53 protein-coding genes (2 of these 53 cut by a window edge) are annotated in these 57,671 nt (G+C 62.9%); 26 read left to right on the top strand and 27 right to left on the bottom strand.

Annotation, left to right across the window (positions count from 1 at the left end; genetic code table 11):
* Both ACQ6S1_RS12805 and ACQ6S1_RS12800 read right to left on the bottom strand, forming a co-directional pair.
* Positions 1-1,267, bottom strand: the 5' portion of a protein-coding gene (locus ACQ6S1_RS12805; RefSeq protein ID WP_445041599.1) for a hydantoinase B/oxoprolinase family protein. It extends 296 nt beyond the left edge of the window; only the first 1,267 of its 1,563 coding nucleotides appear in the window; it begins with the start codon at positions 1,265-1,267; its stop codon lies off the left edge, out of view.
* Entirely contained in the window at positions 1,264-3,363 is a 2,100-nt protein-coding gene (locus ACQ6S1_RS12800) for a hydantoinase/oxoprolinase family protein (protein WP_445041598.1), read from the bottom strand. Before ACQ6S1_RS12800 ends, ACQ6S1_RS12805 begins: the two co-directional genes overlap by 4 nt.
* 334 nt (positions 3,364-3,697) lie before the next feature.
* Between ACQ6S1_RS12800 and ACQ6S1_RS12795 the strand changes: the two genes are divergently transcribed.
* The 3 genes from ACQ6S1_RS12795 (at position 3,698) to ACQ6S1_RS12785 (ending at position 6,455) form a co-directional block, all read left to right on the top strand.
* Positions 3,698-4,702, top strand: coding sequence for an aminopeptidase (locus tag ACQ6S1_RS12795; protein ID WP_445041597.1), 1,005 nt, complete (start codon positions 3,698-3,700; stop codon positions 4,700-4,702).
* Between the two features lie 99 nt (positions 4,703-4,801).
* Entirely contained in the window at positions 4,802-6,019 is a 1,218-nt protein-coding gene (locus ACQ6S1_RS12790) for a pyridoxal phosphate-dependent aminotransferase (protein ID WP_445041596.1), read from the top strand.
* Entirely contained in the window at positions 6,009-6,455 is a 447-nt protein-coding gene (locus tag ACQ6S1_RS12785; protein ID WP_445041595.1) for a RidA family protein, read from the top strand. Before ACQ6S1_RS12790 ends, ACQ6S1_RS12785 begins: the two co-directional genes overlap by 11 nt.
* A 612-nt stretch (positions 6,456-7,067) precedes the next feature.
* Here ACQ6S1_RS12785 and ACQ6S1_RS12780 read toward each other — a convergent pair.
* Entirely contained in the window at positions 7,068-8,000 is a 933-nt protein-coding gene (locus ACQ6S1_RS12780) for a LysR family transcriptional regulator (protein ID WP_445041594.1), read from the bottom strand.
* Positions 8,001-8,175: 175 nt separating this feature from the next.
* Between ACQ6S1_RS12780 and ACQ6S1_RS12775 the strand changes: the two genes are divergently transcribed.
* The 7 genes from ACQ6S1_RS12775 to ACQ6S1_RS12745 all read left to right on the top strand — a co-directional run bounded on the left by ACQ6S1_RS12775 (position 8,176) and on the right by ACQ6S1_RS12745 (position 16,915).
* Complete coding sequence (locus ACQ6S1_RS12775) at positions 8,176-9,018, top strand: amidohydrolase family protein (RefSeq protein WP_445041593.1); 843 nt, start codon at positions 8,176-8,178, stop codon at positions 9,016-9,018.
* A gap of 32 nt (positions 9,019-9,050) precedes the next feature.
* Positions 9,051-10,031, top strand: a complete 981-nt coding sequence (locus tag ACQ6S1_RS12770) for a Bug family tripartite tricarboxylate transporter substrate binding protein (protein ID WP_445041592.1) — start codon at positions 9,051-9,053, stop codon at positions 10,029-10,031.
* Positions 10,032-10,066: 35 nt separating this feature from the next.
* Entirely contained in the window at positions 10,067-10,486 is a 420-nt protein-coding gene (locus tag ACQ6S1_RS12765; RefSeq protein ID WP_445041591.1) for a tripartite tricarboxylate transporter TctB family protein, read from the top strand.
* Between the two features lies 1 nt (position 10,487).
* A complete protein-coding gene (locus ACQ6S1_RS12760; RefSeq protein WP_445041590.1) occupies positions 10,488-12,005 on the top strand; it encodes a tripartite tricarboxylate transporter permease in 1,518 nt (505 codons plus the stop codon).
* A gap of 88 nt (positions 12,006-12,093) precedes the next feature.
* Positions 12,094-12,999: a methylisocitrate lyase gene (gene prpB, locus ACQ6S1_RS12755; protein ID WP_445041589.1), complete on the top strand. Its 906-nt coding sequence runs from the start codon at positions 12,094-12,096 to the stop codon at positions 12,997-12,999.
* Positions 13,000-13,608: 609 nt separating this feature from the next.
* Positions 13,609-15,057 carry an NAD-dependent succinate-semialdehyde dehydrogenase gene (locus ACQ6S1_RS12750; protein WP_445041588.1) on the top strand — a complete coding sequence of 483 codons (1,449 nt, stop codon included), beginning with the start codon at positions 13,609-13,611 and terminating at the stop codon, positions 15,055-15,057.
* A 19-nt stretch (positions 15,058-15,076) separates the two neighbouring features.
* Positions 15,077-16,915: a nitrilase-related carbon-nitrogen hydrolase gene (locus ACQ6S1_RS12745; protein ID WP_445041587.1), complete on the top strand. Its 1,839-nt coding sequence runs from the start codon at positions 15,077-15,079 to the stop codon at positions 16,913-16,915.
* On the opposite strand, the gene ACQ6S1_RS12740 is transcribed toward ACQ6S1_RS12745, so the two are convergent.
* Genes ACQ6S1_RS12740 through ACQ6S1_RS12730 form a run of 3 tightly spaced genes read right to left on the bottom strand, consistent with a single transcriptional unit; the run spans position 16,825 to position 19,652 of the window.
* A complete protein-coding gene (locus ACQ6S1_RS12740; protein WP_445041586.1) occupies positions 16,825-17,490 on the bottom strand; it encodes a CpaD family pilus assembly lipoprotein in 666 nt (221 codons plus the stop codon). The genes ACQ6S1_RS12745 and ACQ6S1_RS12740 overlap by 91 nt on opposite strands.
* Positions 17,491-17,504: 14 nt before the next feature.
* Positions 17,505-18,926 (bottom strand): type II and III secretion system protein family protein, encoded by a 1,422-nt coding sequence (locus ACQ6S1_RS12735; protein WP_445041585.1) that lies wholly within the window; start codon positions 18,924-18,926, stop codon positions 17,505-17,507.
* 6 nt (positions 18,927-18,932) lie between these two features.
* Complete coding sequence (locus ACQ6S1_RS12730) at positions 18,933-19,652, bottom strand: response regulator (protein WP_445041584.1); 720 nt, start codon at positions 19,650-19,652, stop codon at positions 18,933-18,935.
* Positions 19,653-19,942: 290 nt separating this feature from the next.
* Here ACQ6S1_RS12730 and ACQ6S1_RS12725 point away from each other — a divergent pair, with 290 nt between their 5' ends.
* The 3 genes from ACQ6S1_RS12725 (at position 19,943) to ACQ6S1_RS12715 (ending at position 24,739) form a co-directional block, all read left to right on the top strand.
* Positions 19,943-21,013, top strand: a complete 1,071-nt coding sequence (locus ACQ6S1_RS12725) for a DUF1521 domain-containing protein (protein WP_445041583.1) — start codon at positions 19,943-19,945, stop codon at positions 21,011-21,013.
* 198 nt (positions 21,014-21,211) lie between these two features.
* Positions 21,212-24,289 (top strand): LysM peptidoglycan-binding domain-containing protein, encoded by a 3,078-nt coding sequence (locus tag ACQ6S1_RS12720; protein ID WP_445041582.1) that lies wholly within the window; start codon positions 21,212-21,214, stop codon positions 24,287-24,289.
* A 90-nt stretch (positions 24,290-24,379) separates the two neighbouring features.
* Positions 24,380-24,739 (top strand): hypothetical protein, encoded by a 360-nt coding sequence (locus ACQ6S1_RS12715; RefSeq protein WP_445041581.1) that lies wholly within the window; start codon positions 24,380-24,382, stop codon positions 24,737-24,739.
* 9 nt (positions 24,740-24,748) lie between these two features.
* On the opposite strand, the gene ACQ6S1_RS12710 is transcribed toward ACQ6S1_RS12715, so the two are convergent.
* Genes ACQ6S1_RS12710 through ACQ6S1_RS12660 form a run of 11 tightly spaced genes read right to left on the bottom strand, consistent with a single transcriptional unit; the run spans position 24,749 to position 33,169 of the window.
* Positions 24,749-25,789: an EscU/YscU/HrcU family type III secretion system export apparatus switch protein gene (locus ACQ6S1_RS12710; RefSeq protein ID WP_445041580.1), complete on the bottom strand. Its 1,041-nt coding sequence runs from the start codon at positions 25,787-25,789 to the stop codon at positions 24,749-24,751.
* Complete coding sequence (gene sctT / locus ACQ6S1_RS12705) at positions 25,786-26,607, bottom strand: type III secretion system export apparatus subunit SctT (RefSeq protein WP_445041579.1); 822 nt, start codon at positions 26,605-26,607, stop codon at positions 25,786-25,788. Before sctT ends, ACQ6S1_RS12710 begins: the two co-directional genes overlap by 4 nt.
* A gap of 9 nt (positions 26,608-26,616) precedes the next feature.
* Entirely contained in the window at positions 26,617-26,892 is a 276-nt protein-coding gene (locus ACQ6S1_RS12700) for an EscS/YscS/HrcS family type III secretion system export apparatus protein (RefSeq protein WP_445041578.1), read from the bottom strand.
* Between the two features lie 11 nt (positions 26,893-26,903).
* Positions 26,904-27,566 (bottom strand): type III secretion system export apparatus subunit SctR, encoded by a 663-nt coding sequence (gene sctR, locus ACQ6S1_RS12695; RefSeq protein WP_445041577.1) that lies wholly within the window; start codon positions 27,564-27,566, stop codon positions 26,904-26,906.
* Positions 27,559-28,656, bottom strand: coding sequence for a type III secretion system cytoplasmic ring protein SctQ (gene sctQ, locus ACQ6S1_RS12690; protein WP_445041576.1), 1,098 nt, complete (start codon positions 28,654-28,656; stop codon positions 27,559-27,561). Before sctQ ends, sctR begins: the two co-directional genes overlap by 8 nt.
* Positions 28,657-28,663: 7 nt before the next feature.
* Positions 28,664-29,200, bottom strand: coding sequence for a hypothetical protein (locus tag ACQ6S1_RS12685; protein WP_445041575.1), 537 nt, complete (start codon positions 29,198-29,200; stop codon positions 28,664-28,666).
* Positions 29,176-30,501, bottom strand: coding sequence for a type III secretion system ATPase SctN (gene sctN, locus ACQ6S1_RS12680; RefSeq protein WP_445042021.1), 1,326 nt, complete (start codon positions 30,499-30,501; stop codon positions 29,176-29,178). The genes ACQ6S1_RS12685 and sctN overlap by 25 nt, the downstream gene beginning before the upstream one ends.
* 29 nt (positions 30,502-30,530) lie before the next feature.
* Positions 30,531-31,163, bottom strand: a complete 633-nt coding sequence (gene sctL, locus ACQ6S1_RS12675; protein WP_445041574.1) for a type III secretion system stator protein SctL — start codon at positions 31,161-31,163, stop codon at positions 30,531-30,533.
* The gene (locus ACQ6S1_RS12670) at positions 31,160-31,771 is read right to left on the bottom strand and encodes a nodulation protein NolU (RefSeq protein WP_445041573.1); all 612 of its coding nucleotides are present in this window, start codon (positions 31,769-31,771) and stop codon (positions 31,160-31,162) included. The genes sctL and ACQ6S1_RS12670 overlap by 4 nt, the downstream gene beginning before the upstream one ends.
* Before the next feature lie 23 nt (positions 31,772-31,794).
* Positions 31,795-32,649, bottom strand: a complete 855-nt coding sequence (sctJ, locus tag ACQ6S1_RS12665; protein WP_445041572.1) for a type III secretion system inner membrane ring lipoprotein SctJ — start codon at positions 32,647-32,649, stop codon at positions 31,795-31,797.
* 10 nt (positions 32,650-32,659) lie between these two features.
* Complete coding sequence (locus ACQ6S1_RS12660) at positions 32,660-33,169, bottom strand: nodulation protein NolB (protein WP_445041571.1); 510 nt, start codon at positions 33,167-33,169, stop codon at positions 32,660-32,662.
* 267 nt (positions 33,170-33,436) lie between these two features.
* Between ACQ6S1_RS12660 and ACQ6S1_RS12655 the strand changes: the two genes are divergently transcribed.
* The 10 genes from ACQ6S1_RS12655 (at position 33,437) to ACQ6S1_RS12610 (ending at position 43,336) form a co-directional block, all read left to right on the top strand.
* The gene (locus ACQ6S1_RS12655) at positions 33,437-34,060 is read left to right on the top strand and encodes a secretin N-terminal domain-containing protein (RefSeq protein WP_445041570.1); all 624 of its coding nucleotides are present in this window, start codon (positions 33,437-33,439) and stop codon (positions 34,058-34,060) included.
* A gap of 108 nt (positions 34,061-34,168) precedes the next feature.
* On the top strand, positions 34,169-34,384 hold the full coding sequence (locus ACQ6S1_RS12650) for a hypothetical protein (RefSeq protein ID WP_445041569.1): 216 nt from the start codon (positions 34,169-34,171) through the stop codon (positions 34,382-34,384).
* Between the two features lie 78 nt (positions 34,385-34,462).
* Positions 34,463-34,705: a hypothetical protein gene (locus tag ACQ6S1_RS12645; protein ID WP_445041568.1), complete on the top strand. Its 243-nt coding sequence runs from the start codon at positions 34,463-34,465 to the stop codon at positions 34,703-34,705.
* 141 nt (positions 34,706-34,846) lie between these two features.
* Positions 34,847-35,758 (top strand): SctD/MshK family protein, encoded by a 912-nt coding sequence (locus ACQ6S1_RS12640; protein ID WP_445041567.1) that lies wholly within the window; start codon positions 34,847-34,849, stop codon positions 35,756-35,758.
* A gap of 27 nt (positions 35,759-35,785) precedes the next feature.
* Entirely contained in the window at positions 35,786-36,325 is a 540-nt protein-coding gene (sctX, locus tag ACQ6S1_RS12635) for a type III secretion apparatus assembly protein SctX (protein ID WP_445041566.1), read from the top strand.
* A 2-nt stretch (positions 36,326-36,327) separates the two neighbouring features.
* A complete protein-coding gene (gene sctY / locus ACQ6S1_RS12630; protein ID WP_445041565.1) occupies positions 36,328-36,756 on the top strand; it encodes a type III secretion apparatus assembly chaperone SctY in 429 nt (142 codons plus the stop codon).
* The gene (gene sctV, locus ACQ6S1_RS12625) at positions 36,753-38,864 is read left to right on the top strand and encodes a type III secretion system export apparatus subunit SctV (RefSeq protein WP_445041564.1); all 2,112 of its coding nucleotides are present in this window, start codon (positions 36,753-36,755) and stop codon (positions 38,862-38,864) included. Before sctY ends, sctV begins: the two co-directional genes overlap by 4 nt.
* Positions 38,865-38,880: 16 nt before the next feature.
* Positions 38,881-39,576, top strand: a complete 696-nt coding sequence (locus ACQ6S1_RS12620; RefSeq protein ID WP_445041563.1) for a tetratricopeptide repeat protein — start codon at positions 38,881-38,883, stop codon at positions 39,574-39,576.
* A gap of 83 nt (positions 39,577-39,659) precedes the next feature.
* Positions 39,660-42,935 carry a DUF4781 domain-containing protein gene (locus ACQ6S1_RS12615; RefSeq protein ID WP_445041562.1) on the top strand — a complete coding sequence of 1,092 codons (3,276 nt, stop codon included), beginning with the start codon at positions 39,660-39,662 and terminating at the stop codon, positions 42,933-42,935.
* Positions 42,932-43,336, top strand: coding sequence for a hypothetical protein (locus tag ACQ6S1_RS12610; RefSeq protein WP_445041561.1), 405 nt, complete (start codon positions 42,932-42,934; stop codon positions 43,334-43,336). The genes ACQ6S1_RS12615 and ACQ6S1_RS12610 overlap by 4 nt, the downstream gene beginning before the upstream one ends.
* 12 nt (positions 43,337-43,348) lie before the next feature.
* Here ACQ6S1_RS12610 and ACQ6S1_RS12605 read toward each other — a convergent pair whose 3' ends face one another.
* Positions 43,349-44,164: a SapC family protein gene (locus ACQ6S1_RS12605; RefSeq protein WP_445041560.1), complete on the bottom strand. Its 816-nt coding sequence runs from the start codon at positions 44,162-44,164 to the stop codon at positions 43,349-43,351.
* A gap of 43 nt (positions 44,165-44,207) precedes the next feature.
* The gene (locus ACQ6S1_RS12600; protein ID WP_445041559.1) at positions 44,208-44,963 is read right to left on the bottom strand and encodes a SapC family protein; all 756 of its coding nucleotides are present in this window, start codon (positions 44,961-44,963) and stop codon (positions 44,208-44,210) included.
* Between the two features lie 136 nt (positions 44,964-45,099).
* Between ACQ6S1_RS12600 and ACQ6S1_RS12595 the strand changes: the two genes are divergently transcribed.
* Positions 45,100-45,774, top strand: a complete 675-nt coding sequence (locus ACQ6S1_RS12595; RefSeq protein WP_445041558.1) for a nucleotide-binding protein — start codon at positions 45,100-45,102, stop codon at positions 45,772-45,774.
* Between the two features lie 15 nt (positions 45,775-45,789).
* Here the strand turns inward: ACQ6S1_RS12595 and ACQ6S1_RS12590 are convergent, their stop codons facing one another.
* From ACQ6S1_RS12590 to ACQ6S1_RS12570, 5 genes are read right to left on the bottom strand one after another with little or no spacing between them, the layout of a single operon-like run.
* Complete coding sequence (locus ACQ6S1_RS12590) at positions 45,790-46,992, bottom strand: glycosyltransferase family 4 protein (RefSeq protein WP_445041557.1); 1,203 nt, start codon at positions 46,990-46,992, stop codon at positions 45,790-45,792.
* Complete coding sequence (locus ACQ6S1_RS12585; protein ID WP_445041556.1) at positions 46,989-48,245, bottom strand: WcaI family glycosyltransferase; 1,257 nt, start codon at positions 48,243-48,245, stop codon at positions 46,989-46,991. Before ACQ6S1_RS12585 ends, ACQ6S1_RS12590 begins: the two co-directional genes overlap by 4 nt.
* Positions 48,242-49,201, bottom strand: coding sequence for a GDP-L-fucose synthase (gene fcl, locus ACQ6S1_RS12580; protein ID WP_445041555.1), 960 nt, complete (start codon positions 49,199-49,201; stop codon positions 48,242-48,244). The genes ACQ6S1_RS12585 and fcl overlap by 4 nt, the downstream gene beginning before the upstream one ends.
* The gene (gene gmd, locus ACQ6S1_RS12575) at positions 49,202-50,296 is read right to left on the bottom strand and encodes a GDP-mannose 4,6-dehydratase (RefSeq protein ID WP_445042020.1); all 1,095 of its coding nucleotides are present in this window, start codon (positions 50,294-50,296) and stop codon (positions 49,202-49,204) included.
* Complete coding sequence (locus tag ACQ6S1_RS12570; protein ID WP_445041554.1) at positions 50,293-51,492, bottom strand: glycosyltransferase; 1,200 nt, start codon at positions 51,490-51,492, stop codon at positions 50,293-50,295. Before ACQ6S1_RS12570 ends, gmd begins: the two co-directional genes overlap by 4 nt.
* A gap of 229 nt (positions 51,493-51,721) precedes the next feature.
* Here ACQ6S1_RS12570 and ACQ6S1_RS12565 point away from each other — a divergent pair, with 229 nt between their 5' ends.
* On the top strand, positions 51,722-53,092 hold the full coding sequence (locus ACQ6S1_RS12565) for a lipopolysaccharide biosynthesis protein (protein WP_445041553.1): 1,371 nt from the start codon (positions 51,722-51,724) through the stop codon (positions 53,090-53,092).
* 29 nt (positions 53,093-53,121) lie between these two features.
* Positions 53,122-54,195, top strand: a complete 1,074-nt coding sequence (locus ACQ6S1_RS12560; protein ID WP_445041552.1) for a glycosyltransferase family 4 protein — start codon at positions 53,122-53,124, stop codon at positions 54,193-54,195.
* Between the two features lies 1 nt (position 54,196).
* Here ACQ6S1_RS12560 and ACQ6S1_RS12555 read toward each other — a convergent pair whose 3' ends face one another.
* The 3 genes from ACQ6S1_RS12555 to ACQ6S1_RS12545 form a co-directional block, all read right to left on the bottom strand.
* On the bottom strand, positions 54,197-54,748 hold the full coding sequence (locus ACQ6S1_RS12555) for a hypothetical protein (protein ID WP_445041551.1): 552 nt from the start codon (positions 54,746-54,748) through the stop codon (positions 54,197-54,199).
* 93 nt (positions 54,749-54,841) lie between these two features.
* Positions 54,842-57,064, bottom strand: coding sequence for a GumC family protein (locus tag ACQ6S1_RS12550; protein ID WP_445041550.1), 2,223 nt, complete (start codon positions 57,062-57,064; stop codon positions 54,842-54,844).
* Positions 57,065-57,067: 3 nt separating this feature from the next.
* Positions 57,068-57,671, bottom strand: partial view of an O-antigen ligase family protein gene (locus ACQ6S1_RS12545; protein WP_445041549.1) — the 3' end only. 917 nt of this gene lie beyond the right edge of the window; only the last 604 of its 1,521 coding nucleotides appear in the window; its start codon lies off the right edge, out of view — the gene reads right to left on this strand; its stop codon occupies positions 57,068-57,070.

Here is a 57,671-nt window from a genome sequence, read left to right as displayed (position 1 = left end):
GCTGAAGAACCCGCACCGGTGCCTGCGTTTCGATAACCTCGATCGGTGTGTTCGAAAGATTGCTGGGGAAGCTGAGCGTCGGAAGCCCGTCGCTCTGCGCCGTCGCCCCCTGCCCGCCATTCAGGAAGAACGTGGAGGCGAAGCGCTTGCCGTTGTCCGCCCCCGCCAGATGGACGCACCAAAGCGGCGAACCGGGCGCTGCGCTGACCTTGTCCGGAATGGCCTGCGCCAAAGCGCCCATGATGGCGGACGGGATCAGGTGTCCCGTCATCGCGCGGGCGCTTACCGCCGCGGGAAAGCGCGGGTTGAGGATCGATCCCAAGGGCGCAGACACCTGGATGGGCCGAAATGAGCCGTCATTGTTCGGCACGTTTGGGGCAAGCACACATTTCAGCGTGTAGGCCGAATAGGCGAAAGTGTAGATCGGCACGACATTGATCGCGCGAGGAACCTGGGGCGAGGAGCCGGCAAAGTCGACGGCGATGCAGTCACCCTGCACGTCGATGCGACATCGGATCGTGACGGGCTCCAGGAAGCCGTCAACACTGATCTCGTGCTCATAGCTGCCGTCGGGCAAGGTTTGGAGAGCACTCCGCATCGCCCGTTCGGAGCGGGCCTGCATCTCGGAGCCAACCGCCTGCAAGTCGCACTTGGTTTCGGCGAGCGTATCGAGCAGCCGCTGTCCCAGCATCCGGTTTGCGGCGACCTGGGCCCAGATGTCGCCCATGACCTGATCGGGCACGCGAACATTGTCCCGGATGATATGCACCAGGGTTTGGTTGATCTCACCGTTCGAGATGAGCTTGGAGCGCGGGATCCGCAGGCCTTCCTCGAACAGCTCCGCGGTGCTCGGCGACCTTAACCTTCCGCCAATGTCCGGAGCGTGGGCCACGGTGCCGGCGAAACCAACTAGAACTTCGCCCTGGAAGATTGGCATCGCCACGTTGATGTCCGGCAGATGACCGGTGCCGAGCCACGGATCATTGGTGATCATGATGTCACCGTGCCGCAATTCCTCGCGCGGAAAGACATCGAGGAAGTGTCGCACCGTCTGCGGCAGCGTGCAGATGAAGGATGGAATGCTCTGGCTTGACTGGGCCAGAAGCTGACAATTCCGATCGAGCAGAACAACGGCGTAGTCGTTGGATTCCCGCACGATGCTCGAGAACGATGTCCTTACCAGTGTCGCGGCGGATTCATCGACTAGGCTGACGAGACGCGTCCAGAGGATTTCGAGAGAAACGGGATCGAGCGCTTTCATGGTCATGCCTCCAGCGTCACGAGAATGCTGAGGTTCTCGAGGACCTCGATCCGTGCGGTCATGGGAACGACAATTGTGGATTCGTCCTCTTCGAGGATCAGTGGCCCGGACAGCGCCGTTCCCGGCGGCAGACCGTAGCGGTGGTACACCGGGATCTCGCGCATCGCGTCTTCGACGGGACAGAACGCGGCACGGCGGGCGGCGGGCTCAATCGGCGCTCCTCGATCGCTTACAGTCGGCCAGACGAATTCACGGATGTCCTGGCGGGTTGAGCCGATGACACGCCATGTCACGACCTCCGGCTGGCCTGCCGGCAATGTTCCGCCATAGGTCTCGCGGTATTTCTCCTGGAAGGCGTCGATCAACGACGGCACGAAATCGGCACCCGGCTCCTCATACGGAAAGCGGACAACGACGTTGGCGCCTTGGCCCAAATAGCGCATCTCGACAAGCAGATACCAATCCACGATTGTTGAGGTCGGCAACCCGCCGGCGATTTCCTCGCCTGCGGCCTGGCGCATGGCGGTCATGGCAGTCCGGGCCTCTTCCCAGTTGAAGGACGCATCTAGGCGTGAGGGACGCGACCAGGAACGCTCAACACGGACGGGCGCTGCGAGGAAGCCGAGACATGATCCCGTGCCCGCCCCGATCGGGAAAAGGACACGTGGCACCCGCAGCTTTCGAGCGATCTCGACGGCATGAACAGGCCCGGCACCGCCGGTGGCGATCAAGGTAAACTGGCGCGGGTCTTGCGCTTTCTCCGCGATATGGACGCGTGCCGCTCCGGCCATTGCCTCGTTCACGACATTAAAGATGCCTTTCGCCGTGTCTTCCGCCGAGAGATTCAGCCGGCCTCCAACAGCGTCCAGCGCTTGAACCGCGGCCTCGGGGTGGAGCTCCATCTTGCCGCCGAGGAAGAATTTCGGGTTGAGATAACCCAGTGTGAGATCCGCATCTGTGACGGTCGGCTCCTTGCCGCCGAGACCGTAGCAAGCCGGTCCGGGATGCGAACTGGCACTTTCAGGCCCGACCGTCAGCAGGCCCAAATCCGATACGCGGGCAATGCTTCCGCCGCCGGAGCCGATCTCGATCAGATCGATGCTCGCCACGAGAAGCGGGAGGCCGCTTCCCTTCTTGAAGCGCCGTACGCGTGCCGTTTCAAAGAGATGGACGACGGAAGGCTCGCCACCCGTCACGGTGCAGACCTTGGCCGTCGTGCCCCCCATATCGAAGGCCAACACGTCATTGAAGCCCGAAGCTCGGCCGGCATTCACGGCGCTGAGAACGCCGCCGGCCGGCCCGGATTCCACGGCCGCGATCGGAACATCCGCCGCGACAGCTGCGGTCGTCGTTCCACCACTCGACAGCATGATGCGGAGCGCCGCGCTAATGCCGGCTTGCTTCAGACGGCTCTCCAGCTCGTTGAGGTAGGCTTTGACGAGCGGCTGGACGTAGGCGTTCGCCGTTGCAGTGGTCGTCCGCTCAAACTCCCGGATTTCGGATGCGACACGCGACGACAGGCTGATGGAGACGTCCGGTAGCTCTTCGCGAATCGCACGTCCGACTTCGATCTCGTTTTCTGCATTGATGCAGGAGTGAAGGAACGACACCGCCACCGAGGACACTCCGGCGGCGCGGATGCGTGCGATCAGATCGGCGACATCCTGCGGATTCGGAGCCGCGATGACGCTGCCGTTAGCTGCAACGCGTTCGCTGAGTTCGAAGCGCATTTCGCGCGGAACCAGCGGGTCGGGCATTTCGAGATTGAGGTCATAGAGGTCGTAGCGAACTTCGCGCCGGATATCGAGGATGTCGGCCATTCCAGCGGTTGTTACAAGGGCTGTGGAAGCCCCCTTCCGCTCGATAAGGCAATTGGTGACAAGCGTGCTTCCGTGCACGACGTCCACCACCCGATCCGAAGCGAGCTCGCCTCCATTGCCTTCGACAGCGGCCAGCAGATCATCGACGACCTTGGACAGGGCTTCTCCGGGATCATCGTGCGTCGTCAGTCTCTTGGCCAGGAAAACCTGACCGCCGGGCAAGGATTCGATTACCCCATCCGTGAAGGTGCCGCCGATATCGACAGCGATGCGGAAATTCATTCGCTCCTCCTTGCGACTTCAGATGATCGCATTGCTCTCATACTACATATAATACAATGTATCGCAACGCCGTTTCCTATGAATTTCGGCCGTTTTCGGCGATTGCCAAACGTTTGAACACTATGCACAGGTTACTATCATCAAAAGACTAGATATTATGCAGTGATATTCTTGCATTCTCTGCGAGTACATACTTCCTTCTCTAGACGCCATTTTGTACTGGATATAAAATTAAAACAATGCAATGCTCTGGCTCGTGCAGGGCTGAGGTCGGCCGCACGGACGCCAATGCGGAGGCGCCCGCCGCACAAACTCACTTGAAGGAGATGCTGGGATGGACAACCTGTTGATGCTCAAAGGCGCCAGGAAGCTGGTTGGGGTGTGCGCGAACGTGAAATCGGACGATGAGGTCGTGATCGTCACCGATTTCTCGGGGCATCGCGTTGCCGAAGCCGTGGCGGCCGCCGCGCTGGAGAAGACCGAAGCCGTCAATATCGTGATCATGCCGCCGCGGTCTATCGATGGGGAAGAGCCCACCAAGACCGTCGCATCGGCCATGCAGTCTGCCAGCGTCATCTTCACGCCGGTGAAGCAGTCGATCACCCACACTTACGCCACCCGCACAGCGATCGGGAATGGCGCGCGTGGCATCATGCTGTCGCAGTTCAATCCCAATATGCTCGTAACGGGCGGCATCAACGCCGACTTCGAGGCCATCCGGCCGCTCTGCTTCAAGGTGGGCGAGCTGCTCGCCGCCTCCGACAAGGTCCACCTTACGACGCCCGCGGGAACCGATCTCCGCCTCAGCCTGAAGAACCGTCCGTCCAATCCGCATTGTGGCTTGGTGCGCAACCCCGGTGATTTCACCACGGTCCCGAACATCGAATGCAGCTCGTCACCGATTGAGGGGACGTCGGAAGGCGTCATCATCGTGGATGCCAGCATTCCCTATTACGGCGTCGGACTTGTACGAGAGCCGATCCGTTTTGATGTCGGCGGCGGTCGGGTCACAAAGATTTCGGGCGGCTATCAGGCCGATTTCCTTGATCAATTGCTCGCACGGCAAGGCGACCCCGCCGTCTACAACATCGCTCAAATTTCCTTCGGCCTGAACCCGCATTGCCCCATGGAAGGCGTCATGCTGCACGACGAAGGCGTCTATGGCACGGCTCATATCGGCATCGGCACGAGTGTGCTGCTGGGCGGCGAGGTCAAGACCCTCACGCATTTCGACTCGCTCATGTGGAAGCCCACGCTCTCACTCGATGGGGAAGTTGTGCTTCGAGATGGCAAATGGCTGCTTCCCGAAGCAGATGTGATTCACGCAGGCCGTGCCTGATCGGAGCATCTTGCCGGAAGGCTCGCGGCGCCACAGCGCGCCGCGGTCATCACCGGCGCGGCTAAATCGGTAGGCATAAGATCTCGTGGGGAAGGATTCATGATGACGGCGATTGAGAAGAAGTTCGCCCAATTGGGGACCGACCATGCTCCAGGGCAAGAGGTGCGGCGCCGGCAGGATGCGTCGCCTGGGCTGCGCGGTGAAGCGCTCGCGGGGCGCAAGGTCGATTTTTCCCACGGGGATGTCGACGCTTTCCTTCCGGCTCCAGGAGCTTTGGAGGGGTTTCTTCAAGGGGTTCAAGATGGCGGCGCGCAAGCCTATACGGAATACCGGGGAAGCGCGGACATTCGCCGAGGTCTCTCAACCCGCCTGTCGAGCTTCACGGGTGCGGCAGTCCACGGAGACGACGATCTCATTCTGACGCCTGGCAGTCAGGGCGCGCTTTTCCTTGCCGTTGCGTCTGCGGTAACAGCGGGAGACAAGGTTGCTGTCGTTGAGCCTGATTACTTTGCTAATCGCAAGATCGTGCGGTTCCTCGACGCCGAGGTTATGCCTGTTCGCCTTTCCTATTTCAACGAGACGGACCGTGCAGGCATAAACCTCGAGGACCTGGAGAATGCTTTCAGGAACGGCGCACAGGTTTTTGTGTTCTCCAATCCGAACAATCCCACGGGCGTGGTCTATTCGAGAGATGAAATCGACGCGATTGCTGCGCTTGCGGAGCGTTATGGCGCAATTGTCATCGTCGATCAGCTGTATTCGCGACTTCGTTATGCCGACACTACCTATACGCATCTGCTGGTGAGCGAGATCGATCCTAACCGGGTCATAACGATCATGGGCCCTTCGAAGACGGAATCCCTGAGCGGATACCGCCTCGGCGTCGCGTTCGGTTCACCGCGAATCATCGGCCGAATGGAAAAACTTCAGGCCATCGTTTCCCTGCGCGCTCCAGGCTACAGCCAGGCTGTGCTGAACACATGGCTGGCCGAGCCGGATGGCTGGATGGACGAACGCATCGCGCTCCACCAGGCGATCCGCGACGATATTCTGGTGAAGCTTCGTACAGTCGAGGGCCTATCGGTTCGCACGCCGGCCGCGGGCAGCTATCTCTTCCCGCAGCTTCCGGCGCTGCCGATCGGGCCCCATGACTTTGTGAAGGCTCTCGCCTCTCAGGCGTCGGTCATCGTGACACCCGGCTCCGAATTTGGCCCGACCACCCCAACCTCCGTGCGCCTCAACTTCTCGCAACAGCACGAGGCTGCTGTTGCCGCCGTTGAACGAATTATTGCGATGATCGACCGTTATGCGCACTGAGGCCGACGTCATGGATAATAATCCCCGCCCTCAGGGCCGGTACGCCCTAGCGCGCCGACACGGCTCTCTCATTTTCACTGCAGGAATGACCCCGCGTCGGGGAGGAGAACTCATCGCCCGTGGGCGCATTGCCAGCACGGAGGAGATCGCGATCTATCAAGAGGCTTTAGAGCTGGCATGCGCCAATGCCATCGCCGCCGCGCGCTCGGCGCTCACCGAAGGCGAGCATCTCGCCGGAGTTCTGAGCTTCACCGTATTCATCGCCTGCGAAGACACTTTCGAGCGCCACTCACAACTCGCCGACTTTGCCTCTGACTACCTTCATCGTGAATTCGGTGAAGTGGGGGTGGGTACCCGCGCCGCTATCGGAGTCTCTACATTGCCCGGAGGCGCACCAATAGAGATCCAGCTCGTGGGTATCGCAGGATCCCGATGATGCAGGAGCAGAGCTCATACCCACGTCAAGAAAGTAGTTGCGACTATTGACTCTGTGCTTGTTCCTCTGAAGCGCACGACGCCGAGACTATTGCGGAATGCCTGTCGTTCCGCGCCCCGTCCGTATTAGAGACGCCCGTGGCATCGTTCTCATCTTTAACGATGGTCTCGAGTAGAGCGATCTTGCGAGGTTGAACTGATCTCGCCACACATTCCAAAGCTCATCCACATCAGTCGGAAATCGCATAGTTCGTCGTCGTACATAGCCCCTCCCGCACTGCCCTCACGTGCGCATAGGCATAGCTACCCCCATGATGAGCAGCCAGGTACGAGGGATATAGGTGGAATAAGCGTATGCGCGTACGTAAGGCGGCAATTGTCCGACGCGTCTTTCTGATAGGCATTGACGAGACGGATGTTGCTGGCGATAAAACAAACACACAACTTCGGCGAATGGAGGCGACAGCCACCACTCGGATACCGGCCTCTGATAGCTGTTACCGAACGTCGCTCCAGCCCGATGCATTCGCAAAGGCTTTTTCACAAGCTAGTCGCCCAAGTTCGTAGCGTGCTCGTAGGATGAGACGCATACATGCAATCCGCTGAGTCTACCTCATCTGGATTCAGCGTCCGACCATTGCCTGTCGAGAGTCAATCCCGACTTCGTCCCAATGATCGCCATGGCTGCCAACTCCAGCAGGAGCTCGCTCGTCTTCCCGACCAAGGACGGATGAAACGCCGCGCTCAATCGCAAAGGCGGTACCTTCGGGGCGTTCCTCATCCGCGGCCGATAATCGGAGAGCATCTCCTCGTCAAGAATGGACAGGGGGAGGATGCTAACCCCGCTGCCCGATCTGACGAGCTTGATCATTGTGGCCATGTCGTTGCACGTGCTGAACGAGGGCAGCGGCAGCTTCGCCTTGGCAAACCAGTTAACGATGATCGTGTGGAACGGGCTGGGGGCAGGCAGCGTGATGATGCGCTGTCTCGCGAGATCCTCTGCTCGCACATTTGCCGTGAACAGCTTCGGAGAGCCAAACCAGTCGATTTCACTGATCGCCATCGGTTCGACCACAAGTTCCGCCGTGCCCGGAAGGGTCATCATGAAGGCAATGTCAAGCTTCCGATCGTGCAGCAGATCGGCCAGCGTATGGCTGTTGCTGACAGTCACCTCCACCCGGAGATTGCGATGTCTTCTCTCAAGTTCTGAAAGGACGGTTGGAAGGCAACTCTGCGCGAAGGTATTGGAGGCGCCGAGGGAAAGCGTGCCAGTCAATGGATTGCCGCTCTCGAGCTGGGTCGTCATCTCATCGAGAACTGTGAGGCCCCGCTTCACGTAATCTGCAATGGCGCGTCCTGATTCCGCCAGCTCAACGCCCTTTTTACCACGCTCGAAGAGCTTGCAGCCGAGCGCCCTCTCAAGATCCCGGATCCGCAGCGACATGGAGGGCTGGGTGATGCCCAATTTGTCGGCTGCGAGGCTGAATGACCTGGTTTCCCGAACCGCCTGGAACGCCTCAAGCTGTTGAAGGGTATAGCGTCGCATTGGAATCACCAATCAATTCCGAAATAATTTCTCATTATGCATTGGCGTAATTTATTCACAAACTGGATTGAGCCGAGGTCAGGGGATTTCCTGCCCCTTCCCCTGATAGCGGAACGTCGCAAGCTCGACTCGGAATGGTCCGAGTCCCTGCGAATGAGGAAGAAGGCCCCTGTGCATGCCCGTTGATTGTCATGCCCATATCATGACCGACAAGGTTCCGCTGGTGTCGGAACGCCACTCGGCGCCGCACCGGGACGTCTTCGTGGAGGAATACCTCGACGTTCTCGATAGCTTCGGGATGAGCCACGGAGTGCTGACCCAGCCGAGCTTCTACGGCACGGACAATTCCATGCTCCTCGACGCGCTCGCGAGATATCCGGATCGTCTTCGGGGAACGGTGATCGTCGATCTGGATATCTCTGAGCAACGGTTGGCCGAGTTGAAGGCCGCGGGCGTCTGCGGAATCCGCCTCAACTGGTTCCAGCGGGAACGGCTTCCGAACATCGCCGAATACGCGAACCTGTTCGGTTTGCTTCGTGAACTGGACCTGCATGTGGAGGTTTATATCGAGGGAACGAAGCTTCCCTCCCTCATGCCGACAATTCAGGAATCCGGCGTGTCCGTCGTCCTCGACCACTTTGCGGCGCCCGATCCCTTGCTGCGAACCGAATGCCCCGGTTTCCGATCGGCGCTGAAGGCGCTGGAGGGCGGCAGATGTCACGTGAAGCTGTCCGCGCCTTATCGTCTAGGTGATGCGCCGATACAGCCTTATGTCGACGCACTGATGGCCGCCGGGGGACCGGAGCACCTTGTATGGGGAAGCGACTGGCCCTGGGTGTCTAACGCAACGGGGCGCGATTACCGACAGCTGCAGGACTTACTCGAACAATGGATTCCGGACGACGCCGATCGCTCGACAATCCTCACAGCGACGCCGATGACGCTTTACCGCTGCGCCCCTGCGCAGGCGGGCAAATCGTCAACATTGCCGCGAGTTGAAGCGTTCGGCACCGAGTAAAACTGAATTAAAAAATCACAGGGAGGAAAATCATGAGCCTGTCCAGGATCACCAGCAATATCGCTGCCGGTCTTTGCGCGATGGCCTCCTTCGGAGGCGCCGCTTTCGCGCAGGACTACCCCACCGCACCGATCCAGATGGTCATTCCGACCACCCCAGGCGGCGGAACCGACACATATGGACGCCTGGTCGCCAATCTTGCCGAGAAGGAGCTCGGTCAGGAGATCGTTGTCGAGAATAAGCCGGGTGGAAGCGGGGCACTCGGGATCGCAAGGGTGATCTCTGCCAGGCCGGACGGATACAGGATCGGGTTCGTGTGGAACAGCCCGCTTACCACGACGCCGCACTCACTCACTGTGCCTTACGACAAGGACGATTACCGGCCTGTCATCTCGATCGGATATTCGTCGTATGTGATGTGCGTGTCGCCCGATTTCCCTGCGGCGAACGCCAAGGAATTCATCGACGAATTGAAGGCTCACCCCGGCAAGTACACCTACGGCAATGACGGGGTCGGCGGCACCATGCAACTCGCAGCCGAGCGCATCTTCTCCAAGGTCGGTGTGAAGGCCCGGAGTGTACCCTTTGCCGGCGCGGGAGAGACAGCCCGAAACTTTCTGGGCGGCCACGTCGATATCTATGGCGGCTCATTACCGCCGATCCTGCCGCACGTGAAGGCTGGCCGCGCCAAGTGCCTGCTCCTGACGTCGGCTACCGGCAATCCCGCACTTCCCGAGGCGCAAGGCCTCGAAGCTCTCGGGTTGGCGAATGCCGAGACCGTGTTGTGGTGGGGGCTGCTGGTGCCGGCGAAAACTCCCGACAACATCGTTGCCAAGCTCTACGAGGCCTTCTCCAAAGGGGCCGAAAGCGAGGAGTTCAAGTCGGCACTGGAGAAGCAGGGGGCAAATGTCCGGGTTCTCGATGGCTCGAAGACTGCGGACCTGATCTCGAAGGAATATCAGGCCCTTGGAGAGGTTGCCGCCTCGCTCGGCATCAGCAAATCGGGGAAATGATGCGCCCTATGGTTCTGAGAAGGCGCGGGGAGGCCGTGATCGGTCTCCTTCTCGCCGCACTCGGCGTGACCGCCGCCTGGACTGCCCGGAGCTATCCCGGCGGCGCAGGCGGCGTTCCGGGGAGCGATCTTTATCCGATGGCGCTCGGAGTGTTGCTTGCATTGGTCGGACTTGGCATCGCGGTGTCCGCCACCCGTTCAGACAACGGCGAGACAATCGACCTCCTCGAGCCTCGCGCAATGGCGTTCATCCTTCTGATCGTCATCTACGCCTTTGCCTTCGAGATCGTCGGTTTCTCCCTGGCCACGCTCGTGTTCCTGTTCGCAGCCTTTGCCTTTGTCGGCGGCGCCGGGCTGGTGCCCGCGAGCATCGTCGCCCTCCTCGCCACGGGCACCATGTGGTTCGCCTTCGTGACGGTGCTTGGCGTCGGTCTTCCGCAGGGAGTTTTCGGCTGAAATGACGGAATCCCTTCTTTCCCTCGCGCATGGATTGTCGATTGCGCTCGAACCCAAATATCTGCTCCTCTGCGTCGTGGGCTGTTTTTGGGGATCGATCGTCGGCGTCCTGCCGGGTCTCGGACCGATGGCCGGAATGGCCATCCTCCTCCCGATCACGTATGGCCTCGATCCCACGGGGGCGATCATCATGCTCTCGGGCATCTTCTACGGCGCAATGTACGGTGGATCGACGACCTCGATCCTGATGCGCATTCCCGGCGAAGCGGCCTCAGTGATCACCTGCATCGATGGTTTCGAAATGACGAGGCGCGGTCGCGCGGGCGCCGCGTTGACGATTGCCGCAATCGGCAGTTTCGTCGGGGGCACGCTGTCCATCCTCGGTCTGCTCGTCCTCGCACCGACCCTTTCCGAAATGATGCTTGGCATCGGTCCGGCGGCCGAGTGCGTAATCATGATCGTAGCCCTTCTCGTGGTTGCGATGGTCTCGAACGGTCCTGTCCTGAAGACCTTGGCCATGCTGCTCCTCGGCCTTCTTCTCGCAACGATCGGTCTCGACGAACTCACATCCGCCGGGCGATTCACCGCCGGCAGTATCGAACTTTCGGACGGGCTGGATTTTACCGCGATCGCCATCGGCCTGTTCGGCATTTCGGAGCTGATGCTCTCCTTCGACGAGAAAGTCGGAGAGCGGCCAAGAGCGCCTCGCCTGAGGGAATTACTGCCGACAAAGCAGGAAATCCGGGAAGCCACACCGCCAACCCTGCGCGGTTCGGTGATCGGTTTCGTGTTCGGGATCGTTCCCGGGGTCAGCCACATCGTGTCGACCTTCGTGAGCTACGCCGTGGAGAAGCGACTCTCAAAGCATCCCGAGCAGTTCGGCAAGGGCGCCGTCGCAGGCGTCGCGGGGCCCGAAACGGCCAACAACGCGACGACCGGTGCAGCAATGGTGCCGCTTCTCGTGCTCGGGATCCCGGCCATCCCGTCGACGGCCATTCTGCTGTCGGCCCTTCTTGTGCACGACGTTCAACCGGGACCCATGATGATCATCGAGCACCCGGACGTCTTCTGGGGCCTGATCGCCAGCATGTTCATCGGCAATGCAGTGCTTGTGGTTCTGAACCTGCCGCTGGTGGGTCTGTTCGTCTCCATCCTTCGGACGCCGCTTGCCTATCTCGCACCCCTCGTCGTGACCGTGTGCGCCATCGGCGTCTACTCGATCAACGGATCCTCATTCGATCTCTTTGTCATGCTGATCGCGGGTCTCGTCGGTTACGTGCTCCGCAGGCACTCTTTCGACGTCGCCCCATTGCTGCTTGCCTTCGTCCTGAGCGACCGGATCGAAGTCAACTTCCGGCGCGCGCTGACGATCTCGGATGGCGATTACGGCGTATTTCTGCAGGGAACGACAACCAAGGTGATGCTGGCGATCCTTGTGCTGGTTGCCGCCTTCCAACTGATCGGCCTCAAACGCTTCAAACGCGCAGGACGCATCGAAACCAACGGCGTGGAGGGCTAGATCAGGCCGAAGGCCGTCTCGCCCCACCCTCCCCCTCACGCCGCGACCGACCAGTGCAACCGCAACCTATGCCATGAAAGAGACCGACATGACCTACCTCGTTGCCGCAGATCTCCCTCGTGCTTCCGCAGGTTCGCGGTTCAGGGAGTTGATGAACCGACCGGAAATACTCCGGATGCCTGGAGCGCATAACGGACTCGCTGGCATCCAGGCACGTAACTCGGGGTTCGAGGCGCTCTACCTTTCCGGCGGAGCCGTGAGCGCCGCCATGGGACTGCCCGATCTCGGCATCATGACCATCGATGACGTCTGCTTCCACATCCGCCAGATCGCCCGGGCGAGCGGCCTTCCGATCCTCGCCGATGGTGACACCGGCTTCGGCGAGGCATTGAACGTGATGCACATGGTTCGGTCTTTCGAGGACGCAGGGGCCGGCGCCGTGCAGATCGAGGATCAGCTCCTCCCTAAGAAATGCGGCCATCTCAACGACAAGAAACTCGCCGATCCCCGAGATATGGCGGCGAAGATCAACGCCGCGAAGCGCGCCAGCCGCGACCTTGTCGTGATCGCCCGCACCGACGCCGCGGCGTCCGAGGGCATAGAGGGGGCCGTGTCCCGCGCAAAGCTGTTCCTGGAAGCGGGAGCCGACGCGATCTTCCCGGAGGCACTCACCACCGTCGAAATGTTCCGCGAGGTTGCCCAGCGGCTCCCGGGCGTCAAGCTCCTCGCGAACATGACCGAATTCGGACGGACCCCGTCGCTTACGGCCGCGGAGTTCGAAGCCCTCGGTTATGACATGGTCATCTGGCCCGTCTCGTCCCTGCGCGTCGCGGCGAAGGCACAGGAAACCCTTTATGCGGAGATCAGAGATCAGGGGACTCCGGCAGCACTGCTGGGAAGCATGCAGACCCGGGCTGAACTGTACGAGACCATCGGCTATTTCCAGTTCGAGAACCTCGATCGCACCATCGTCTCGACGGTGCTTCCCGATTGAACATTCCAGGTTCTGTTGAACATCGAGCGGGGGGCCGAGGCACGAAGAGCCTGATTAGGTCTTCTAAGGAGGATTCGCGACGGTAGCCTTGATGACTACTTTGGATGAGTGGCTATCAAGGTTCCTCACGGGTTACTGTCACTTGCCTTCTCCAGCGTTCAGCGAGTCCAGCAGAGTTCAGGCGAATGATAATACGCGTGACGCGGATCGCCTGTTCTACGTTGAAGCTCTAGGCAGCACTGCGAATGGAAGAGCACTGCAGCGACATGGCAATTTCTGCTTTGCCAAGGTTGGGGTCGAGGGTTCGAATCCCTTCGCCCGCTCCAGTTTCAAAGACGCAAAAAGCCGCGGGAAACCGCGGCTTTTGTCGTTTGTGGGACAAGCGCCGGGAGCGGCCGAGCATGGTGCGGAGCGGCGCGGGTTACTCCTTGGTTACTGAGCTAATTACGGCCTGGAATTTCAGGATCCCCAGTGGCAGTCGCTCCTTCTAGCCATGGGTGAACCGGCCCCTGTATGAACTACCGCTTCTAATGGATGGACAGCGGGCGTCGATCTTCCCATATCGAAGACCTCGACGCCGGCGTCCGTGGATCGAACAGGATCTCATTCATGACCGATTGGAGCGACTTTCGACGCGACCAGATTCTGATCGGAGGCACGTGGACCGCGGCCGATTCCGGCGCAGCCGTCGATGTCATAAACCCGGCCGACGGCACGAAAATCGGCACCGTTCCGAATGCCGGCGCTGCGGAGACCCGGCGCGCCATCGAAGCCGCCCACGCCGCTTTCCAGACGTGGAGCCGCACGGTCGCCGCCGAGCGCGCCAAACTGCTGCGGCGGCTGAGCGAGGCCGTGCTCGACCATCAGGACGCACTGGCCGAGCTTCTCACCCGCGAACAGGGCAAGCCTCTGGCGGAAGCGCGCGGCGAGATCGGCATGAGCGCCGCCTACATCCTGTGGTTCGCGGAAGAGGCGCGCCGTGTGTACGGCGATGTCATCCCCTCCCCCTGGGCCGATCGCCGGATCATGGTCACGAAGGAGCCGGTCGGCGTCGTCGCCGCCATCACGCCCTGGAATTTTCCGTCGTCCATGCTGGCGCGCAAGATCGGCCCGGCATTGGCGGCCGGCTGCACCATCGTCGCGAAACCTGCCACGCAGACCCCTTATTCGGCCCTGGCCTGGGGGGTGCTTGCGGAGGAGGTCGGCATCCCGGCCGGCGTTCTCAACATCGTCACCGGTTCGGCGCGTGAGATCGGCGGCGAGCTGACGGGCAATCCGCTCGTCCGCAAGGTCACGTTCACGGGGTCCACCGAGGTGGGGAAAGTGCTCCTTCGCCAATCGGCCGACACGGTGAAGAAGGTGTCGATGGAGCTCGGCGGCAATGCGCCGTTTCTCGTCTTCGACGATGCGGACGTCGACCGCGCCATCGACGGCGCCATCGCAGCCAAGTTTCGCAACACCGGGCAGACCTGCGTGTGCACTAACCGCTTCTACGTGCAGAGCGGAGTCTATGACGCCTTCGTCGACAAGCTCGCCAAGGCCGCAAGCGCGATGAAGGTGGGCTCGGGCCTCGACAAAGACAACGTGCAAGGTCCGCTGATCGACGAAAACGCCGTCGAGAAGGTCGAGGCGTTCATCGCCGATGCCCGTGAAAAGGGCGGCGAGGTCGTGGTGGGTGGCAATCGCCACCCGCTCGGCCACACCTTCTTCGAGCCGACCGTGATCGCCGGCGCATCCCGCACGATGAAGCTGGCGCGCGAGGAGATCTTCGGGCCGGTCGCTCCCATCTTCCGCTTCGACACCGAGGAGGAAGCCATCCAGGCCGCCAACGACACCGAGTTCGGGCTCGCCTGCTATTTCTACACGAAGGATCTGGCGCGCGCCTTCCGCGTGTCCGAGGCCCTTCAATATGGCATCGTCGGCATCAACGAAGGTGTCGTCACCACCGAGGTCGCGCCTTTCGGCGGCGTCAAGGAATCCGGTTCCGGCTCGGAAGGCTCCAAATACGGCATCCAGGATTATCTGAACACGAAATATACGTGCATCGGAGGCCTTTAGCCGGCTAGGCTTTCCCCCGATGACCAAGAAGTTCAAGGCTGCCGCCGTCCAGTTCGAGCCGAGCTTCGGAAACAAGAGCCACAACGTGTCCGCCCTGCTCCGCCTCGCCGAGGAAGCGGCGGAACAGGGCGCGCGGCTCATCTGCACGCCCGAGATGGGAACGACCGGCTATTGTTGGTACGACCGCGCCGAAATCGCCCCGCATGTCGAGCCGATCCCAGGCCCCACCACGCAGCTGTTCGCCGAACTCGCGTCCCTTCACGATTGCTACCTCGTCGTCGGCATGCCCGAGGTCGATCCGGAAACCGGGCTTTATTACAATTCGGCGGTCCTCATCGGCCGGGACGGCGTCATCGGCGTCCATCGCAAGACGCATCCCTATATTTCCGAACCGAAATGGGCCGCCGCAGGCGATCTTGGCCATCGGGTGTTCGAGACGGAGATCGGGCGTATCTCGCTGCTGATCTGCATGGACGTCCATTTTTTCGAAACGGCGCGTCTCGCGGCCCTCGAGGGAGCGGACGTGATCTGCCACATCTCGAACTGGCTCGCCGAGCGCACGCCCGCCCCGTACTGGATCAGCCGCGCCTTCGAGAACGGCTGCTACCTGATCGAAAGCAACAGATGGGGGTTTGAGCGCGGCGTGCAGTTCTCCGGCGGAACCTGCATCATCGCGCCCGACGCGACGATCCTCGACGTGATCGATCGTGGCGACGGCATCGCCTATGCCGAGATCGATCCGGCGCTTGCGCGCGCTCGCACGATCGAGGGCGAGACGGTGCTCCACCAGCGTCGGCCGGAGCTCTACATGGAGCTTCTCACCAACGCCTTCGTGTGGAACCCAACGGATTTCTTCGGCCTCTACGGCCACAATCCCTTGCCAAAGGGTCGCGCGTCGAGCATCGCCGTCGCCCAGTTCGCCCCCCGTCGCGACATGGAGATGAACCTCACCACGATCGGCCGTCTTGCCGAGGAAGTCGCGGCGTCAGGCGCCGAACTCGTCGTCTTCCCCGAACTGGCTCTGACTGGTCTCGACGATCCCGCCGCCACCGCCATTGCCACCGATGATCCGGCGATCAAGCGATTGACCGCGCTCGCCGCGCGTCTGGGCCTCGTCCTTGTCGTCGGCCTTGCCGAGCGGGCGGGCGGCAATCTCCACAACACCGCCATCCTCGTCGGCCCGAGGGGGATGATCGGAAGCTATCGCAAGATCCATCTCTCCGGAGCCGATCGCCTCTGGGCGGAAGCAGGTCACGAATGGAGCGTGATCGATCTGCCGTTCGGCCGCGCCGGAATTCTCATTGGCCACGATTTGAGTTTTCCGGAATCCGCGCGCGTGCTGGCCCTGAAAGGCTGCGATCTTCTGCTGTGCCCGTCGGCCGTCGGAAGCCGCTTTCACAATGGCCATCCGGGCACTGAAATCGCCCATCCCCGTCCGATCCCGACCGTCCCGGACCCGCTGCACTGGCACCAGGGTCGCGTGCGCGCGGGCGAGAACAATTGCTACCTCGCCTTCGCCAATATCAGCCACGAGGCGGAAGGCTACGCCGGCCTCAGCGGAATCTTCGGCCCCAACAGCTTCCATTTCCCACGAAAGGAAAACGTTGCGGGCGGCGAGGAAGGGTTCGTGATCGGCCACATCGACACGGGCCAGTCGGGCAGCGCCTCTCCCGCGAATGTGGTGCGGCGGAAGGACGTCCTGCTCAGGCGCCTGCCCCACCATTATACGTCGCTGATCCACAAGCACTCGCCATCCGACGACGCGGCTTACGGCGTCGCCACCCCCGCGGCCTCGCCCGAAACCGCCGCCGTGGCACGCTCGCCGGCAGCATTGCCGCCCGACCCGAACGTCCGGTAGCGCGCAACCGGAACCGCCGCCCGTTCGGCGTTGCTCGCCACGACCGCGCTGTTGTCGATGAGATCGGACGGGTCGCTGACAGCCATCGCAAGGTTGTGGCGCGTGGAACAACCGAGCGAGGGATCGAACGAATTGTCGTTGACGGACGGCCCGATGATCGAGTTCGCCGGGCAGAGCGGCACGACCGCATTGTACATCACGGCGTTCACACGGACGCGGAACAATCCATGCGGGTCGGCACGGTCATCGAACAGGCGGATATTGTAGGGCGGCACGCCCATCTTGATCGCGGCAAGACGAACCTCCTCCTGAAGCGCGCTCCTCGTCCCCGTGATGGACAGGTGCACGGCATCACGCCGCCCCCGGCTGGCAATGGCGATGAAATCCGTCAATTGCAGGCGCTCGGTTGCGGTGAGGTATCCCCGTGAGGAGCCCTTCAGCAAAAGGACGTTGTCCTCCGGCTTGACCAGAACCGCCTGGCTGGCTGGCTCCAGGTAGACGGGGGGCCTGGTGGTGTTGCAGCCCCCAAGCGCGGCGCAAGCCACGACAACGGCTGCCAGTCGACGCAGGATCATTGTGTCCGCGCTCCTCACTCGATGATGAAGCGTGCTTGCCCCGCTCGTCCGGCGGGGCGGCCGGGAGGATGCTTGGCGAGTTTGTTGATGAAGATGCGCCCGGCATCGGTCGGCGGGGCCGAACGATCGGCCGGCGTGCTGAGCCGATCAGGGCTGGCCGACGGCCGCACGATGTAGGGGGTGACGATGATCACGAGTTCGCTCTCGTTTTTCTGGAAGTTCGAGGAGCGGAACAGCGCGCCGAGCACCGGCAGCTGGCCCAGCCACGGGAACGCGCTGACGCTCGTCGTGAAATTGCGCCGGATCAGGCCGCCGATCGCGAAACTCTGCCCGCTGCCCAGTTCGACGACCGTGTCCGCGCGCCGCGTCGACAGGGCCGGCACCGACAATCCGTTGACCACCACCGCGCCCTGAGCGGACAATTCGCTGACCTCCGGTTTGACCCGCACGTTGATCAGATTGTTCGACATCACGGTGGGGATGAATTCGAGGCTGACACCGAACCTGCGGAATTCCACCGTCACCTGCCCATCGCCCTGGGAGATCGGGATCGGGAATTCGCCGCCCGCAAGGAAACTCGCGGATTCTCCGGACACCGCCGTCAGGTTGGGCTCGGCGAGAACCGAAACGAGCTCCTCGTTCGCGAGCGCGTCGATCACGGCATTGATGTTCGTCGCGCCGCGCAGGAAGCCCACGCCCACGCTACCGCCACCTTGCGCCGCTCCAGAGCCGCTTCCCGCCCCGTTCAGAATGTCGAAGATGAAATTGCCGCTCCGGCCCACGGCCGATAGGTTGATGCCCAATTGCTTCATCGCGCTGCGGGACACTTCCGCAACACGAACGCTCAGATTGACCTGCAACGATCCGGCGACCTGCATCTTGTTGACGATGACGGCACCCGCTCCGAGAAATTGCTCGGTGATGGCCTTGGCCTCGTCCGCCACGTCCGCGCTCGGCACCGTTCCGCTCAGCACCGCTCCGCGCGGCGTGTACGACACCTTGACCGGATATTCGCCCATCTGGCTGCGCAACAGGGAACGCAGGTCCTCGATCGGCTGGGTGACGATCACCTCGAATTCCGCGAGCGCCTTGCCGCTGTCATCGAGTGCGAACAGGCTCGTTCGCCCGGACTTCTTGCCGAAGACGAAGACCACATCGTTCTTGGGCGCCTGAAAATCCGCGATGTTCGGATCGGCCACGAAGATACTGGCCGCCGGACCCGGCAAATGCACGGTCTCGCCGCGTGACGAGGTGATCGACAGCGTGCCCCTCACACTGTCGCCGCTGTCGTCGATCCCTTGGGCAAATGCCGTGGTCGGCCAATGAAGAGCCGGCAAGCCCCCAAGCAAACCGGCGAGGATGAGCAGACACAAGACCCGGCGCACCTGGCCCAGCCACCGCCAATTCGTCCTGAAAGCGAAGTCGAGCAAATGCATGGCGCTCTAATCCGCCATCTCGGCCGAGAGCCGGGGTGTGCTCGTCTCTGCCTCCGACACGATCTCGAGCGTGTAGCCGATACCTCGGACCGTGCGGATCTTCAGGTCGGCTCTCGACTGGCTCAAATGGCAGCGCAGCCGGTAGACCCCGACCTCGAGAGCGTTCGCGGATACTTCCTCGTCGAACGTATAGATGCTCTCCTCCAGCGATCCGCGCGGCACCACGCGCCCGAGGCGGTTCAGCAGAACTTCGAGGATGCACAATTCACGGCGCGCGATCTTCAGCGCCGTCTCGTTGACATACGCCTGCCGGCCGATCGGGTCGAAGCTCAGGTTTCCGGCTCGGATGGTCGTGTCGGTGATCTGCGAGCTGCGCCGCAGCAGCGCCCGCATCCGGGCCACCAATTCTTCCGCAGCGAGAGGTTTCGGAAGAAAATCGTCCGCGCCTCCATTGTAGACCTCGATCCGTTTCTGCGGATCGTCGATGGCGCTCATGATCATGGCCGGAACGGCATGGCCGTTTCGGCGAAGCTGTTTTAGCCAGGACAGTCCGCTTCCGTCCGGCAGGCTGAGCTCCAGCAGGAGAATATCGTAGCTCGCGCAGTCGAAGGCGGCGGATGCATCGTCGAGGGAATGCGCGACATCGACGGCAAAGCCGCTCTGTGCCAGTGCGGTCTGCACCATCCCCGCATGCTCCTCGTGCTGATCGATCAAGAGAGTGCGCATGCTCCCCTCCGCGGCCCGTCCGCTCGATCAGGCGGTAAATGCGTCGGGTGACAACGAGATGAACTTTCCGTGAAGGTCTTGTCGGATCAGCGCGTTGGCCAGGCGGGTGTGGCCGCCGCGCACAGCCCGTCCCGCTCGATCATCGACCTCGCTGCGGGAAATTTCAGACGCGGTCGCCGCCGTCAGCTTGCCGAAAGCTGGCCTGTCTAGATTGGCCAATGTGGATGGCTGGGCTGCGGCTCCCAAGCGTGCATGGCCCGCCTGCGAATTCGGTGGAACAGGAGCAAACAATGAACGGCATTTCCGGCTGGGGCTTCATCCCCGTCGCCCTCCCCTCCAACAGCCCCATCGGCGGCCTGCCGGCCGGTGCATCCTTCGGCGATTTCGCGAGCGGCGGCACGCCGAACAGCAATGATTTCGTCAACAACGTCCATTCGGCCGCCAATCCGGCCGAGAAGCGCGATCTGATCGACGCCTATGCCGCCGGCTTCATCGCCGCATCGCGCTCGCCGGTCGCCGGCCCGCAACCTGCTCCGAGCTACGTGCAGGCCGGCTACACGCAGGGCCTGCCGATGCTTCCGGTCGGCCAGACCGGCCCCGTGGCCGGCGTGCCGACCCTGCAGGGTCTGGAGCAGCAGCGCCGCGAATCGTTCGCCGATGTGATGGAAGGCTTCCAGCACTTCGCCGGACTGGTGGAGGAATCGCAGCTTCCCGACATGGCCAAGAACAAGATGCTCGACGGCCTGTCCGGCCTGATGTCGCAGCTTGCCGGCCTCGCCAATATCGGCGCCGGCGGCAGCACGCAGGCTCCTCCGCCGCCCGCTCAATATCCGAAGGCCCCCTCGGCCGGCTCCGACGTGTGGACCCATGAGACCGGCAAGGACGGCACCTCCGAGATCCGCCTGGGCGACAAGTACACGCTCAACCTGAAGGAAGGCGACCAGTCCTTCACGATCAAGAACAACGAGACGGGCGAAGAGACCCGGGTGTGGGGCGACCCCCATGTCGACAAGGGCAATGACGGCACGAACGACTTCGACTTCAAGAAGGACATGACCTTCGTGCTCGAAGACGGCACCAAGATCACCGTCAACACCGTTCCGGCCGAAAACGGCACGACCTATTCCTCCAGCCTGACGATCACCAATGGCGACAACGCCATCCAGGTGACCGGCCTCGCCGGCGACAAGGACGGCAAGGACAATCTCAAGGTGGTGCAGTCCAATGCCGGCCGCACGCTGGACAACCTGACCGCCGATGGCGCCCAGACCATCTACGAGCGCGATGGCGATTGGGTCGATGCGATGGGCCGCAGCGTCAACCAGTCGATCATCGACGGCGCGGAGCAGGCTGCTTCCTGAGCTCAGGCTCTCCTGATCGAATGAGTGGAGGCGGTCGCGACCAGCGACCGCCTCTTCTTTTGGGCGCGCCCGGCAATCCCTTCCATTCCGGCTGAAAACCGGCCTCGACGTCAGCTTGCTATCAGCTTGCCCCGTCATTCTGCGGAGAGAAGGGCTGGATCTCAGTCAGCCGGATCAGATCATCGAGGGGTGGATCAGATGGCGAAATCATCTGTCGCGAGCGTCAGCGCTCAGGAGCGTTCCCAGAAGAAGGACGCAGCGCAGGACCCATCGTCGTCCTCGGCCGGAAATTCCGCCTCCAGCGCCGACTTCAACCGAGAGGTCGCCGAAGCGCGTGCGGCCGAGCAAGAACGCCGCGCCGCCCAGGCGTCCAGCGCCAACGACAATGATGCCGCTCAGGCCTCAGGCCCGGCATCGCAGAGCGCATCCGGCTCCGACGATGGCGCCGTGCAGGAAACCGGCAGCACCTCCGGCGACACCGGCATTCCCGACGCCGTGAACACAATCGTCGATCCGGCCGACGAGATCGCCAGGCTGGACAGCGACGGCGACCAGGTCACCATGAACATCACCGCCGAGGGCAAGGCGCAGATCCCGCTCGCCCGCATTCCGGTCGGCGTCGGCGTCAAGGGCCAGTATGGCTTCGATATCGGCGTCACGCGCAACGGCGATGGCGGCGAAGGGCAGGCCGCGCCCACCTATGACGTGACCTTTAACAAGCGCCTGCAAGGCGGCCTCACCGGCGAGATCGGGGTGCCCGGCGTCGATCCGGCGGCGGAGCTCAATCTGGGAACGGCCGATTCCGTGACCATGAGCTTCGACAGCTCCGAAGAGGCGGCTCGCGCGGTGTCGATCCTGCAGCGTCTGGGCGCCTCGGAAGCCGCACGCGATGCCATCAACGCCCCCATTCCGGGCGTCGGATCGGCCGGCGCGGCCTCGAACCCCATCCCCGAGGGCGATGGCAGTTTCAGCGACGGTCTGATCGACACCCATTCCTGGCCCACGCCGGGCAACATCGCGACGGCGGGCCTGCGTCCTCCCGAAGAGGACATGGCCTTCCTGCGCGACAACATCACGGGTTTCACCCAGGAAGTGACCGGGCAGGAACGTCTGAAGCTCGGGGCCAAAGCCGCCAATCTCGGCGTCGAGACCCGCCTCGATGCCAATGCCCGGATGATCCGCACGGTGGAGCTGCCGCGCGATGGCGAGCCCGGCAAGCTCACCTACACCATGGCCGGTGATCTGGATTCCAGCACCAAGGAGAAGTTCACCGTCGGCCAGCAGCAATTCGATCAGTTCGAGGTGGGCTACATTCCGCAGAACATCGTCGATCATGGCACGATGCGCGGCGAGGTCAGCCTGTCCTGGGATCTCCCGGCCGATGAGAGCTACAGCGAGATCGGCGGGCGACCCCTGCCCGAACTCGACGGTCTCGGCGCACCCGACGAGCTCTCGACCCGTCTGGAGCTGAATTACCAGACGCAATCGCTTCTCGACCTCAGCCGCACCGACCAGCGCCGCATCACCCTTGAGGCGTCCGTCCGCAACCCCACGGAGCACGCGGGGCAGATCGCGTCTTCCCTCCTCGACGGTGATCTGCCCGGCGCCTTCGCGGACATGGGCTCGGATACAACGGTCAACGTCAAGGACGAGAACATCCAGCGGACGGGCTCCCATCAGCAGCACGAGCTCGGGCTGACCGTGGTCGATACCGGCAAGTTCGGCATATCGCTGATCGCCGATATCGGCCGCGACGATATCGTGTCCCGCCGTTCGGCGAGCTTCTCGGGCGCGGACATGGCCAAGGGCGTCGAAAAGCCCGAGGCGCCCACGCCCGTCCCCGAGGTCGATGACCCGCTCCCGGCCGAGACCGTGCCGCCCGAGCAATTCGTCGTCGTCCCGCATGACGGGCTCAACATCCGCGACGAGCCCAACGGCGAACGCATCTCGGCATTCCGCAACGGCACCTTCATCGATGGCACGGGCGAGCGGCGTCTGGATGCCAATGGCGATGAATGGATCGAGGTCACGGGCCGAGACGTCAACGGCACGGAGACGTCCGGCTGGGTCAACGGCCGCTATCTGCAGGCCAATTCCACCGGCGACATGGGGCCGACCGGCCGCATCAATCCTGGCCTTGAGGAGCAGGGTTATCAGGCCGTCGAGATCCAGGACGGCGACAATGTCTGGGATATCGCCCGGCGCAACAACGTCGATCCCCAGGAGGCTGTCGCGCTGAACAGCGAACACCTCATCGACCCGAACCTCATTTTTGCCGGCGACACGGTCTACCTGCCCGGCACCGCCGCTCCTCCGCCGCCGCCCCCGCCGAAGCCCGAGCCCGCGCCCCCCGTCGAGCCGCAGCCTCAGCCGCAGGACGACAGCACTCCTTCCGGACCTGACCACCCATCTGAATCACCCTCCGTGGGGTCCGATCCCAGCGCTTCCGGGGTCGATGGATCGAACGAACCGGGCTCATCGAGCTCGACCGGGGACGACGATTCGGCATCCGGATCGAGCTCTGACCCATCCGCCGATGACGCGCCGGCGGTCGAGGAAGGCCGCGGATCGACGGCGACCCCACCGCCACCCGCCGACAACGCCGGAACCGATGAACTGGACCGCATCCTCCGCGACTACCAGGTCGTCGAAGACCCGCGCGGCACGGTGGAATGGAGCCCCGGCGGCCTTGCCGGTCTGTTCACCGACAAAAGCCGCGAGCTGACCGCGACCGAGGCAGACCTCATGGACACGCTCAATCTGTTCGAGCTGAAGGACATGCGCGACATCAAGTCGAAGGCCGAGGAGACCGCGCTCGAGCAATATCCGATCCCGGACGATCTGCGGAACGGCTTCCCGGATGGCCGCGAGGTGCCGGAGAATTTCGATCGCTGGGCCCAGAACGATGGCCATGCCGACGCCTTCCGCCACGCCTATTGGAACGCCCTGATGACCAAGCGCTTCGGCTCGGACTTTGCCGAGCGGTTCGCGACGGCCCATGAAGGCACGGTCAACAACCCGGCCGACCGCGAGGCCATGGACCTCCACAACAACGAAATCGGGCGCAACATCGCGCAGGCCAATCCGAACGCTTCCGAGGAAGAGCTGGCAGACCTCGTCCGGGCCTCCATCGAGAATGGCGAGATGGTGGTCATCGACCGCTCCGGCGAACTCGCGTGGAGCGATGACGTGGAAATCAGCGCCCATGGCGAGGCCGATGACGTTCCGGCGCCCGGCCTGATGGAGACGCCCGAGCTTGCCGACAGCGCGTCATAGTTCTGAAGCACAGATGTTTTCTTATCAGGCAGGTTTGTGCGTGCGCCCGGCGCACGCACCGCCGTGTCCATCTGCCGGGAAGATGATGTGATGAAAACCGTCCTCTTGATTGTCCTCGTCGCCGCCGTCGCACTTGGCGGTCTCTACGGCCTGCGCAAATACCAGCAGATGGAGGCCCGCACCTTCAACAAGGAGCGCTGGATAGCCCAGGCGGGCGTCCAGCCGAGCGAGAACCGTCGTTCGGTCATGAAGCGCGACCTCGAATCCCGCCTGTCCACCGGCATGCGGGAGGAGCAGATCATCGATCTCATGGGTCCTCCGGACCAGCGCGCGCCCGGGCAGTTCTCCTACAGCCTGGGCATGCCGGGCTTCGGCGTCGATTACGCCTCCTTTATCGTCGAGTTCGACGATGAAGGCCGCATGACGCGCTATTACACCGATCAGGGCTGATCGCGCGGCCTAGACCAGGCCGGCTGCATGGAGGATCTTGGCCACGGCCGGGAAATGCCGGGAGGGCACGGCCTGGCCGAGCTTGGCAGCCTTCAGCAGCCGGCGCGCCAGAACGGGGTCCTCCACGATCGGCACACGCTCGTCCCGCGCCTCGGCCAACAGGCGTGCCGCGCCAGCGTCCTTCCCCCGACACACGATAATCGGCACGCCGGTCTCCCCGCGCACATAGCGCAGGCCCACCAGCGCACCGCGCCCCTGCACCACGATGGTCGCACGCCTCATGCCCAAAGGCGGCTCCTGCGCCGCTTCCTGCCGCAGACGGTGGTGTTCGCTGCGCAATTGCGGGTTGCCCTCCTGCTCTTTGAATTCGCGCTTGGCCTCGGTCTCGGTCATCCGCATGTCGCGCAGGAACAGCCAGCGCTGCGTCAGAAGATCGAGCATCCCCGCCGCCAGAAACGCACCGGCCGCGATGCCCATCAGCAATTTGCTTTCCACCGCGACGACGAAGCTGAGGCAGCCCATGCCGCAGATCGGGATGTAGACGAGCGTCTTCCACATGCCGATGATGACGAAGAGAAAGGTCGCGCCCAGAAAAGCGGCCTTCAGCAGCGTCTTCACCAGTTCGATCGCCGAGCGCATGCTGAAGATGCGCTTCATCCCGTCGATGGGATTGACGTTTTCGAGCTTGGGTTTCACCGGCTCGAAGGAGAAGACGAGGCCGCGATTGGCAATGAAGCTCGCGAAGATCGCGGCCGCGCAGACGATCGCCAGAAACGGCGCGACCGTCTTCAACGCCAGCTCGGCCAAGGCTCCCATGGCCTGACGCACGCCGACATCGAACGGCAGGTTCTGGACCTTCTCGGACACCAGCAGCGCGTCGCGCCAGTTGTTGTCCCAATGTCCCGCCTGCGTCCACAGATAGAGGATTGCGGCACAGGTGGCGGTCGCCGTCACGAAGTCCGTGCTGCGCGGGATCTGGCCCTTCTTTCGGGCGTCCGAGAGCTTCTTCGACGACGGAGGAAGCTTCTTTTCCTCGCCGCTCTCGCTCACCGCACGAGATCCTGAAACTGATCGAGAATGCCCTTGGTGCCGGCGATTTCAGGCTTCATGTACTCGATCAGGTAGACCGCATAGACCGACATGAAGATCACGACACCGAAATTCTTCACCATCGGCGCCAGATCGTTCGGTTTGAACTGCGGGGTGAAGCGGCCCATCAGCATCACCGAGATATCGATCAGCAGCAGAAACACCAATACCGGGCCCGCGACCAGCAACATGGTCCGCATGATATGGTCGAGAAGGCCGACAAGCGTCATCGCGCCGTCGACGGTGAGTGTCGGCATGAAATTGAGGACGGGCCAGATCCTGTAGCTGCCGTACAGCCCCCCGATCATGGTCTGAAGGCCGCCCGACACCACGAAGATCGTGACGGCCGCGATGCCGAGCAGCAATCCCATCGCGGAGGCCTGGCTGTGCGTCGTCGGATCGACGGGCGCAACCTCGCTGGTGATGCCGCGCTGGGTGTCGATGATCTCGCCCACGGCCTGGATCGCCCACAACGGAATGCTCAGCAGCATCCCGATCAGCAATCCGACGAACACCTCCTTCAGGCCGAGCAGCGCGATCTGCACCATGCGCCCCTGCCCCTCTATGCGCACGAGATCGGCGCCGATCTGGTGGACGAGCGGCAGGGTGATGGCGATCGCGAACGCACCGCGCACCAATCCGCCGATCTGCGGGCGGGTGAAGACGGGCAGGATCAGCATGATGCCGACAGCGCGCGCCGAGCCCAGCCCCGCCGCGACGACGATCTCGAGCGCGGAACCGATCAGTCGCTGGATGTCTTCGGGAGAAATGTTCTGCATGGCGCACCGTCAGCGATGCGCGGTGAGAGCCGGGAATTCGGTGAAGATCTGCTTCGTGTGTTCCAGAAGCGGGGCGCTCAGCACCGGGGCGAAGAACCCGAGCACCGCCACCACGACCAGCAATTTCACGGTCAGCGGCAGCGTCTGGTCCTGGATCTGCGTGGCGGCCTGGATGATACCGATCACCAGACCGGCGACCAGGGCGGCTCCCAGAGGCGGCAGCACCCAGATCATAAAGATCGTCAGCGCCGTGCTCATATGCGTGAGGATGCTGGTGTCGTCCATGGCGCCCTCCCTCAGGTCGGCGTGGTGTAGCTGAGGACGAGCCCGTGCAGGAGCCGCGACCAGCCGTCGATGGCGACGAACAGGAACAGTTTGAACGGTATCGAGATCACCGTCGGCGACACCATGGACATGCCCATCGCCATCAGGATCGTGGTGACGACGAGATCGATTGTGATGAACGGCAGATAGAGCAGGAAGCCGATCTCGAACGCGCGCTTCAACTCGGAGATCAGGAAGGACGGGATCAGGATCACGAGATCGTCGGCGCTTGCCTTGCCACGCATGTCCTCCGGCCAGACCTGTTCGGTGGAGGCCAGGAAGAACTGCCGTTCGTCCTCGGTCGTGAAGCGCTGGAGGTGCTCGCGCAGGGGCTCCTGCCCGACACGCGCGGCCTGGATCCAGTCGTCGAACGTCTCGTAGCGGAGCTGGGAATCGGTCAGTTGCGTGTACGTTTTCTCCGCCACCGGCGCGCTGATGAACACCGTCAGAATGAGCGCGGCCCCATACAGCACGATGTTGGGCGGCACCTGCTGGGCGCCCAGGGCGTTGCGCACCAGGAACAGCACCACCGACACCTTCATGAACGCCGTCGTGGTCACCACCGCGAAGGCGAGGAGGCCCAGTCCGACCGTGACTGCGATCAGGCCGAGAATGGCCGGCTGCATCTCAGTCATCGGAGGCGAGGCTTTCCAGCAGGCGGACCCCCAGAGTATCGCCGATCCGCACGATCTCCCCGCGTCCGATCCGGCGGCCATTGGCGAGGATGTCGACCGGCCCTTCGGCAGGCCGGCCGAGATCGAAGATGTAGCCCTCGCCCAGCATCTTCAGATCCCGCAGCGGCATCGACCAGCGGCCGAGTTCGAACGTCACCGCGATGTCGACATCGTCCAGCAGGGTCCAGGGATCCGACGATGAATCCTGTGTGGTCATGGAAGCTATCTCCGGATTATCGGATCGCGGTTTCAGTGCGCCCCGCACCAGCAGGCGCGACCCTGCGACGTCCGCCTGCGTGGCCAGGCCGCCAATCAGCAGATCGACATTGTTGCGGGCGAGCGAGCATTCATCCGGCAGCAGGACATCGCCCGGCCGGACCCCGCCCAGAAGCTGGGCGCGGATGCGCAGCGAGCCGATCTGGGCAATGAGGGCGAACGGGATGTCGCCCGGCGGCCCGACCGGCTGCGGCGGGAGGCGCTGGATCAGACCCGCGAGGATTTCATACGGACGAGGCACCGCCTTGGCCCGCGGATCGAACAGAGCGACGTAGACCGGTGCCCTCAAATCGCCGAACCGGGCCTCGAAGACCAACGCTCCGCCCCCCGGACGATGGCCCCGAACGGCATCGAGGCACAGCAAGATTCCGGCCTCTGCCTCGATTGCCGCCAGCGCGTCCGAAAGCGCCATTTCCAGCAGCAGGGATCCGGTCGGCTCCGGCGGCAGCGGCAGTCCGGGCTGAACCGAAGCGACCAGTTCGTCCAGCAAGGCACGCGGCACGGAGATCACGATCTCGCCGCCGTCCGCCTTCCACACCAGATCCACCAGGGAACCGGCAGGCTCCGCGTCCGTCCGGCCGATAGTCTTCGGCGCGACGCTGAACGCGCGTGCGCCCAGATGCCCGCTCCACGCACCGCGCGGACCGACGATCTGGTTCATCCATCCGGCAAAGGCGGTGGACAGAACAGCCGAGGGCTCGAAAGTCGACGTCCCGGTCACGAGCGGATCAGGCTCGGCGAAGGCTGCGCGTTCGCGATCGACGGATGGCGGCAATCGGCGTTCATCGCGCGCCCGGGTCGGTCCCGCCTCCCGCCTGGCCGGTTCCGTGCCGCAGCGAGATGTCGTCCTCGGTCTCGATTTCGCTGACACTTTCCTCGCGCATGAACTGGGCCTTGCGTACATCCGTCTCGATCAGGGTCCATTTGCGGGTCACCGCTGCGGCGCGGGCCCAGAGCGCGCGGGCTTCCGCCGCGATCTCGTCTGTCTTCCGACGTGCCTCGATGGCGGCGTCGAGCGCCTTCTCCTTCCGGCCGATCGTTTCACTCAGAATGTCGAGTTGAAGGCTGCGCCGTTCGACGTCACTCACATGGACGGCGTCGCTCGCCTGCAACGAAAGATGGAAATCCGCTTCGTACCGGGTCCGTGCCTCGCGCGCCTGCCGGAGTTCGTCGAGCGCGTCGGCTTCCGCTGCGGCGGCCAGCTGTCGCTCTCTCTCCCGGGCCTGCCATTCGCCGAGTGCGCGCTGCTCCCGTTGCTCCTTCAACTTTCGCAGGGTTTGGACACGCGCCGAACTTATGCCGTCAGACGCGACATCCATGCGACAGTCTCCTGAAAGGTCGAGCGATCCTCATGGCCCTGCCGCAGGAAGGCGCGCAGCTCGTCGATGGAGGCGATGGCGCGATCCGTCACGGCATCGCTGCCCTGCTTGTACTCGCCGACCTGAAGCAGGAATTCGGCCTGCGCATATCTCGACAGAAGATCACGCATCATGTTCGCGGCACGGCGGTGATCGGCGGTGACGACCTGATCCATCACGCGGCTGCGGCTGGCGAGCACGTCGATCGCCGGGAAATGGCCCTGCGCCGCCAATGTCCGCGACAGAATGACGTGCCCGTCGAGAATGCCCCGCGTCTCCTCGGCGATCGGGTCTCCTGTCCCGTCTCCTTCCAGAAGCACCGTGTAAAAGGCCGTGATCGAGCCCTGCTCCCCCATGCCGGCCCGCTCCAGAAGGCCGGGAAGCATGGCGAACACCGATGGCGGAAAGCCGCGCCGGGTCGGCGGTTCGCCCGCGGCCAGTCCGATCTCGCGCAGCGCCCGCGCAAAGCGGGTGAGCGAATCCATCATCAGCACCACGCGCTTGCCCTGCTCGCGGAAATATTCCGCGATCGCCGTGGCCATGTGGGCGCTCTGCACGCGCTCCATCGCGGAGCGGTCGGAGGTGGCCACCACCATCACCGTGCGGCGCAGCCCTTCCTCGCCGAGATGGCCCTCGATGAATTCGCGCACCTCGCGGCCACGCTCGCCGATCAGCGCCACGACCGCGACATCCGCCTCGGCGCCCTTGATGATCTGCGACAGCAGGGTCGATTTGCCGCCGCCCGGCTCGCCATAGATGCCGATGCGCTGCCCCTCGCCACAAGCAAGAAGCCCATCCAGCACCCGCACGCCCAGCGGCAACGGCCGTTCGATCATGCGCCGGGTCATCGGATTGGGCGCCGGCGAGCGCAGGGGCCGCACCTCCGTCGTGGGGATGCTGCCGCGGCCGTCGAGCGGCCGACCCGAACTGTCGATGATCCGCCCCAGCAGAGCCGCGCCCACCGGCACTTCCAGCATCCGCCCGGTCGGCACCACCTCGGTGCGGCTCGACAAGCCCTGCAATTCGCCGATCGGCGTCAGCAGAACACCCTCGGCCGACAGGCCCACCACCTCCGCCTCCAGCGACCAGCCGGTGCGAGGGTCCTGCAACAGGCAGACCTCTCCGATACGCACGTCCGGGACCACGGCATGGATCAGCGTGCCCACCGCGCGGGTGATGCGCCCCCGCACCGCGCGGGTGTCGATGCGCTGGCGGCGGGCTCGAAACTGAACGAGCGCGCTTTCCAATTGCTCGTCGCGCATGGCGACCGGTGCAGCCTCCGAAGGCGGCATCATGTCTGGGCGTCCGCCCGCGCGGGCAAACCGAAACCGAGCCGAAGCGCCCGCATCTGCGCCTCGACGCCGAGATCGATGTTCCCGTATTCGCTCCACATCACGCATTGGTCGGGAGCCAGAGCGGGATCGGCCTCCACCTGCACCAGGGGCCGCCCGCCACGGCCATCATACGCCTCGAATTCGCGCGACAGCCGCTCGAGCCGCGCCGGTGACGCGCGAAGCCGGAGGTTCGAGCCGCTGAACTTGCGATCGACCGCATGCCGCACGGTGCGGATCAGGATGTCTTCGGCGTCCAGATTGCCCAGAAGATCCTCGACGATCTCCATCACAAGGGCTGGAAGCACGCTCTCCAGAGATCCCTTCTGCGCGGCCATACGCGCCGACACCTGCGCGACCAGACGGGCAGCCTCCCCCGCCCCGGCCTCATAGCCATCGGCATAGCCGCGCCGCCGCTCCTTGGCGAAAGCCGGGCCCGCCCAGTTCCGCACGCGGGCCAGATGCCGGTGCGCGGCCTCGAGCGCCTCGGCGGCTTCGTGCCAGAGGCCGGCATCTTCCGCACGCACGATGGGGCCGAGCGGTCGAAGCTGCGGCGGCGGGGGGGAATGTTCGAGCCCGCTCTCCGCCGTCATGGCTCACCATCCGTGGCCGCCAAATGATCGAGCACGCGTTCAACGATGGATTTCGCGGCGGATCGGTGCTGCGGCGAAAACTCGAATGCCTCCAGCGGCGTTGCCGGATCGAGCCGCAGGATCACGCGACGCCGCTCCAGGGGCGAATATTCACCGAGCCAGGCCCGCAGGCAGGCAAGACCATCCCGTCGGATGGCGTCCGCCAGCCTGTCGGGCTGGTCGATCGCTTCCTCGCTTACCGAATGCGAGACGTGGCGGACGCCGAAGGAGTGGATGTCGCGCCCCACATGCTGGGCAAGCGTCGCGAGTTGTTGTCCGGAGACCAGCATCAGCAGCGAGCGGGCGTGCCACACCGCACCCGCCAGAAGAGCCACCCGTTCCGGGTCCGCCCCGCGCAGCACATCGGGCCCCCATTCCGCCTCGATCGGGAACGCGCTCCCGAACGCGAGGCGCGCCAATCGGACATGCAGGCGTGGCGCAGCCTGCATTTTGCCGATGGTCTCAAAGTCCAAACCCGGTGCCAGGCAGGAAGCGAGACGTGCCGGATGGATCAGCGGAACGAACTCGGCAAGCATGGCGGCCGGCTGCCCGGCGGAAGCCACTGGCACGACCGCGTCTCCCTCGCCGCGCGTCACACCGGATCCCGGACGTCGGGCGCGCCGCCGGATTTCAACGCCAGTCGCGTGGACCCGCTTTCCAGAAGATCAGCCGATTTTGAGGCCCCGCGCTCGGTGCGGCGCAGGGCGTTGTATCCGAGCACACCCAGCCCCGCGCCCAGCACCGCCGCCCCGGTGGCGATCAGGCTCCAGAACAGGTTTGGCGCAATGCCGTCGGTCAAGCCCGCCTGCGCCCGCGTCATCGCATGGCCTGCCGAGGCACCGGCACGGTCCACGGGCACGAACACCACGGCGACCTTGTCGTAGGACAGGCCCTCGATGCTGTTGGCGACGAGCATCTTGATCTGCGGCAGCAGCGCGTTGATCTGCGCCTGTGAATCGTGGCGGATGAACACCGAGGCCGAGGACGGCGTCGTGTCCTGCCGCAACAGATCGTTCTTCGGCAGCACGACGTGGATGCGGGCCGAAAGCACGCCGTCGATGTCGCTGATCGTGCGCGACAATTCCTCGCTCAGAGCATAGACGTAGCGCGCCCGTTCCTCGGTCGGCGAGGCGATAAGGCCCGAGCCCTTGAAGACCTCGCCGAGGTTCTTGAATTGCTGCCGGGGCAACCCCTTGGATTCGAGCAGTTCGATCGCCGCCGCCGTCTGCTTTTCCTCGACCTGCAGGGTGCTCGTTCCGTCCTTGGCCACCGCGCGCGTCGCATCGATGTCGTTGGTCAGCAGAAGCGCCAGCATCTCATTGGCCTCCCGCTCGTCCAGCCGCGTGTAGAGATCGGCCTTGCAGCCCGCCAGCGCGAGCACCGAGACGATCAGCACCAACGCCCGGCGGGGCGAACGTACGCGGTGACGTGCGGCGGACAGGCCCATGCGCTGCGCCTTAGCTGGCCGACATCAGCTTGTTGAGCGATGAGCTGAAGCTGCCCGTGCTCTTCGACACCAGGGAAACCTGGATGACGTTGTTGTAGACGCTCTGCAGCGTCTCGATCATGGCGTCGAAATTGTCGGGCGCCGGCTTATGGGGCCTGGCCGCCGCGCCGTTCGAGGCTCCGGCCTGCAGCAACGGCTTCTCAGTCGCGGATGGCGCGCTGACCTGCATGGGCGAGGCAGAGGCCTGCGCCGAATTGCCCTGATGAACGTTGGCGAGGTTTTCCAGGATTCGCTCGCCGAGCGACGCCGTCCGTCCCGTCGTGCGAGAGACTTCGGAGGCCGAATTTACCGGGGATGTGGCAAAGGCACCCGGCGCGGCCTGGGATCTGGCCCCGTCGGCAGCCGCCACCTGCGTCACGCTGTTCTGGAACGCGGCAGAATCCGCGGCCGGCGCCATTCCGGCGGCACCGGTCGTCGAGGCGATCATATCCGGCGATAAACCTGTAGCTACCGGCATCATGAGGGCATCTCCCTAGTTCGCTGAAGAGGCGAGCAAACCGCAATTTGTCCGACGCGCGCCGACGATAAGCCCCGCACCTGACAGGAATCTGACAGCACGAAGTGTCACCCACACGTCACTCAGACATCACATCCATCCGCTAATTATATCCGGCGATTCACTTGTCAAGTTTAGGCATAGAAATTGCCAGATTTATTCGAAATAAAAAATCGAATAAGATTAGCAATCATCAGCGCATCACTTCTCGTGATGTCGCCAATATATGCCATGTCTGCCCAACTACACCTTCCTGATACGCCCTATTATTACACGGTCCTCGATCAGGACCTTGCGGCGGCGCTTCAGGAATTCGGGAGCAATCTCGATCTCAAGGTGAATGTCAGCGGCGAAGTCAAAGGCCGCATCCGCGGCCGTATTCCGGAACTCGCGCCGCGCGACTTCCTGGATCACCTGACCAAGCTCTACAATCTCCAATGGTATTATGATGGCTTGGTTCTGTACGTAACAGCTGCGAAGGAAGCGCAGAGCCGCCTTTTCGTGCTCGCTCCCATCACGTTCGAGGCCTTCAAGTCGACCCTCGATGCGCTGAACGTGTCCGACGACCGTTTCGTCGTGCAGCCCGCCCCCGGCAACGGCCTGGTCCTGGCCTCAGGGCCGCCCCGTTTCGTCACGCTCGCGGAGCAGACGCTGAACGGTCTGGTCGCGGAGGCGCAGGCCCGTCCGCGCATTTCACCCGCCCAGAAAACGCGGGAAGAGCAGGTGCTGACCCTGTTTCGCGGCTCGCAGATGACCGTCATCCGCGGCGGCCGCGTCGAGGCCGAAGGGACGGCAGCCGAGGCTCCTCGTCCGGATGGGATCGTACGCGCGCCGGCGCTCGAGCAGAAACAATGAGAGGCCTTTGCCTCGTCAGGTTCCCGAAAGCTGGCCGTCCTAGGCTGGTGCAGGTCAGAAGCAGGGCTGCGGAGATGTTCGCGGCCTGATCAAACCAAGGAGCATCCCATGCTGGGAGCAATCGGAAGTCTGGTTGGCGGTGCCCTGGGTGGCCCCATCGGTTCGGCCATCGGCGGCGCGGTCGGCGGGGCGCTGGGAGGCGGCGGTTCCTCGCAGGAAGCTGAAGCGTTCGAGGCGGCGCTGTCCTCGTTCGGAATGCAGGTCGCAAACGACGCGATGGCCGATTTCGACGAGGTCATGGCTGACACGGAAGAAGACGCCTGAATCCGGCTTCGGCCGGTGAGTTCTGAAAGAGCCTGTCGGTCGGACGGGTTCGGTTAAACACTGTCACAGGAGAATCCCATGTCCATTCTCGGTTCTGTTGCGAATGTTGCCACCGGTGCGATCAACGGCATTGCCGGCGGCGGTGCGGCCGGCGGTAACGGTGCGGCCGGCGGCGCGGGCGGCGATGCCGCCAACTTCCAGTCCCAGATCGCCGAACTGAAGCGCGTCAGCGAGGAAGCTCAGGCCAAGAGCATCCAGATGCGCATGGTTTCCACGCAGCTGTCCTCGGACAAGAAGGTCGCCGACGAGCGCGTGCAGTAAGGACTGAAGGGGCGGCCTCCCGGGGCCGCCCTTTTCTCCAGCCGCCCATCGAAGGCCGGCCTTGAGCAAAACCTGAGAGAAGACCGAACGAGCCATACAGGGCGCCTGTATGTGCTCGTGCTTGCGTTGGAGGAGCGATCCATGGGCGAACCAGCCGGCTACCAGTTCGCGGTGGTCTCAGGTCTCTATTCGGGACTGTCCAATGAGGCTCCGTCCGGTACCTCCCTGATCGGCAGCGGCCCGGATGCGGATCTCGTTTTCGTCGAGCAGGACCTCGCGCCGCATCACGTCCGAACCACACTGTCCGGCCGCAGCCTGACGATCGAGGCGCTCGCCCCGGGCGTGGTCGCGGACGGTGAGGAGATAGCTCCGGGAAGCCAACGCGAATGCCCCCTGCCCGTGCGTCTCGACATCGGACGCATGGCGATGGTGTGGTCCTGCGATATCCCCCTCGAGATCGTGCCGGCGCAGCCCCAGCCAAGCCGCTCGACGCCCTACCTTATCGGCGGCGGTGTTCTGGCCGTGGCACTGCTCGGCGGGATTGCCGTCCTGTCCTGGAATGCCGGAGCCGATGCCTCCGCCGGCATGACCACCGGGTCCACCCCCCTGACCGCATCCCTCGCGCCGGCGCCAAAACTGACGGTCGCCCAGAAGGACGACGGCGAGACCGCCGCCCTCGCCGCGCAATTGCAGGAGGAAATCGACCGGACCGGCTTGCTCAACGTCAAGATCGCGCCCGGCGCCGGCATCGTCACCGCGACAGGCACGATCTCTCCCGGCGCGGTCCCGGATTGGCAGAAGGTGCAGCAATGGTTCGATCATCGCACCAATGGATCGCTCACTCTGGTCAATGGCGTCAGCGTGCGCGAGGAAACCGTGCCCTCCTCGATCGCGGTGGAGGCGGTCTGGCAGGGCTCGGAGCCCCATCTCCTGATGCGCGGCCAGAAATATTTCGTCGGCGCCATGCTGGATGACGGCTGGACGATCCACAAGATCGAGGCCGACCGTGTCCTTCTCAGCCGCGAAGGCCGCCTCGCGGCCGTTCGGTTCTGACGCCGGTCGCCGCGGAGGATCCGACAGATGGTCAAGCTGCCGCGCCGCCCGATCCGCCCGGATGTCCCGCTTCCCGCCGTCCGGGATGAACCGTCCGTCCATATGGACAAGAATCCGGGCCGCATCGACCGTCCGGTCCCGGGCATCGCCGATGCGGGCGGGCAAAGGGCGCGCAAGAGCGCGGACCAGCCCCCCCAGGCACCGGGCGATCTTCCGCTGGATCTCGCCATCGAGGCGGTGCTGGAAACGCCCGGCCTTGATGGCGTTACCCGGATCAGCCTGGACGATATGCGCACGAACCTCGTCCAGGTCGATCCGCGCGCGATGCTGGCCTCGCTCTACGGCCGCAATCTCGCCCACGCCCTTCTGAATTTCGTGATGCCGAAGCTTCGCCACCCGGACGTGCTCCAGGCCGGCGCGCATGCCGCGCTGCTCGAACGGTTGGCCGAAAGGCTTGCGGGCGCGGAGAATGACGGCGTTCGCCAGCGTGGCGCCGCCATCGTCGACGAGGAATTGCAGCGGCTCGTTCTGCTCCGGCAGAACCGCAACAGCATGATCGAGGGCTGACGGTGCTGGAGGATCGGCCTCGGCCAGCGGAATTGCCGGCCCTTCCCGAGCCGGCCGCCGGCGCAATCGCCGATCTGTCCGGCCGGGAACGCGACCTCATCTGCGCACTGTCCTATGTGCACCTCACCTGCGGCGAGACCGCGCGCAGCGTCGCGATGCTCCGCCTGATCGAGGCCGAGCATCCGGACGATCGCGGCTTCCTCCGCATCCTCGCTTACGCCCTCATCGCCGATGGCCAGAGCGAGGCCGCCCTCGATGTGCTGGCGCGCCTGGAGGGCATGGAGGACGAGCCCGCCGCCCGCATCTTCCTGGCGTTGATGCGCAGCCACGCCCTCCACGGCAGCGGGCGGCTTGAAGACGCGCAGGACGCGTTCCGCCATTACGTTTCCCTTCGCGCGGCGAACGCTGCCCGGTCAGGAATGCCCCGATGATCGCCCAGATGCGCAGCCTGATCGCCCGGGCCCCGGCCCATCCCGACCTCATGGTCGCGGTGATGCTGCTGATGGCCATCGGCCTCATGATCCTGCCCGTGCCGGTCTTCCTGATCGACCTGCTCATCGGCTTCAATCTCGGCTTCGCGGTGCTGCTGCTGATGGTGGCTCTCTATGTCGCCACGCCGCTCCAGCTGTCCTCCCTGCCGGGCATCGTGCTGATCTCGACCGTGTTCCGCCTGTCGCTCACCATCGCGACCACGCGGCTGATCCTGGCGGAGGGCGACGCCGGCAGCATCATTCACACGTTCGGCGATTTCGTCATCGCCGGGAACATCGTGGTCGGCCTTGTGATCTTCCTGATCATCACGCTCGTCCAGTTCATCGTCATCGCCAAGGGCTCCGAGCGCGTGGCCGAAGTGGCCGCCCGCTTCACGCTCGACGCCCTCCCCGGCAAGCAGATGGCGATCGATGCCGAATTGCGAAACGGCGATATCGACCCGCACGAGGCCCGGAAGCGGCGCAGCACGCTGGAGCGGGAGAGCCAGTTCTACGGCGCGATGGACGGCGCCATGAAGTTCGTGAAAGGCGACGCCATCGCCGGCCTCGTCGTCATCGCCATCAACATGCTGGGCGGCATCACGATCGGCGTGGTCTCGAAGGGGCTCACCTTCAGCGAGGCCCTCCATCACTACACGCTGCTGACGGTGGGCGACGCCCTGATCTCGCAGATCCCGGCGCTTCTGCTCTCGATAACGGCCGGCACCATCGTGACGCGCGTCAATGGCGGCAGCCAGGTCAATCTCGGCGGCGATATCGCCGACCAGCTCACCGCCAGCCCCCGGGCGCTGCGCCTTTCGGCCTTCGTGCTGGTGGGGATGGGGTTCGTGCCCGGCTTTCCCACCGCCGTCTTCCTCATTCTGGCGGCCATATTCGGCGCGGCAAGCTTCATCCAGCGCCCCGCGCCCGAGTCGGAAACCGTTGCCAACGCGGCGAATGACGGCGCGGGCACCGTTGCGGCACGCACGCCCTTGCCGGCCGAAGCCCTGCCCGTGGCCGTGTATCTCTCCGGCGATCTGGCGGAGACCCTGCCGCGCGATGCCCTGAAACAGCATATCGAACGCATCAGCAGCCTCGTCTCGGCCGATCTCGGCGTGCTCGTGCCCCGGATTCCCGTCCAGATCGAAAAGCGTCTCCCGTCCAAGGGCTTCCGCATCGACGTGGAAGGTGTGCCGGTGGAAGAAGGCACGCTCGATCCGGGCGAACTCCAGATCGCCGACAATCCCGTCAATATCGAATTGAGCGGCATACCCTTCCGGCAGGAACCGGACGGCGACGGGATCTGGGTCGATTCCAGCCATTCCGGCATGCTCATTGCGGCCGGCATCGGCCACCGCGATGCCGCCGAAATCCTGGCGATGCAGATCCATGCCGTTCTGACACGCTATTCCCAGCGCTTCGTCGGCATTCAGGAGACGCGGCTTCTGCTGGCGCGCATGGAGCCGGAATATGGCGACCTCGTCAAAGAGGTGATGCGCACCACGCCCGTGCCGAAGATCGCCGATGTCCTGCGCCGCCTGCTGGAAGAAGGCATCCCGATCCGCAACACCCGCCTCGTTCTGGAAGCTCTGGCGGAGTGGAGCGAGCGGGAGCAGAACGTCGTGCTGCTGACGGAATATGTCCGTGCCGGGCTCAAACGCCAGATCTGCCACCGCTACGCCAATGCGCACCGAGTCGTGCCCGCCTACATCCTGGAGCGGGAGACCGAGGATATTCTGCGCGGCGCGATGCGCGACACGGCCGTCGGCCCTTATCTTGTTCTGGATGACCGGCAGAGCGAGCGCTTCCTGTCACAAGTCCGTCAACTCCATGCGACAGTAAAAAGCGGGCAAACTCCTCCCGTCATCCTGGCGTCGATGGACATTCGCCGTTTCGTTCGAGGGTTTCTCACCCGCAATGGCATCGATCTCGCGGTCCTCTCGTATCAGGACCTGGCTTCCGATTTCACAATTCAACCTGTCGGGTCGATCAAGATCGGCGGCGGCCGGGACACCAATCCCGCTTTGCCTCCGAAAGATCTGCGCCGCGCCGTCGCCGCAGCGGGCTGAGACGATACACACGCCCGTGCCCGGAGCCGTCGGCCTTCGCCTGGTTGCGATGTCCATTCTCGGCCTGGCGCTCACGGCCTGCACCACCACGGGCAAGCCCGCTTTGTCGGTTTCGGAAGCCCCGGCCCCCAAGCTGCGCGGCGCCAAGGACATCGACACCGCGATGCTGACCCGCATCGCCCGCGTGGCCGAGCAGAACGGCGGCGACGGGATCGAGACCGAGAATCTCTATCGCCAGCTTGCCCGGAAACAGCCCCGCGCGGTCGAGCCGCGTGTCCGCCTCGGTGAGATCCTGCTCAAGAAGAACGATCTCGAGGGTGCCGAGCGCGCTTTCCGGGAGGCGGTGGTCCTGGACGACAGAAACATGGACGCCTGGATCGGTCTGGCCCAGGTGCTGATCGCGCGGGAGCAGAACCAACAGGCTCTGGAGGCCCTCGACATCGCCCTGCAAAAAGGCGGCGCCAATCTGCGCGTGCTGAACGCCAAGGGCGTCATCCTGGATCAGGAAGGCCGCCATGCGGAGGCGCAGGCCGTCTATCGACAGGCCCTCGCCGGCAGCCCGTCGAACAAGATGCTGCGCAACAATCTCGGACTTTCGCTTGCCTTGGCCGGACGGCAGGCCGAGGCCGTCGAAATCCTCAGGCCGCTCGCCGCCGAGCCCGATGCCAGCGAGGAACACAAGGAAAGCCTCGCCTTCGCCCTCCAGAAATAACATCGCGCGCGACGGGTCAGCTTCCGATCAGGTCGAGTGCCTAACCTCCGGGGCACGATAGACGATCCTACGGAGTTTCGCGCATGGCTGGCGTCGCATCTGCCACCCGAGAGGCACGTTCCGGGCAAACGGCTGAGACCAGGGCTTCTGAGCCGCAGAGCAGCTCCTTCACGGAGGAAGTCGGCAAGGCTCAGGCCAAGGAAGCCGCCCCGCCTCCGGATGCCGATTCGGAAGCGGATGCCCGGCCCGCGTCGGAGCAGGCTCCGCCTCCGGCACCCGAGCGTCAAAGCCGGATCGATGGCTGGGTTGACGATCAGTCCGACCGCAGCGGCGGCTTCCTCGGAATCGGTGGAACGTCGAGCTCCGAAAAAGTGGTCGGAGCGCTGCAGGGCGAGAGCGACCTCGGCGAGCTCTCACCCTCCGAGCAAGGCTATCTCGTCGACCGCATGCTCGATCGCTGGGATGCCGGCAAGGGCGACAGTTCGGGCGGCGCGCCGAACCTCGCCAACGCCCTGGACGACGCGCCCGAGTTGCGCGCCGTGGTGGGCGAGCGTTTCGCCCTGCGCGCGGGCGAATTGGGCAAGCTTGCCGCCAGCCAGAACCCCGAGGACGGCTGGCAGGACCGCATGGCGGCTCGCGCGATGGCGCTCGATGCCGTCACGGCCTTGTCGGGATCGCCGTTCGACAACAGTGGATCGCTCGGCGCGTTGCCCGAGGTGTTGCCGAACCTGCCGCCGGAAACGGCCGGCAATTTCGCGCGTGCCCTCACCACCGGCGTCGACGATCCCGCCATCGGCGCATCACCGGCACTCTCTCGCACATTACAGGCACTCACTTCGGCACATCACACGGAGGCCACGAGCGCCTTCGTGCAGAACGCTTTCGCCCACGCCTCGTCCGCCGATTACTCCACTCTGGCCGGCGATCTGCCCCAGCAACTCGGCCAGGCCCTTGCCCGCGAATGGAACCCTGACGATCCCGCGGCACAGTCCGAGGATGCGACGCGCCTGACCGAGATTTTCGCGTCCTATCAGGGCCAATCCCTCCTCGCGGCCAACGACAAGATCCCGCTGGAATCCCGAGTCAACGCGCTGGCGACGGTGCGTATGGACCCGGGCATCACCGCGGAAACATTGAAGGAAACCGACGATCCCTGGACAAATCCGGCCATCGTCGGACCCCAGGCGCAGGGCATCGCGGCGCAATATCTGAACAGCCGCGGCGATGCCCCCCAGACATTGGGCGGAACGGACCTCGACAATTCGGTCGGCTATGCAATGGGCCTGCCGCCAACCGTACCCGAAGGAACCGACGCCGCGGATGCGGAAGCCGCCGTCGCACGTGGAGAGCTGTCCTATTACGGCTCGGGAGATCACGCCGAGACGGTGAAGGCGGTCACCGATCAGATCCGCAACATTTCGGAAGCTGACAACGCCGACGTCACCGTGCTGCCCGTAATGTATTCCAGCAAGGAAACGGGGCCGATCCAGTTACCGCTGTTCCGCGTCACCGACCCGTCCGGAGCCGAGCGCTACGTCGATAATACAGGACGATGCTACAACGATTTCGCGGACTGGAAGGCGAACAACAAACTGCCGCCCGGCCATATGGAATACCCGGAAGATGGCCATCTCACCGCCGATGAAAACGGCGAGGTCCAGCTGGGTCGGGGCAACACGCCGGAAACCGCCGACACCTTCGGCGAACATCTCGAAAACTTCGTTGACGGCGCCGCTCTCGTTGGAGGCATCGTCGCCGGCGGCGTCCTCATCATCGGATCCGGCGGCCTGGCCACTCCGGTCGTTGCCGCCGCAGGTGCCGTGGCCGTCGGAGCCGGCGCCTGGGGGGTCTACCAAGGTACAAGCGACCTGATCGATCGCTCCGAACATGGACAATCGATCAATCCGTTCGAAGATGATCAGGCGCGAGATCTGTGGCTGAACGTCGGCGCCAACGCCATGGCCGTCGGCGCTTTCGGCAGCGCGGCGCGTCTGGCGCAGCTCGGCAAAGCAGGCCGCGCCATCGCCCCCATCGAGGCCTCCGTGCACGGGATGACCCAGGCGAGCGCGGCGGTGCTCGATACGGCGGCCATCGCCAATCAGGGCATCATGCTGGCCAGTCATTGGGACGAGATGTCGGCCGGCGAACGCGCAACCTCCATTCTGTCGATGGGGTTCTGGGGGGCGGCCACGATGGCCGGCGCCCGCGCCACCGGATCGAGCCTGGGCGACATGTTCAACCCCGTTAAGATCCGGGACAACGTCCTGAGATCCTATGCACCAGCCGTCGCCGCCGATCCCGCGCTCACGGGCAATGCGGTGAAGATCGACTTCGACCCGAACACCGGCGTCGTGCAGGGCATTCGCCACGGCGCGGACGCAAGCCAGGCCGACATCGATCTTCATGTCGCGACCGCACAGAACATGCAGCGCAGCCTCACGCTGGAGGCGCAGATCAACGTCTTCTTCGCCGGCCGCGATGCGCCCCCGCCCGGCAGCGTAGGATGGGCAGCGAAATTCGACATCGGCAAGATCAACGAACGCATGGCGGCACGAAGCGCCGAACTCGAAACGCCCGATCTGTCCATTGATCGCAGGACCGAACTGCAAGCCGCCAATGAGGTCGATCGCCAACACCTCGATGACCTGGCGCAGGACGTCGAGAGCTTCACGCGCGATCCGGCTCATGCCTTCGTGGAGGCCCGCAATACCCGCTTCGCCGCTCGCGACACAGCGGCCGAGCGCCAGGACATCCCGGTGGGGGTGACCACACGACAGGTCGGAAAGAACGAAGTTTCCTGGACCGTGAACGAGAACCACGAGACGGTGAGCACCGAAGCCATCATCCGTGAGATCCCGCCGAAGAAGGAACGTCCCTCCGAGGAAAACGAGCTGACTGCGGGTGTGGGCAAGGAAGGCGGTCGCGCGGGCGCCTACCCTGCCAACGACAATGGCGGCCACATCATCGGATTCCAGTTTCTGCACGATCAGGGCTTGATCAACATGTTCCCGCAGAATTCGGAGTTCAACCAGCAGATCTACACGCAGTTCGAGACCGAGATGCGCGGCTGGGTGGAAGCCGGAGGCGAGGTCCGCGTCAAGGTTCAGACCGGTTCGACAATACCGGAGGGAGGGCTTGGCTGGGGCGATGCGCGTCCGTCCGATGTCATGGTGTCATATGAGGTCATCGACCCTGACACCAATCGCACGGTTTACAAAAACGAAGCGTATTTCGACAATGAGCAGGGACAGCGGTTCGAGGGGTTCGAGCATAGCCTCGGCGACGGCCCCGATCTGGCCCGTACCCGCAAGGGCAAGATCGATCTCGCCGAAGAGATGAGAAAGCGAATGATCCAATGAGCGATATTCCGACATCCGCCAATTTCGATCGCGCGAACGAATTGGTACCCGAAATCACCATGATGATCGTCAACAGCGGCGACTTCGCGGAACGCCCGTGGGATAGCCTGGCCCTCACGGTAATCGTTCAGGGCGGCAGCGTTCAGATGAGCGGCTATACCTACGAGGATGGGGCAAGCCCCGAACCGGCAACACCGCGAAATGTGGAACTCGCACGCAAGTTTCGGGAGCTGGCGGCGGCGATGCAGAAGCCGGACGGGGGAACCTGGGTCAGCTCACTCATCCAGGTCCGCCGGGACAGCCAGAAGGTCCATATCGACTTCGATTATGAAAACCCCGGACGCTGGAAGGTTACGCCTGCCAATCTGAAGTCGCTCCCCGAGGAGATCCGGCCCAAATAGGCTCGCAGTCTCCTATTCCAGCTTCAGATGCAGTTCGCCGACGTCGTCCAGGCTGAACAATTCATCCTCGTCCAGAATAGGAGGCAGACCGTCGAGGCCGGCAAAGAATGAGGTGTATTCGCGGGGAATGCCTGCCTCGTGCGCAGGGGTTTCCTGTCGCGGCTGAGTGGTCAGGCACGAACGGTGAAGAAGCCTCTGCGAGAAGATCGAGGCCATTGCGATCTCAATCGCATGAAAGTCTTGGCTGGCCAGAGCCCGGAACGCCTGGTTCGACAATCTTGAGAACCTGGCGCGATCGGCGACAAAGAATGTTTCCGAAGTCGAGAGCGGATTCGGCGCTTTCAACGGCACCATCAGATCGGCCATGAACAGCCTGTCCAGCACAGGCTCCAGCCGAGCGCGGGATTGCCGCAGGCCCAACAGCATCTCGTAGATCTTGCCAACGAACGCAGAGGGGCTGTCTTCCGTCATGAGCGGCGTCCCCCCTTCCTCGACCAGCCAGGGCGATGGGATCGGAACCTCGACTTCCTCGATCGTCGTCCCTTTTCCTTCAAGGCGGAAAGGGAACGTCCGCAGGGCAACCGGCTTATAGCCACCGGCCCACTCGCCTTTGTTATCGAGAAGCGGCCGCGCCAGATATCGCGGATCGAGAATGACGCACAATTCCGGCCGCCCGCCCTGCAACCGCACCGCCAGAACGAAGTAATAGGCGCTGAGATGAAACTCGGTGAAGCCCAGCGGCAGCCAGCTGAGCGACTTCACAAAACCCAGGTTGGCGGGAGGCGCGAACTGATATCCGTCCGCCTTCAGGATCGAAACGTAGCCCATATCCGGCATCCTCAGCGATCAGCAGGCGATCCGAAGACCATCATCATTCCGCCCAGTCCTCGGCAGCCGACGACAATTCGCCTTGGTCCCGGCGGGTAGACGTCAGTGCCGTACGGGCGGACGCAAGAAGAGGTCCCGCACGGAAGAGCGACAATCGATGAAAGCCCAAAACCTCAGCCGCAAGGGCGCCCTTTTCCGCGACTACTTTCGCCAGCCGGCCGGTTCCAAAAAGGCTCTGGCGGACGATGAGGATATCGGGAACCTCGATCCGCCTGCCATCCACGTCGAAGCTGAGCGCCCAGGGTTCGAGCAAGTCTTCATCGGCAAGCAGGCGGGCCAGGTTTTCCGTTTCCGCGGCCTGCTCGCAAAATGCGTCCAGCGCGCCGAAGCGTTGCAGCGTCGCCTTGGTCAATTGCCGATCAGGCGTCGTGATCGGCGCACCCACGTTCTCGGGATAATCCGCGAAAACATCGCACAACATTTTTGGCGTATCACGGCGGACACCTTGCTCTGGATCGAGCCCGAACGGGTAGGCCTGCAGCAAAAGAGGCAGATGTTCGAGGCTCAGCCGGACTGCCGGAGGAATCGCATTAAACGTCGGGAGCAGTGAACGGATGGCAACAAGTTGCGTGTCGTCGCCCTGGCGCCGCCAGGCCACAGGAAACCACGCTGCAAGCCGGGCCACCTCCGTGTGTGCGATCGGGACGATGTTCAGTTCGCGAACGAGCCGGTAGGCGAAGGGCGAAAAGATGCGTCGGGTCGATACATCTTCGCTCAGCGGAATGAGATTTTCACGCATCACACATCCAGGCCGAAGCACGGGCGCATTGTTTAACACAAACTCGCTCATGCATGCGACGCTGCGCCTCGCGAAAAGGCGCGAAGAGCGAAACGCCGGGGCAGCGCAGGAAGAAGACTTATGTTAAGTTAACGACATGGCGTTCGTCATCTCATTCGTGCAACGAAAGGGAGGGGTCGGAAAAACGACTCTTGCCATGTCAGTTGCCGCCGAATTGCGGCGTCGGAATGCCCCGCTTGCCGTAATCGACGCTGACCCGCAGGCCTCAGCATCGGCTTGGGCAGAATTGGGGCATCTCGATTTCCCGGTGTATCAGATCGGGCTGGCCGACAATCCCGTTCAGGCTTGGGCTGAAACGGTGATGAAGGTTCCTCACCATTGCCTCGTCATCGACACCTCGCCCAATGAGCGCTCCGTCGCCGCCGCGCTTGCAATCTCAAATATCGGCATGATCCCTTGCACTCCGTCGGGTCTCGATATCGACGCCACGATCAAGACGCTCGACATCGTGCGGGCCGTCCGGGCGCGGCGTGGTCCTATTCTCAAAACGGCCATCGTCCCGAACCGGGTAGACACGCGCACCCTTGAGGGCCGCCAGATCATCGATGAATTGCAGGATCTCGGCGAGCCTATCGCCCCTGCGGTCGGTGCGCGGACAGCCTTTCTACGAGCCTTCTCAGCAGGCCAATCGGTGTTCGAGCAACTTCCCGGAGGCTCTGCCGATCAGGACATCAAGCGCCTGTGCACGTTCCTGGATACCGAGTTCGCTCCACAGAAAGCCGAAGTGCGACCGACATCTCTCGTCGGCTGAAATCCCGCTCCTGCATCATGCGCCGAGCGCGAAGCGTATCTTTTCGCGGAAGCCCGGCCAATCATGCTCCAGCGCAAACCGGCGGATGCTATCGCGATCATATCCGGATTGAGCAACGCGATCTCGGCTTTGAATCAACGCTGCAAGCAACGCGTCTTCCGCGCCGGCCTCGATGATCGTCGCCGCTTCCGCTGAGGGCTCCAGATCGGGCAATCCGGTATTCCAGGTTCCGATGCAGTGCAGACCAGCCGAAAGCGCCTCAAGATAGACCAGCCCGAAGCCCTCCACGAGCGACGGCATCACGAACACGTCGGCACTCATCATCGCATCGGAAAGTTGTTCCCCGGACAGACCGGACCTCATCACGACGTTTGCCTGATCTGTGAGCGGCCGGATACCGGGATCAAGTCGTGACGTGACCACAGTCAACAAGCAATCGGTCAGCCCCGCCTTCATCCACGCCTTCAACAGATGATGGAGGCCCTTGCGCTGCACACCCTGACCGACAAACAGGAAATGACACGCAAGGCGATTTGAACGCGAATGTTCCAAAACTCTGGCCGCCCCCCCGGGAATGGGGTTCGACCCATAGGGAACGACTTTGATCAGGCTCGGATCGCATCCTGCAGCCGTCAGGGAATGCTTGGTGAAAGCGCTTGCGCAGATGATCTCGGACGCGAGAGGCCATTCCTCCACAATTTCCGTCGGCAGACGCTCCAAAGGCTGTGAATCCAGTTCGTAAGCGAAAGAGTGCGTGACTTCCGGATGGCGTTCAACGTCCTCAGCGAGCAGCTGACGTGATGCGCGCGGATGCGGATGGAACTGGAAAAGAATTCGACGCTTGTCCGGCAAGGCACGGAAGGCGTGATAGCCAGCGCCACTGTAGAGGAAGAGATCAGCATCACTGTGCCGCGCCAGTCCTATGACGCGATCTGCAATGTCATTGTCGATCCGGGCAAGCTGATCGAAGGTGTGGAGCGGCAAGCGCCGATGGCGCAATTGCCTCAGGATGGCCGCTGGCGTGCTCATGACAGCACTGCTCGGAAGCCCGCTCCGGTGCCGCCGTTCAAGCTTGGGCACAAAGGTCCCGAACGCGCTCAAAACAGCGTCAGGTGTGTAAAAATCCGTGACGTGGCGTTCCAGCAGGCCAGCTTCCTGCAAGGCCAACGGGATCTGATAGAGGTCGCGAGACCCTGCCGCAGCCGTGATGAACCTCATCGCAGAAGCCGCCCCTCACCTTCTTGGAGAGCCAATTCGGCAAGACGGGCTTCAAGCTTCAGAAGGATACCTTCCTTGTTCCAATGCGCGACAGCACGCGCGCGTCCAGCCTCGCCCAGTCTTCGACGAAGTTCAGAATCGTCGATCAGCTTTCCAAGTGCGGCAACAAACGCATACTCATCACCTGGCGGCACCACCAAACCATGGCCTTCAACTTCGCAAGCCACCTGCGTCCCCTTCGCTGCCATAGCGACAACCGGGCGACCGGATGCGAGCATGGGGGGAAGTTTGGAGGGCATGACGAGGTCCATGATCTCGGCCCGCTGAGGCAGCAGGTGGATGTCCGCGGTCGCCAGCAATTCAGGCAGCCTTTCGACCGGCTGAAGATCGAGAAACCGCACATTGGGCAGATCGCTCGTGCGCCGCTCGAGGTCAGCACGCATAACGCCATTCCCGCACAGCAGGAAAACCAGCGGAGCGCCTTTTTCTGCGAATTCTCGCATTACAGGCTCCAGAAGGCCAAGCCCCTGTTTGGCCACCATACTTCCCGAATAAAGCGCAACGAGCGCATCCGGCGCGATATCGATTTGTTGCCTGTAGGCCGTCTCGCGGTCGATCGGCCGAATTGTATCGGTATCGACCCAGTTTCGGATCTCCGTGATACGCGCGGCGGGTACGCCCTTTTCGGTGATGGCATCCACCATGCGGGACGAGATGGTCGACACCCTGTCGAAGCGCCGCAGAAACATGGCTTCCAATCGCAGGATTGCTGGCAGCAACCTCGCGCCATGGACCATGCCCAACCCGAACGCTGCCTCCACTTCAAGGTCTTGCTGATGGATCCATGCTGCGGACCGCGAAAGGCGCGCTGCGATCAGCGCCGACAGGGACGCTATCAGCGAAGGCGCTATCGTCACGACGACGTCGGGCTTCATCCGGAGTGTCACGCCGATCGCCCCAATAGCGCCGCTCATGGCAAACGATACCTGGCTCAGCAGGCGGCGGAGCGTCGATGGGGTCCCGGGTACGTAGAGCGGGCAGCGGGTGATCGTAAGCTTCGCGGAGAGCGTTTCCTTCGAGAAGCGCCAGCTGGAGAACCCGGTCGGGACCTTCCATGCAGGATAATGGGGATAAGATGTAACAACATGCACCTCGTGCCCACGCGCTGCGAGCCACTCGCACATTTCGCTGGTGTACTTGCCGATACCGGTCACTTCCGGGGCATAATTCAGCCCGCACACCATGATCTTCATCGGGATCGAGATCCGGCATCCTGCGCCAAGAACCAGCGGTAAACGCCAGCGATCCCGTCTTCGAGATTGATCCGCGGTGTCCAGCCCAAAGCCCGAAGCCGGTCGGAGTTCATCAGCTTGCGCGGTGTCCCATCTGGCTTGCTGAGATCAAGAGCGATTTCCCCCTCGAACCCGACAATTCGGCAGACGAGCTGGGCAAGCTCCAGAATGCTGATATCGTCGCCCGCGCCCACATTCACATGCTCGCGGGCGCTGTAGAATTGTGCGAGGTGAACAAGCGCGTCCGCGGCATCGTCGACATGCAGGAACTCTCGACGCGGCTCGCCCGTGCCCCATACCACAACCTCGCGGGCGTTGTGTTCCTTGGCTTCGTGCACCTTGCGGATGAGCGCCGGGAGGACATGACTCGAGTTGAGGTCGAAATTATCTTCGGGGCCATAAAGGTTCGTCGGCATGGCCGAGATCATGTCGCGACCGTGCTGCACCCGATAAGCCTCGGCGAGCTTGATGCCCGCAATCTTGGCGACGGCATACCATTCATTCGTCGGCTCTAGAGGCCCGGTCAGCAATGCTCCTTCGTCGATCGGTTGGGCAGCGAGCTTGGGATAGATGCAACTCGATCCAAGAAAGATCACCTTCGCGACGTCGCAAAGGTGAGCTGCCTGCATGAGATTGGATTCGATCATGAGGTTGTCATAGAGGAAGTCGGCTGGCGCGCGGCTGTTGGCCAGAATGCCTCCGACTCTGGCTGCCGCGATGAAGACGACATCCGGCCGCGCCTTTGCCATCCAGGTCTCGACATCCTGCTGACGACGCAGGTCAATTTCGGCGCGGTCACAGGTCAGGATGGTGCAATCTTCTCGCTGAAGGCGACGGACGAGGGCCGATCCGACCATGCCGCGATGACCCGCAACGAAGACGCGGCGCCCGCTAAGGGAGAACACCAATTCGGCCATTCAGAAATCGATCCTGGCGGCGGCTGTCAGCTCCGATTTGAGCAGCCGAACATCCGCCTGCACCATCTCCGACACCAAATCTTCGAAAGCGACCTCATGATGCCAGCCAAGCTTCGCACGGGCTTTTGAAGGATCGCCCAGCAGGCAGTCGACTTCAGTGGGGCGGAAATAGCGCGGATCGATCTCGATCAGCACACGCCCGTTTGTAGCGTCGATGCCTTTTTCCTCTACGCCCGCACCGACCCAGTCGATCCTGATGCCAACTTCCACGAACGCTCTTTCCGCGAACTCACGGACAGTGTGGGAAACACCGGTCGCCAGCACATAATCGTCTGGCTCGTCCTGCTGCAGCATCAGCCACATGCCCCGGGCATATTCGCGCGCATGTCCCCAGTCTCGACTGGCATCCAGATTGCCCAGAAACAGGCGATCCTGGTGTCCGAGGGAAATCGCGGCGACGGCACGAGTGATCTTGCGGGTGACGAAGGTTTCGCCCCGGATCGGGCTTTCATGGTTGAACAGAATGCCGTTTGACGCGTGCATCCCGTAGGCTTCGCGATAATTCACGACGCTCCAAAACCCGTAGAGCTTTGCCGTCGCGTAAGGGCTGCGGGGGTAAAAGGGGGTTGTCTCGCGCTGCGGGACTTCCCGGGCTTTCCCGTACAATTCGGAGGTGGAGGCCTGATAGAATCGGGTTCTGTCAGAAAGACCGAGCAGGCGTATCGCCTCGAGAAGCCGGAGCACACCCAACCCGTCCGCATTTGCAGTGTATTCGGCGGTTTCGAAACTCACCTGAACATGGCTCTGAGCAGCCAGATTGTAGATCTCGTCCGGCTGGGTTTCCTGCACGATACGAATGAGATTGGTGGCATCCGTCATGTCGCCGAAATGCAGGAAAAAACGCGCATCCGTCTCATGCGGATCACGATAGATATGCTCGATCCGCCCGGTGTTGAAGGAAGAGGATCGCCGCTTCACGCCGTGGACGACATATCCCTGATTCAGCAGGAATTCCGCGAGATAGGCGCCGTCCTGACCGGTTACCCCTGTGATTAGCGCGGTTTTCGGGAGAGCTTCAGGCGTCGGATCGGTCATGGCAGCGCTCTCCGCCGAGGCTTGTTCGCTTGCCCCCGTGAACCTTCCAGAAATGCCATCATCTGCGGCAGGCAAACCCGTTTCAGATCGAAACCGCCGATTGCGCAATCTCGTGCGCGCGAGCGCATGTCTTCCATCCGCCTCCGGTCACCGAGAACACCCACAACGCCTTCAGCGATCCGGCTGGGATCGAAAAACGGCACCAAGATGCCGTTCTGCCCGTCGATGACCTCGGTCACCGGTGGCGTGTCAGATGCGACAATCGCACATCCGGCGCTCATCGCCTCCAGCAACGACCAAGAGAGGACGAACGGGTAGGTGAGATAAACATGAGCGGTCGAAACCTGCAGCACCCGCACGTAATTCTGATAATCCAGCGTCCCGGTGAAATGCACCCGACGCGGGTCAATCCCATGCGCCACTTCATCGAAGAAGATGGACTTCCAAGTCTTGCCCGCCGGAGGATGGGCGCCATACGAAGTTCCCTCTCCGCCAACAATGATCACATGCGCGTTTGGCCGTTCGGCGAGAATCTTCGGCAACGCCCGCATGAACATATGGTAGCCCCGCAGCGGCTCCAGATTGCGCGCCACGAACGTCACCACCTCGTTGCGTGACGTCAGCTCGATGCCGTTTGCCAGCCGAACCGAAGCATTGCGTACGGGCGCAATAGCGTCGGTGTCGATGCCCTCGTGAATGACCTCGATCTTCGATTGGATCTGGGCCGGATAGGTCGAGCGCTGCCAATGGGTGGGAGAGATTCCCTGGTCGCAATCGAAAAGCGCCATCACCGTCGAGGCATTCTTCAAATGAAGGCTGATGTGTCCATCCAGCCCTGTCGTTGGAAACTCCGGATCGAAGCCAACGTCGCGCCCTTCTTGGGCATAGAAGAATTCACAATAGGCAAGGATGCGGGTGCCAGGAAACATCGTACGAAGGGGCAGCATCTCGCCCCATCCGGGGTGGGCGACGATCAGATCGGGCGAGAAACCCGACGACGACAGCGAGGAGAGACCGTACAAAACCTGCTCCGCTCGCCGGCATTCGAGATCGAACCGGCGGGCGAACGGATGGGTGCGGGACACATCCGCATCACCCATCGAATAACGCAGCAGGTGCACGCCATCCAACGCGCGCGAAGTCCTCGATCCTAGAGCGACGACCTTATGGCCTGCGGCAGCGAGCGCCGGGGCCACATGCCTGAATTGGGCAGGAAAATTGTTGTGAACGAAGAGGATGTTCATGACGAAGGTGCCCGGTGGCCCGCGCGGGCATACCCATCTTGGTATATGACCTTTCTTGCAGAATTCCGAATGGTAAAAAAGAGTTGGAGACGTGGAGGGCGAGCATGATCGGCGCAGCTAACTCCTCATCCCTGATTGACACGATCACCCGCCCTTCGTCCCTCACCTCGCGAAGCCGCGCATGACCACGGAGCTAGCGGGTCGACGTATCCGGGGCGCATTTCTCGCCCATGGCCTCGGGCGCGGCGTCCGTCTCCTCGAGCAATTCCTTCTGGTGCCTCTGCTGCTGGCCGGATGGGGAACAGACCTTTACGGAAGCTGGCTCACTCTCAATTCGCTGGGCGCGCTAGCGGCTCTTGCAAGCTTTGGCATCGGTCATGCCGCTTCGGCCGACATCGTCATGCGCCATGCCGAAGGCGATACGCAGAAGGCTTCAGAGACCTTCATCACCTCGATGACACTCCTGGCGGCGACGACGCTGACCGCAATTCTTCTCGTCTGGCTCGCTTTGAGAGCATGGCCTCTTCCAGATTCTGTGGTTCGGATGGCGCCTGCCGAAGCCGAAATCGTCTTGCTCATGGCCGCTCTCGCAATCCTTCTGTCCTTTTGGCTGGAACCGCTCATCGGCGCGCTCAGCGCCACGCTCGGCGCCGGTTTTCCGAACGCGATCACCGCGTTTATCAAAATGGCCGAAATTGCTGGCATCGCCGTCGTGATGGCGCTAACGGGCTCCCCTGTAACGGTCGCCGGCGTCTTGCTAGGCTCGGTCGTCGCCAACCTCGCCATCTTGCTCTTTTTCACCTGGCGCAAAGCGAATTGGCTGTCGTGGCGCGTGAAACATCTGAGCCTCGACCCGATCCGGCGTTCGTGGAAGGCGTCGCTCGGATCTTATCTCGTCTTCCTCGGCTTCAACATCGTCAGCATTCACGCGCCCCGCCTCATCGTGTCGCACGAACTCGGCGCCTCCATGGTCACCGTGTTCACGGTGATGGTGACCTACACCCGCACCGCCCGCAGTCTCGCCGGGCTGGTCGTACAATCCATGCAGGTGGAGATCGGACGCGCCGCCGCCTCCGCGCATTGGACCATGCTCAGAACGATGATTTCGTCGGCGCTTGGCGGCTCCGTTGCGTGCTGCGCACTTCTTCTGGCAGTCGCACTCTCCTGTGCGCCCTGGATGATCCCGCTATGGACACATGGTCAGATCGCCGTGGATTGGCCCATCCTTTTGTCTCTGTCCGCCGTCGCCCTCGCCGGTTCGTTGTTCGATACCTTGTTGAACATTACGATTTCCGTGAAGCGCGTCCTGCCAGTTGCGATGGCTTACTGCCTGGGTCTTCTCCTGGGCCTCGTGACAGGTTGGTTTCTGATTCCGTTCTGGGGATTGGTGGCCCCGGCGGGGATTGGAATGCTGCTCCCGGAGATCGTCGGCGCCTGGATCGGACTACGGGTCATCAAGCCATTGCTCGGCGGACAATCTCTCGCTGCCCGCGCCTGTTTCGTCTGGCCATGGCGATTTCTCAACGCCATCGAGCGAGAGAATCAGCCATGAGCTTCAGAAAGAACGGCCCGAAGATAATCATGCTGGGAGCCCTACCGCCGCCGATTATGGGGCTTGCCGTGGCAAACGCCGCGATGATGGATGCCTTCAAGGCCGCCGGGGCGCATGTGCTCCCAATCGACACCGCGCCCCGCCCGACAAGAGCCGGCCGCTGGGCACAGCTTCGGGCGCGGAGTTCGGTTCGCCTACTCTCACTCGTCACTATGTTGCGTCACACCCTGAGCGCACGTGATTGCGTGGTCTATTGCGGTCTTTCCGGCGGATGGGGGCAGCTCCTCGACCTCGCAGCGCTTCTGATTCCGCGCATCGCCGGACGGCCGATTGTTCTTCACCATCATAATTTCACGTATATCGATCGGCGCAGCGCCCTTTCGAGCCTGGCCTTCACCATGCTGGGACGCGGAACGCGGCACATCGTGCTGTGCCAGTCCATGGCCCACAGATTGCAGGCGCTGTACCCGAGCATTCGGAAGGTTGACGTTCTCTCGAACGCCGCATGGATCGATAAATCTCCCGGCCTTCCGAGCTTTGGCCGCCCCTTCGGGCGTATCGGCTTCCTCAGCAACATCACGCTCGAAAAGGGGATAGCCCGTTTCATCCGTCTTCTCGAAGAATTGCGCCGGCGAGGCTACGAAATACGTGGCCTTGTTGCCGGCCCGCTCGTTCAGGACGAAGCCGCCGCTCTCGTTCGAAGGGCCGAGGCAGCGGGCCTGCTTGACCATGTCGGCCCCGTCGTCGGCGAGCCCAAGAATTCCTTTCTGCGATCCATTGATGCCTTCGTGCTTCCCACCTCCTATGCCAACGAGGCAGAACCCATCGTGATCCATGAGGCCTTGGCCGCAGGTGTCCCAGTGATCGCAAGCCGGCGTGGATGCATCGGTAGCCTCATCGACGGCGATCACGGATGCCTGCTCGACGCCGACGGCACGGATCTGGGGCCTGCCTTGCAAGCGATCGAAACCTGGATTGCCCAGCCGGATGCGCTGGACCGTGCCCGTCTGGCTGCTCTTGAACGGGCAAATGACCTCAGGTCGGCCGCCAGCGATGTTCGGCGCATATTGGTGCAGGAGATCCTCGGCGAGGTCTGCCGCTAATTCACAGGCCGAGCCACTCGGCCCAAGGCGGCAATGTGCCTCCAGATCGCGCGGCAACCATGCCCGACAACACCTCTCGCTCATCATCCGAACGGGTGCGCAGGAGCATTTGCAGGCGTCCCATCTGCTCCTCTGAAATCATGGATCCGATCGCAACCAGATCCGTTACCAACGCAACCTGATGGGCCCTGTCGAGATGCTCCCAGATGCGAAGACCCAAATCCGTTCGCGCGATCATGACGGCGCTTTCCCGTGGGGCTACCCACGATGACACATCCATCGCCGCAACCACATCATCCAGAGGCGCGCCCCGGGCAAGGCGGGCGCTTGCGAGAGCCGCCCACCCCGCTCCATGCGCTGGCCTTATGGCCAGAAGATTCGACAGCGCAGCCTCAACGGCGTCGGGATCTGCCCGCCCCTCGCGCCAAGCCCGGACCTCCTGATCGACGCGCGCTTGCCGTGCCTCCGCTGCCACCGGAACGGCATCGGTCCAGCGCTCCAGCGCAGTGCCGTCTGAACCTGTGCCAGACCTCGCTTGATCGATCGCAAACATGATAATGCGACCGCCTGTGAGGATCAGAAAAGCCGCTAAGATCCACAGGGTCAGAAAAGCGAACTTATCTGTCCAGCGCACCGACATGATGGATCACGAATGGTAGTAGGCGCCGTACTGCTTCCGATAGCCGTACTCGCCGTAATCGACATTCTTGTCGTGGTCGACCTTGTTCAGGACGATACCCGCCACACGCCTCTCTCCTTCAATGCGAGAGAGGCAACGGCGCACGAGCTCGCGGGGCGTCGTGTTCCAAGCCGTCACGAACACGACCTTGTCGACTTCCCGCGCCACGACAACCGCGTCCACGACGGGACCGACGGGCGCAGCATCCAGCACGATATAATCGAACAAGGGGCGCAATTGCTCGATAAGCGCCCGCATGCGATCCGATCCCAGAAGATCGGAGGGCGTCTGGGAATGAGACCCGCTGCCAATCACATAAACCGGTGAACCGGCATCCTTAAAGAGGATCTCGTTCAGCGGGAGATCGTCTGCCAGATGATCGACCAAACCCTTTCGGCCCTTCAATCCGAACGTCTCGGTCAAGGCCGGCCGCCTCAGGTCGCAATCGATCAAAAGCACTCTCTCGAAAGCCTGGGACGCCGACATCGCCAACGCCGTCGCGATCGTAGACTTGCCTTCGCCGGGGACAGACGATGTCACTCCGACCACGCGCGCCGGATCGTCGACATCGGACATCTGCACGCCCACGCGCACACTGCGCAGTGCTTCGCTGAATTGAGACAATGGCTTCGCGACGAGGTATCGGCCAGGCGTCATGACCGCGCCATCAATGAGCAGCTCCTGCTTCTTCAGCAATGGCACGGAGGCGAGAGCGGGCAGCTGGGTGAATTCCTCGACTTCGGAGAGATTGCGGAAGCCGCTGCGCAGCACTTCGACGGCAAAGGCGCTGGCAACGCCTGCTCCGAGCCCAAAGAAAAGGGACAGGCCAAGGAAAAGAGGCTTGTTCGGAAAGCTCGGCTTGTCGGGAATGAGCGCCGGGGACACGATCCGCGCCTCTGACGAATCCAGCTTTGTCTGTTCCTCGGACAGCTTGAAGCGCGACAGGAAGGATTCGTAGAGCGCCTTGTTGGCGGTCGCGATACGCTGCAATTCACGCAATTGCACAGACAGCTGATTGTCCGCGCCGGATTGGCCGGTAAGCGCTTTGACGTTGCTGTCGAGCGCCTGCTCACGAGCTTTCGAAACCGAAAGCTCGTTCTGGAGATTCTGCACGACGCGCGATGCTTCACGGTCGATCTCCCTGCGGATGTCGCCGAGTTCGGCCCGAACTTTCACGACGGAAGGATGCCTGTCACCATAGCGGGCAATCAGATCGGCTTCCCGACGCGACACCTCGGCCGCCTGAGAACGGAGATCGGACACAACCGGCGAACGGAGCACGTCCGGCACCGCATCCACCCGCCCCCCGGCGTCGATGATCCGTTGGGCCTGATCGAATTTTGCCTGCTTTTCGGCAACGTCGGTCCGGGCGCTTACCAGATTGGCGTTCAGCTCGGAGAGCTGTTGTTCGGTGACCGAGCCAGTATTGGTGTCGAAAAGATTGTTCGCGGCACGGAATTGCTCAACGGCTTGTTCCGACACCCGCAATTCGTCGCGAAGGCTGGCCAATCGCTCGCTGAGCCATTGTGAAGCACGCCGCGCAACCTCGTAGCGGGCCTCATATTGATCGAGCAAATAGGCATCGGCGAAGGCGTTGGCCAAGCGCGCCGCCTTCTGGGGGTCTGACGACGACACCGAAACGACGATAACGTAGCTGACGCCTACCCGGCGCACATCCAACGCGTCGCCGAGTTCACGAACAGCCGTCATCTCCGCCGCCGTCATGGGGCGCTGAGTTACGCCGACCGAAGTGCCGAATCCTCCAGCATCTGCTGGCTGGGGCGCGGCGCTGCCGGAGAGTGCGCCCCACAAACTAAACAGGCCGCGGCCGCCAATGGTCGCGAATTCTGGATCTTGATCGAGCTTTTGGGCCTGGACTACACGCCGTCGTAAGGCCTCCGACTTCAAGATCGTGACCTGACTGTCGATCATTGGAGAGTCCATGCTCAATTCAGAGAACATGGTTTCGCTCCCAAGCACATTCCCCTTGTTTGGCCCCAGGAGAATGTTGACGGAGGATGTGTAGGTCGGCGTCAGCGTGAAGAGAACCACCATCATAATGGCCATCACGCCCAGCGTGATGGCGCCGATCAGGCGCGCATTGTTGAGAAGGACCGCCAGCAGAGCACGGGCGTCCGGCGCGCGGCTTTTGGCCTCCTCACCGCCAGGAATGATCAATTGCCCCTGCACCCGCTAAACTCCCTTTGATCCGGATGTGCCCGGACGGATCGACGTCGAACTCAAGGCCACTGACACCTCCGATCCCAATGCAGATGAACCTCCGGCTTCGAGACTGCTGAAAGCCTGCGAAAACCCAAGTCCGGAGATAGCTGCCCAGGCAACGGCCACGGCTTGCACCTGCATGCTGAAATCCACGAGGGCATGCACGCCGACAAGAACGGATGCGGCGATGCCAAGTGCCGGCATATAGGCCATCCGGCGACGGGATAGAGCGCCTGCGAAACATCGGAAGGCGATGATGAGAAACAGTGAGAGATACAAAAATGCGACCGGAAGGCCGATGCCTTGTGCCAGTTCCAGATAGCTGTTGTGAGCCTTATCCCACGTCCACATCGCTGAGATCGTCGCGTCCCGGGCAAGCGGAAAGGCGTCTTGAAACGCTCCATATCCGCTGCCTGTCCATGGCTGGTCCACAATCGCGCCGATCACGATCCGGAACACGCTGAGCCGGCTTTGTAGATCCTCTTCCGCATGATCGAGACGCTCTGCCACCGCGCCTCCATGCGAAAAGAGGATTGTCGCGATGAGACTCATGAAGAGCACTCCGGCCACAAGG

The sequence above is a fragment of the Terrihabitans aquatilis genome (genome assembly GCF_052542005.1).
This window is presented reverse-complemented; position numbering and strand designations above follow the sequence as displayed.

Coding starts and splice junctions, on each gene's coding strand:
- ACQ6S1_RS12800 (WP_445041598.1), bottom strand. CDS start 3,363: ATGAATTTCCGCATCGCTGTCGATATCGGCGGCACCTTCACGGATGGG.
- ACQ6S1_RS12795 (WP_445041597.1), top strand. CDS start 3,698: ATGGACAACCTGTTGATGCTCAAAGGCGCCAGGAAGCTGGTTGGGGTG.
- ACQ6S1_RS12790 (WP_445041596.1), top strand. CDS start 4,802: ATGATGACGGCGATTGAGAAGAAGTTCGCCCAATTGGGGACCGACCAT.
- ACQ6S1_RS12785 (WP_445041595.1), top strand. CDS start 6,009: ATGCGCACTGAGGCCGACGTCATGGATAATAATCCCCGCCCTCAGGGC.
- ACQ6S1_RS12780 (WP_445041594.1), bottom strand. CDS start 8,000: ATGCGACGCTATACCCTTCAACAGCTTGAGGCGTTCCAGGCGGTTCGG.
- ACQ6S1_RS12775 (WP_445041593.1), top strand. CDS start 8,176: ATGCCCGTTGATTGTCATGCCCATATCATGACCGACAAGGTTCCGCTG.
- ACQ6S1_RS12770 (WP_445041592.1), top strand. CDS start 9,051: ATGAGCCTGTCCAGGATCACCAGCAATATCGCTGCCGGTCTTTGCGCG.
- ACQ6S1_RS12760 (WP_445041590.1), top strand. CDS start 10,488: ATGACGGAATCCCTTCTTTCCCTCGCGCATGGATTGTCGATTGCGCTC.
- prpB (WP_445041589.1), top strand. CDS start 12,094: ATGACCTACCTCGTTGCCGCAGATCTCCCTCGTGCTTCCGCAGGTTCG.
- ACQ6S1_RS12750 (WP_445041588.1), top strand. CDS start 13,609: ATGACCGATTGGAGCGACTTTCGACGCGACCAGATTCTGATCGGAGGC.
- ACQ6S1_RS12745 (WP_445041587.1), top strand. CDS start 15,077: ATGACCAAGAAGTTCAAGGCTGCCGCCGTCCAGTTCGAGCCGAGCTTC.
- ACQ6S1_RS12740 (WP_445041586.1), bottom strand. CDS start 17,490: ATGATCCTGCGTCGACTGGCAGCCGTTGTCGTGGCTTGCGCCGCGCTT.
- ACQ6S1_RS12735 (WP_445041585.1), bottom strand. CDS start 18,926: ATGCATTTGCTCGACTTCGCTTTCAGGACGAATTGGCGGTGGCTGGGC.
- ACQ6S1_RS12730 (WP_445041584.1), bottom strand. CDS start 19,652: ATGCGCACTCTCTTGATCGATCAGCACGAGGAGCATGCGGGGATGGTG.
- ACQ6S1_RS12725 (WP_445041583.1), top strand. CDS start 19,943: ATGAACGGCATTTCCGGCTGGGGCTTCATCCCCGTCGCCCTCCCCTCC.
- ACQ6S1_RS12720 (WP_445041582.1), top strand. CDS start 21,212: ATGGCGAAATCATCTGTCGCGAGCGTCAGCGCTCAGGAGCGTTCCCAG.
- ACQ6S1_RS12715 (WP_445041581.1), top strand. CDS start 24,380: ATGAAAACCGTCCTCTTGATTGTCCTCGTCGCCGCCGTCGCACTTGGC.
- sctT (WP_445041579.1), bottom strand. CDS start 26,607: ATGCAGAACATTTCTCCCGAAGACATCCAGCGACTGATCGGTTCCGCG.
- ACQ6S1_RS12700 (WP_445041578.1), bottom strand. CDS start 26,892: ATGGACGACACCAGCATCCTCACGCATATGAGCACGGCGCTGACGATC.
- sctR (WP_445041577.1), bottom strand. CDS start 27,566: ATGACTGAGATGCAGCCGGCCATTCTCGGCCTGATCGCAGTCACGGTC.
- ACQ6S1_RS12685 (WP_445041575.1), bottom strand. CDS start 29,200: ATGGATGTCGCGTCTGACGGCATAAGTTCGGCGCGTGTCCAAACCCTG.
- sctN (WP_445042021.1), bottom strand. CDS start 30,501: ATGCGCGACGAGCAATTGGAAAGCGCGCTCGTTCAGTTTCGAGCCCGC.
- sctL (WP_445041574.1), bottom strand. CDS start 31,163: ATGACGGCGGAGAGCGGGCTCGAACATTCCCCCCCGCCGCCGCAGCTT.
- sctJ (WP_445041572.1), bottom strand. CDS start 32,649: ATGGGCCTGTCCGCCGCACGTCACCGCGTACGTTCGCCCCGCCGGGCG.
- ACQ6S1_RS12660 (WP_445041571.1), bottom strand. CDS start 33,169: ATGATGCCGGTAGCTACAGGTTTATCGCCGGATATGATCGCCTCGACG.
- ACQ6S1_RS12655 (WP_445041570.1), top strand. CDS start 33,437: ATGTCTGCCCAACTACACCTTCCTGATACGCCCTATTATTACACGGTC.
- ACQ6S1_RS12650 (WP_445041569.1), top strand. CDS start 34,169: ATGCTGGGAGCAATCGGAAGTCTGGTTGGCGGTGCCCTGGGTGGCCCC.
- ACQ6S1_RS12645 (WP_445041568.1), top strand. CDS start 34,463: ATGTCCATTCTCGGTTCTGTTGCGAATGTTGCCACCGGTGCGATCAAC.
- ACQ6S1_RS12640 (WP_445041567.1), top strand. CDS start 34,847: ATGGGCGAACCAGCCGGCTACCAGTTCGCGGTGGTCTCAGGTCTCTAT.
- sctX (WP_445041566.1), top strand. CDS start 35,786: ATGGTCAAGCTGCCGCGCCGCCCGATCCGCCCGGATGTCCCGCTTCCC.
- sctV (WP_445041564.1), top strand. CDS start 36,753: ATGATCGCCCAGATGCGCAGCCTGATCGCCCGGGCCCCGGCCCATCCC.
- ACQ6S1_RS12615 (WP_445041562.1), top strand. CDS start 39,660: ATGGCTGGCGTCGCATCTGCCACCCGAGAGGCACGTTCCGGGCAAACG.
- ACQ6S1_RS12610 (WP_445041561.1), top strand. CDS start 42,932: ATGAGCGATATTCCGACATCCGCCAATTTCGATCGCGCGAACGAATTG.
- ACQ6S1_RS12605 (WP_445041560.1), bottom strand. CDS start 44,164: ATGGGCTACGTTTCGATCCTGAAGGCGGACGGATATCAGTTCGCGCCT.
- ACQ6S1_RS12600 (WP_445041559.1), bottom strand. CDS start 44,963: ATGCGTGAAAATCTCATTCCGCTGAGCGAAGATGTATCGACCCGACGC.
- ACQ6S1_RS12595 (WP_445041558.1), top strand. CDS start 45,100: ATGGCGTTCGTCATCTCATTCGTGCAACGAAAGGGAGGGGTCGGAAAA.
- ACQ6S1_RS12590 (WP_445041557.1), bottom strand. CDS start 46,992: ATGAGGTTCATCACGGCTGCGGCAGGGTCTCGCGACCTCTATCAGATC.
- ACQ6S1_RS12585 (WP_445041556.1), bottom strand. CDS start 48,245: ATGAAGATCATGGTGTGCGGGCTGAATTATGCCCCGGAAGTGACCGGT.
- fcl (WP_445041555.1), bottom strand. CDS start 49,201: ATGGCCGAATTGGTGTTCTCCCTTAGCGGGCGCCGCGTCTTCGTTGCG.
- gmd (WP_445042020.1), bottom strand. CDS start 50,296: ATGACCGATCCGACGCCTGAAGCTCTCCCGAAAACCGCGCTAATCACA.
- ACQ6S1_RS12565 (WP_445041553.1), top strand. CDS start 51,722: ATGACCACGGAGCTAGCGGGTCGACGTATCCGGGGCGCATTTCTCGCC.
- ACQ6S1_RS12560 (WP_445041552.1), top strand. CDS start 53,122: ATGCTGGGAGCCCTACCGCCGCCGATTATGGGGCTTGCCGTGGCAAAC.
- ACQ6S1_RS12555 (WP_445041551.1), bottom strand. CDS start 54,748: ATGTTTGCGATCGATCAAGCGAGGTCTGGCACAGGTTCAGACGGCACT.